This is a genomic window from Holophagaceae bacterium (assembly GCA_016720465.1).
GTDB lineage: Bacteria > Acidobacteriota > Holophagae > Holophagales > Holophagaceae > JANXPB01.
Window position 1 is genome coordinate 1,374,492 of record JADKKO010000004.1, and the last position, 57,671, is coordinate 1,432,162.

Consider the following 57,671-nt stretch of genomic DNA (forward strand, 5'->3'; position numbering starts at 1 on the left):
GGCGGCGGAATTCGGCTGGGCGGGGCCGGCCCGGGCCTACCTCGAACTTTATGCAAGCATTCCGTTGAAGGACGCCTGATATGGATATCCGCACCCACTGGCACGCAATCGAAAGGCATCCCATGGGGGGCTGGTGGAAGGTGGTGGATGCGGCCCTGCCTTCCCTGGATTCAGACCGGCGGCTGCTCTGGTGCGGCATCGGCGGCTCCCTGCTGCCCTCCGACACCTTGGTGCGGGCTTTCGGTGGGGCCCGCACCTCCCGGAACTGGGTACCCCTGGCTTCGCCTGAACCGGCACCGGATTTTCAACTTGAGCCCGGCGACCAATTGGTCTTCGCCTCCAAGAGCGGCAAGACCCTGGAACTCTGGACTTGGATCTCGCGGCTGCGCGCGCTGCCGGGCTTTGATGACCTTGCCGCGCCGATCCTCATCACCCAGGACGACGCGAATCCGCTCGCCGCCTGGGGCCGGTCGAATGGCTGCCGCATCCTGCCAATCCCGGTGGAAGTGGGCGGCCGTTTCTCGGCTTTCACGCCCATTGGAACGTTGCCCCTGGCCTGGATGGGATGTGACGCATCAGCCTTTCTGCGGGGCGGCCGCGAGGTCATCGCCCAGGTCGAAGCGGACCACGGACCCTGGCGCGACCGTATCGCCGCCACCGTGGACCTGCTGCTGCATGCGTATCTGCGTGGCGTCTCCGAGTGGGTACTGCTGCCCTACGCCATGCGCCTCGACAGCCTTTCAGCGTGGTGGGTGCAGCTCCTTGCGGAATCCCTGGGGAAGGTGGCCAAGGATGGCGCCCGCCGGGGCATCACGCCCATCCGCGCCGTGGGGCCCGTGGATCAGCACAGCCAGTTGCAGCGGTGGATGGCGGGCCCCAGGAACCTCGGCGTGATCGTGATGACCGTAGATGGGACCGCCACGCCGGAACGGCTGGATCCTCCGCCGGGATCGCCGTACCCGGGCCTGGCGGGACTTCAGGGCTCGGAGATCCTCCGCGCCCAGGCCGAAGGCACCGCCGAGGCGCTGGAGGCCGCCGGTGTGCCCGTTCTGCGGTGGTCCATACCAGAACTGAACGAACTGGAACTGGGCGCCTTCATGATGGCCTGGCAGGCCATCGTGGGAATCCTGGGATTCGCCCTTGAAATTGACCCCTTCGATCAGCCGGAGGTGGAGGACGGAAAGCGGCGCACGTTCAAACGGCTGGGACTGGGATAGGCCGTGGGCGTTAGGCTTTAGGCTTTGGGCTGTGGGCGGTGGGTTATAGGCCCTCGACTCTCGACTCTCGACTTTTCAACTTTTCAACTTCTCAACCTTTCGACTCACGGCGGCGGCATCTGGCAGCTGCTGCCGATGGCGGCGGGCAGGTAGAGGTGCTGGACGTAATCCTGGACCATGCGGTCGGCGTTGAAGCGCCAGGCCAGGGTGCGGATGGAATGCTTCTGGCGCTCCACCCAGCGGCAGGGCACGCCAGCGGCATTGCGGCTGCCGTAGTACATCGGCACCACCTCCTCTTCCAGCACGCGGAAGAGGTCCTCGGCGTCGCGCTGGTCCTGGATAACCTGGTCCGCATGGGTCTCGCCGGTGCCGATGGCGAAGCCGTTCTCTCCGTCATAAGCTTCGGCCCACCAGCCGTCCCGCACCGAGATGTGCAGGCCGCCGTTGAGCACCACCTTCATGCCGCTGGTTCCGCAGGCCTCCAAGGGGCGCTGGGGATTGTTGAGCCAGGCATCGATGCCCTGGTAGAGCATCCGCCCCACGTGGATGTTGTAGTTCTCGATGAAGAGGATCCGGTGGCGGAAGCGGGGATCCTCCAGGAGCTTTCCCACCTTCTGGATGAGGGATTTGCCGGTGTGGTCCGCCGGATGCGCCCGTCCCGAGAAGAGCAGGTTCACCGGCCGCTCGGGGTGGTTCACCAGGCGGTCCAGGCGGTCCAGATCGGAAAAGAGCAGGTCGGGCCGCTTGTAGGGGACGAAACGGCGGGCGAAGCCGAGCGTGAGGGCCTCCGGATCCAGGGGTGCCGGATCGATCTCGGGGAGGCCGATGCGCGCGCGCATGTCGGCGTTGCGTTTCCGGACGAAGCGGATGGTCCGGGCCTTCAGGACCTGCTTGGTTTCCCAGATCTCCGCAGAGGAAACGGACAGGATGTTCGACCAGGTGCCAGGGCGGGTCAGGGCGCCCTGGTAATCCACGCCGAGGTGGGACTCGTAGAGGTGGTTCATTTCGGGGGCCAGCCAGGTGGGCAGGTGGACACCGTTGGTGACATGGCCGATGGGCACTGCATCCTCCCGCTGGCCGGGATAGAGGTGGTTCCACATCTTGCGGGACACCACCCCGTGCAGGGCCGAGACTCCGTTTGCCCGCCGGGACAACTTGAGCGCCAGCACCGTGGGAAGGAAGGGCGAGGCGTGGTCGTGGGGGTCCACCCGCCCCAGGCCCATGACCTCCTCAAGGGGCAGTTTCAGGCCTTCGGCTAGAGGCTGCAGGTGCTCCGCCGCCAAGTCCGCGGGGAACCGATCATGGCCCGCGTCCACGGGGGTATGGGTGGTGAAGACGGTGGCGGAAGCCACCTCCTGCAAGGCCTGGCGCGGATCCATGCCGTCCGCCTGGATGCGGTGCCGCGCCCGTTCCAGCAGGGCGAAGGCGGAATGGCCCTCGTTGAGGTGGAAGACGCTGGCGGTGATTCCGAGGGCGCGCAGGGCCCGGGCGCCTCCCACGCCCAGCAGCAGTTCCTGCTCGATGCGCATGCGCTGGTCGCCGCCGTAGAGCCGGGCCGTGAGCGCCGCATCCTTGGGATCGTTTCGTTCGACGCGGGTGTCCAGGAGGATGAGGCGGATGCGGCCCACCTGGACTTCGAAGACCGCCGCATGCACAGTGCGGCCCGGCAGCTCGACCGAAACCTGCACCGGTTCGCCGTGGCGGTCCTGGGCGTGGACCAGGGGCAGATCCGCGAGATCGCAGGGTTCCACCACGTCCCGCTGCCACAGGTCGGCGTCCAGCACCTGGCTCGTGTAGCCCTCGTGGTAGAGCAGGCCCACGCCCACCAGGGGGACGCCCAGGTCCGAGGCGGCTTTCAGGTGGTCGCCCGCCAGAATGCCCAGGCCGCCGGAATAGATGGGCAGGGATTCGTGGATGCCGAATTCCATGCAGAAGTAGGCGATGGGGCGCGACCGCATGGCTCCTGCGTGGGTGAGGCCCCACGTCGTGACGGGCGTGAGGTATTCATGCAACTGCCGCAGAGCCCGGTCGGCCCGGGCAGGTATGTCCACATCCGCCGCGCGCTGGTCCACCTCCTCGGGTTCGATCTGCTTGAGCATCGAGATGGGGTTCAGGTGGGCCCGGTGGTACAGGTCCACGTCCAGATCCCTGAAGATGGTCCGCACCTCGGGTTTCCAGGTCCACCACAGGTTCTGGGTGAGCTGTTGCAGCTTGGGAATGAGCTTTTCCATGACGGTCCTAAGAAAGGCGCGGAAGCGGAGGTGGTCCGGGTTTCAGGAAGATGGCCGCCAGGGGCGGCAGGGTAAGGTTCAGGGACTGCGGGAAACCGTGGGCGGGGATGGGTTCGGTTTCCACGAGACCGGTGTTGCCGAGGTTCCGGCCGCCGTAGTGGGCGGAATCCGTGTTCAGCAGCTCGGCGTAGACGCCTGGCGCCGGCACGCCGACGCGGTAGCCGTTCCGGGGGCGGGCCGTGAAGTTGAAGGCGACGGCCACGAAATTTCCCGGATCGGAGGCCCTGCGCAAGAGCGTCAGCACGCTGTTGAACCGGTCCCGGCAATCGATCCAGGAGAAGCCGCCGGGCTCGCAATCCCCCTCGTGCAGGGCCGGATCGCGGCGGTAGATCCCGTTGAGGTCGCGCAACAGGTCATGGATGCCCTTGTGCGCGGGCTCATCGAGCAGTTCCCAGTCCAGGGCCGTGTCGTGGTTCCATTCCCGCCCTTGCGCGAATTCGCCGCCCATGAAGAGCAGCTTCTTGCCGCCGTGGGCGAAGAGCCAGGCATAGAGCAGGCGCAGGTTCGCCATCCGTTCCCAGGGTTCGCCCGGCATGCGTCCGAAGATGCTCCGCTTTTCGTGGACCACCTCATCGTGGGAGAGTGGCAGCACATAGTTCTCCGCATCGTGGTAGAGCATGGAGAACGTGATCTCGTCGTGGTGGTGGGGCCGCGCCATCATGCCGTGGCCCAGGTAGCGCAGTGTGTCGTGCATCCAGCCCATGTCCCACTTGAATCCGAAGCCCAGGCCGCCCTGGTCGGTGGGACGCGAGACGCCGGGCCAGGCGGTGGATTCCTCGGCCACCGTGAAGGTGTCCGGAAATTGGGCGTAGACCACCTCGTTCAGACGGCGCAGGAAGGCCACGGCTTCGAGATTTTCCCTGCCTCCTTCCCGGTTGGGGATCCACTGCCCGGCCTCGCGGCTGTAGTCCAGGTAGAGCATGGAGGCCACCGCATCCACTCTCAGGCCGTCCGCGTGGTATTGGTCGAGCCAGAAGAGGGCGTTCGAGATGAGGTAGTTCTGGACCTCGATCCTTCCGTAGTTGTAGATCAGCGTGCCCCAGTCCGCGTGGCGTCCCTGGCGCGGATCCGCGTGCTCATACAGATGGGTGCCGTCGAACCGGACCAGGCCGTGGGCGTCCTCGGGGAAGTGGGCGGGCACCCAGTCCAGGATGACGCCGATGCCTGCCTGGTGCAGGATGTCCACGAAGGCCTTGAAGTCCTCGGGCCCGCCGAAGCGGCTGGTGGGCGCGAACATGCCGAGCGGCTGGTAGCCCCAGGAGGGATCGTAGGGGTGCTCCATCACCGGCAGCAATTGCACGTGGGTGAACCCCAGCCAGCCCGCGTAGGGCGCCAGGTCCGCGGCGATCTCGCGGTAGTTCATGAAGGCACCATCGGGCCGCCGGCGCCAGGATCCCAGATGCAGTTCGTAGATGCTCATGGGCGCCGCATGGGACTTCCGCTGCCGGCGCTGCTCCATCCACGCGCTGTCCCCCCAACCGTAAGGGGGAAGGCCATGGACGATGGAGGCCGTTCCCGGGGCGCGCTCGCAGCGGAAGGCGAAGGGATCGGCCTTGAGGGGTTGCAGGGTTCCGTCCGGGCCATGCAGTTCGAACTTGTAGAGCGCGCCAGGAGCTAGGCCCGGCACGAAGGTCTCCCAGAACCCGTTGGCTCCTACGGAAGCCAGCGGATGACGTCGGCCATCCCACCCGTTGAAATCCCCCACGACGCTCACGGACCGCGCATTGGGCGCCCAGACCGTGAAGCTGACGCCCTCGGACCCATCGGCGGCCTTGGGATGGGCTCCCAATTTCCGGTAAGCCCACAGGTGCCGCCCCTCGCCCAGCAGGTGCAGATCCAGGTCGCCCAAGGTGGAGGCGGAGCGGGAGGGGTCCATGGCCCATTCTAGGCTGCGATGCCCGCGGGGGGGCCGCCGGATGCGGACCAGCGGAAATTCCGCCCTGCGGAACCATGCAGAGGCTGCATTCAAGAGGCCACCGGTCCGGTCAGAATGGGGCGGGGCGAAACGATGCAATGCCCTTTCCTGGAGAGCCGATTGACCGACCTAGACACCCACTACCGCGCCTGCAATCTCTGCGAAGCCATCTGCGGCCTGGAGATCGCTCTGGATGGAGACAAGGTCGTGAGCATCAAGGGGGACCGGGCGGACCCATTCAGCCGAGGCCACATCTGCCCCAAGGCCGTCGCGCTCATGGATATCCAAAATGACCCGGATCGCCTGCGCGGTCCGGTCAAGCGGATCGGCAAGGGTGCCCAAAGCGAATGGATCGGCATCGGCTGGGACCAAGCCATCAAGCTCGTTTCCACCCGCATCGCGGAGATCCACCGCCTCCACGGTCCCGATGCCATTGCCAGTTACCAGGGCAATCCCAGCGTGCACAACTACGGGTTGATGACCCATGCCAGTCATTTCCTCGGGTCCCTGAAAACCAGGAACCGGTTTTCCGCCACATCCACGGATCAGCTTCCGCATCAACTGGTGTGCTTCTGGATGTACGGCCACCAGCTCCTGGTGCCGGTTCCGGACATCGACCATACCGGCCACATGCTCATGCTCGGCGCCAACCCCATGGCTTCCAACGGCAGCATGATGACCGTGCCGGATGTGGCAAACCGGCTGAAAGCAGTCCAACAGCGCGGCGGCAAACTCGTCGTGATCGACCCGCGTCGCACCGAGACAGCCCTCGTGGCCGACGAGCATCACTTCATCCGGCCCGGCAGCGATGCGGCCTTCTTGTTCGCCTTGCTCCATACGATATTCGAAGAGGATCTGGCCCGGCCCGGCCGCTTGTCTCCGATGCTCGAGGATCTCGACCTAGTGCGCGGCGCTATCAAGGAGTTCACCCCCGAAACTGCTGCGCGCGCGACCGGCATCGGAGCCGATGCCATCCGCCGCATGGCGCGCGAGTTCGCGGCAGCGCCTCGCGCCGCGTGCTACGGCCGGCTGGGCGTTTCCGCCCAACAGCACGGCACATTGTGTCAATGGGCCATCCAGTTGCTCAATATCGTCACGGGAAACCTCGACCGCGTCGGCGGGTCCTTGGTCACCACGCCGGCGGTGGATGTGCTTGCAGGAACCAGGCCCGGCAGCCACGGCCGATGGGTAAGCCGCGTGCGGCGGCTGCCTGAGGTGAACGGGGAGCTGCCCGCCTCGGCCATGGCCGAGGAAATGCTCACTCCGGGGGCCGGGCAGGTGAAGGCGTTCATCACCATCGCCGGCAATCCCGTGCTTTCCACGCCCAACGGACCGCAGCTCGAACTTGCTTTGAACGGGCTCGATTTCATGGTGTCGCTGGACATGTACATCAATGAGACCACGCGCTTCGCCGATGTCATCCTGCCTTCGACCTCGGCCCTGGAACATGATCACTATGATTTGATTTTCAACCTGCTCGCGGTGCGGAACGTCGCCCGCTACAATTCCCCGGCGCTGCCAAAACCAGAAGGTTCGCTGCACGATTGGGAAATCCTGGAAAGGCTTGGCAATGCCCTTGCACTGGAACTTGGACAGGATCCCAGGCCCATGCTCGCGCCCCGCGACCTGCTCGATTTCGGCCTGCAAACCGGGCCTTGCGGGAACGCGAGCCCGCACAAGCTCTCGCTGAAAAAACTGGAGGACAATCCGCATGGCATCGACCTGGGCCCGCTCGCACCGAGTTTCCCTGAGCGCCTGATGACCGAAGGCCAAGCCATCCATTGCGCGCCTCGGGAACTGATGGAGGCCCTGAGCCGATCCAAGGCCGTGCTCCTCGCCGAAGCGCCGCCGGACCAGATCGTGTTGATCGGCCGGCGCCATGTCCGCAGCAACAATTCATGGATGCACAATTCCGACCGGCTGGTGCGGGGCCGGGATCGCTCCGCGATGCTGGCGCATCCCGATGACCTGGCGCGGTTCGGCCTCCAACCGGGGGAAAACGCCCGAGTGGCCTCGCGGACCGGCGAGGTTCTCATCGAGGCGCAGCCATCGCAAGACATCATGCGGGGCGTGGTGAGCATCCCCCACGGTTGGGGCCACCATCGCGAGGGGATCCGCATGGAGATCGCTGCGCGGCACGCCGGGGTCAGCGCGAACGACCTCACGGACGACCAGGCGATGGATGTGGTATCCGGAAATGCCGCGCTGAACGGGGTGGTGGTGAGGGTTGAAAAACCTGGCTAGCGGGAGCTGTGCCCGCCGACCATCCGGTCAATTCATCAGCCGCATGGGTGACAGTTCATGTTCGTCGCGCTGCAGGTACAGCTCTGCGGCGAGCCTTCCCACCGCGAGGCCCGTGGTCATGCCGTGGCCTCCCAGGCCGGCGACCCAGAACAAATTCGGATTGATGGGATCCCAGCCTAGAACGAAGCGCCGGTCCGGCGCGAAGGTGCGGAGGCCGCTCCAGGCGCGGGTGATGCCATGATCCGTGAGGCCCGGCGCCAGCTCGTGCATGGAATCCGCGAGTCGCTCGAAGGCTTTCGGATCGGCATCGGGCTGTTGGCCCCTGGGGGGCAAGGACACCTCGTCCTCGTCGCAGGGACACATGAGCAGACCGCCGCTTTCGGCTTTCAGATACAGCGGGCGGTCCACCCACCAGGCGTAGGGCCGGCTCGAATCATGGGGCTGGTCGCTCCAGGCCAGGTGGCGTCTTAAGGGACGGAAGGGGATCGCGAGCCCGCCCGCCCTGCGTCCCAGTCCGCCCGCCCAGGCCCCGGCTGCGTTGATGATCGTGTCGGTCTGGATGGGGCCTTCGGAGGTTTCCACCCGGAATCCCGTGTCTGCCTTTTCGATGCCGTGGACTTCGCAGCCGTACCGCAATTCCACACCGGCCTCCCGGGCGCCCCCGGCGCAGAGACCCAGCAGGCCGTGCACATCGATGGCCCCATCGGAGGGGACCGAGAGATGGGCGGCCGCACGGCAGCCTTCAAGGCCCGCTCCAGCGTGGCGTTCACTGTCGATGCCCACGTCCCTGGCCTCCGCTTCGATGGCGTCCAAGGCCGAAACCTCGGCCGCCAGGAGCAGGCCTCCGGTGGTGGTCAACAGGCCGGCTTCCGCCAGGCGGTTCCTGCCCTCCACTGCCAGCCGCGTGTGTTCCCGCCGTCCTGTCAATTGGCGCGCGATGCCCGCGTTGTGCCCCGAGGCATAGAAGCCCGGCAGCAGTTCGCGATCCACCAGCAGAATGCGCTGGGCGCGTGGGGCACGGCTCCTGGCGAGATGGAAGGCCGTGGCGAGTCCGGCGATTCCGCTTCCCACCACCAGGATGTCCCACCGTTCCGCCAAGGCCATGGATCCATGATGACAGGGGCCGCCGGCGGGCATGGCCGAGCTCGGAGATATTGACTGCGGCCACGGCAATGATCATACTATTACCCACCCCAGGTGGGGAGGGATAACGGAGACGGCCATGATCACCATCGAAATCAAGGGCATGACTTGCGGCCACTGCGTCAGCGCGGTCAGGGACGCGCTCCAGGGCGTCCCGGGGGTCGAGAAAGTGCTCGACGTGAGCCTGCAATCGGGGAACGCCATGGTCGAGGGTTCGGCGGATCCCTCGGCCCTGGTGAAGGCCGTGGAGGAAGAGGGCTACAAGGCTTCGGTGCGCTCGTGACGGCCGTGAAAGGCCACGCGCATCACGGCTTGAAGCTCGACCTGGCCGTGCGGGCGGACGCCAAGCGGCGCCTGCAATCCATCCGCGGCCACGTGGAAGGGATCCTCCGGATGCTGGAAGAAGATGGCGCCTACTGCGTGGATGTCCTCAAACAGATCAAGGCCGTGGAGGGCGCCCTGGGCCGCGTGGGGGATCTCGTGCTGCGAAGCCACCTGGCTGAACATGTGGTGACCGCCGCGGCGCGGGGGGACGAAGCGCGCATGGTGGATGAATTGATGGAACTGCTCAAGTACCGATGAGGGCCGGATGGACACACGCACCTTTCGAATTGAAGGCATGACCTGCGCCTCCTGCGTGCGGCGCGTGGAGAAGGCGCTGCAGGCGGTGCCCGGCGTGTCCAGCGCCACGGTGAACCTGGCCAGCGAGGAAGCCCTGGTCGCAAGCGAGGGCGTTCCACCCGAAAGACTCGCGCAGGCCCTGGCGGAGCGGGGCTACGCGTTGGTGGTGGATCCGGCCGGCGACGAAAAAAACCGGGAGCTGCGCGAGGCCCTGATGCGGACCCTCCTGGCCTGGGCCTTCACGCTGCCGCTTTTTGTTTCCATGGCGCCCGGGCTGACGCTCCATCTGGACTGGCGGCTCCAGGCGCTGCTCAGCGCGGTCGTGGTCTTCGCGGCGGGCGGCGGCTTTTTCAAAAGGGCCGCGCTCCAGCTGCTCCATGGCGAGACCACCATGGATACGCTGGTGGCCCTGGGCGCGGGCGTTTCCTGGGGCTTCGGGCTGGTGGAGGGCCTACGCGGGGAGCATCACCTCACCTTTGAAACCGCCGGTGCCCTGGTGGCTTTTTTGCTGCTCGGCAAGTACCTGGAGGCCCGCGCCAAGGTGCACACCGGGGACAGCCTGACGTCGCTGTTGGAGCTCGCGCCTTCGATGGCCCTGAGACTGGATGGTGATGGCCATGAAGAAGAAATTCCGGTTTCAATGCTGAAGTCCGGCGACCGTGTCCGGGTCCGGCCCGGCTCCGCCATCCCCGTGGATGGCCTGGTGCTGGACGGCGCGGCGGACGTGGAAGAAGCCTTGCTCACGGGCGAGCCGCTGCCGGTGCCCAGGCAGGCGGGCGATGCGGTCATCGCAGGCGCCTTGGTGCATGGGGGCAGCCTGGACATCGAAGTCCGGGCCGCGGGCCGGGATACCTGGCTTGCGAAACTCGCCCGGCAGGTGGGCGAAGCACGGGCGTCGAAGGCGACGGTCCAGGCGCTCGCCGACCGCATCAGCGCAGTCTTCGTGCCCGTGATCCTGGTGCTGGCGGCGCTCACGTTCGCCGCATGGTGGCTGCACACAGGCGACATCTCCGTGGCCTGGCGGCCCGCGGTGACGGTGCTGGTCATCGCCTGTCCTTGCGCGCTGGGACTTGCCACGCCCGTGGCGTTGACCACGGCCCTGGGCACGGCGGCCCGGAACGGCCTGCTGGTGCGCGATGCGGCGGCCTTCGAACGGTTGGGTTCCATCACTGACCTCGCCTTCGACAAGACCGGCACGCTCACCCTCGGCAAGCCCCTGCTGCGGGAGACGCGCCTTCTTTCCGAGGATGGAAGCGATCTGCTGCGCCTGGCGGCAGCCCTGGAGCGGGATTCCGAACATCCCCTGGCCAAGGGCATCCGGGACGCAGCGAAAGGCCTGGTTCTGCCGACGGTCGCGGATTTCCGCGCCCATCCGGGCGGAGGCGTATCGGGCCTCATCGAAGGCCGCTCCTTCAGGCTTGGCAACGCCGCGTTCATCGGCATCGATTTTCCGGAAGTGCAGTCCGATGCGACGGCGGTGGGGCTCGCGGCCGACACCAGATTGTTGGGCCTGCTCATCCTCGCCGACGCCGTGCGGACAGATGCTCTGGCGACCGTGCAGGCGCTGCAGGCCGATGGCTTGCGCCTTCATCTCTTCAGTGGCGACCGTCCCGAACCAGTGCTGAAACTGGCGAGGGAACTGGGCATCCCCGAGTCGCTCGGCGGATGCACGCCGGGCCTCAAACAATCCCGCATCGCCGAATTGCAGCAGCAAGGCCGCGTCGTGGCCTTCGTCGGGGACGGCGTGAACGATGCCCCCGCCCTGGCCCAGGCCGATGCGGGCCTCAGCCTGCCGGGGCTCGAAGCGGCTCAGGGCGCGGCGCCCCTGAACCTGCTGCGGGAGGGCCTGGAACCCCTGCTCAGCGCGCGGCGCCTGGCCCGGAAAACTCAAGTCATCATCCGCCAGAACCTGGGCTGGGCTTTCGGCTACAACCTGCTGCTGGTGCCCCTCGCCGCCTTCGGCCAGCTGGAACGCTTCGGTGGACCCATGCTCGCGGGCGCCGCCATGGGTCTCAGTTCCTTCACGGTCGTGCTCAACGCGCTGCGGCTGAAGAAGGCGTAACGAACCTTGCTTTCCTTCCGCGCACTACTGGCTGCCAAGGTCCCCAGGGTTCTGGGGCCTTTCCAGGAGATTGAATGCATCTAATCATCCGCGCTATAAGCCTTGCCAGCGTTCTGCCGCTAGCCGCACAGACTCCCGCTCCAAATCCGTATCCGACGGTGATTCAGAATGGGAGATTTGAAGAGGGCAACCTTGGCCAAACCCCCAAGGGCTGGTTGTGCCCGAAAACCTCAATGGATGCTGGCTTCCGAAGCGAACTTGCAGAGGATTCGGCGCTTCCCGGAAAGCGCTGCGCCGTCCTTTTCCGCGACAGCGGCAGTGGAAGTTTCGGGAACATGATGCAGATGCTCGATGCGACGCCTTACCGGGGCAAGAGGATCCGCCTGAAGGGGCAGCTGCGCGTGGACACGAAGAATGATCCAAGGGCGCAAGGACAGGCCTGGTTGCGTGTGGATTGTCCAAATCAGAAGACGGGCTTTTTCGACAACATGGGTGACCGGCCTGTCTCCTCGGCGAAATGGTCGCCGGTGGAGATTGTCGGGGATGTGGCTAAGGATGCGGAACACCTCGCTCTCGGGGTCATGCTGCCGTCCGAAAACGGAAAGCTCTGGATCGCGCCTTTCTCTATGGAAATTCTTGGCGACACCCCCACCATGCAAGTGGAAGGACCCAAGGCGCTGACACCTCGCGGACTCCAGAACCTCGCCGCTTTCACCAAGGCTATGAACTACGTCCGCTTCTTCCATCCGAGCGACCAGGTGGCCAAGGCGGACTGGAACCAGTTGGCGGCTGCGGGCGTGCATGCCACGGAGGGAGCAACCTCAACCTCAGATCTGGCCGGTCGCCTACAGACATTTTTCGCTCCCTACGCTCCAGGCGCGCAGTTTCTTGCCGCGGATCAGAAGCCACAATCCCCCATCCAACCCCAATCCGCGGCGTTCCTGGTGCGGTGGTACCACATTGGCTTTGGCCAGAATCAATCCAACTCTGCCTACAAGAGCAAACGGGAATTCATTCCCATCTCCGAACGCCTTGAGAAAGGCTGGATGGATCCCCTTCCCATCGCGTCCCTGGACTTGGCGGATGGTTTGAAGATGGCGCTCCCATCGGTCTGTTTCGCGAACGCCAATAAGTTGACATTGCCCAAAACCGTGGGTGGACCCAATGAAACGAAAGGGACCCCAATGCCGGAACCTACCGCCGGGAGTTCTGGCAGCGGAGACGACCGCGCCACGCGGTTGGGGGACGTGGCCTTGGCATGGGGCATATTTCAGCACTTCTTCCCCTACTTCGACGTGGTGAAGGTTGATTGGAACGATCAGCTCGATAAAACGTTGCAGGCGGCTGCTCTGGATACGGGTTCGGAAGCCTTTTTGCACACCTTGCGTTCTTTCACGGCCACGTTGAAGGATGGACATGTGAGAGTGTCCTCGCAAGCGAGGGATTCTGAAGCGATCCCCTCCCTTAGCTTGGGATTGGTGGAGGGGTTGCCACTGGTTCAATTCGCGGGAGACAGCGCGAAGGCCATTCCACTAGGGAGCCGGATCTTCTCTATTGACGACGAGCTTGCTGAAAAGCGGATGGCGCGCCTGGCTGCCGAGATCTCAGCCCCCACTGAGGGCTGGATGAACACGCGACTGGCCCGGGAATTACTCGCCGGGAACAACGGTTCCAAAGTCAAAGTGGGTTACCTGACCACCACGGGATCGCGCGGCGAGGCGATTCTTGTTCGCGATACGAATCCGTGGGCGCTGCCCAAGGGCCGGGTGCCGGACAATTTGGCCGAGATCCGGCCGGGCATTTTTTATTTCGATCTGAACCGTGCTTCCGACAAGGATTTCGAGGAGGCTTTGCCGAAGCTCGCTGAAGCCAGGGGTGTCATCTTCGACTTGCGTGGATATCCGAAGATGGGGCCTGTCTTCCTGCAGCACCTTTCAGACAAGCCACTGAAGAGCGCTGGCTGGAACATCCCATTGGTGACGCAACCGGATGGCAAGGGGTGGGAATGGAGGAAATCCAACTGGAACCTCAAACCCAAGACACCGCGCATCAGGGGCAGGGTGGTCTTCCTCACTGGTGGCGAAGCCATCAGTTATGCAGAAAGCTGCATGGGCATCGTGGAGGCCTACAAGCTAGCGGAAATTGTCGGCGAGCCCACAGCCGGGACCAATGGAAACGTGAATCTCATCAAACTGCCCGGTGGATACGCGATCGCCTGGACCGGCATGAAAGTGCTGAAGCATGACGGGAGCCGGCATCACGGCATCGGCATTCTGCCAACAGTGCCTGTGAAGCCTACGCAAGCTGGGCTTGCCGAGGGCCGCGACGAAGTGCTGGAAAAAGGAATCGAAGTTATTTCTAGGTGATCCTGAAAATACAAACCCCAGAATTTCATAGACACTGACTCCATGGCTTTTTCTCCCTTCGAAGGCGTGCTGCTGGATGATCCGCGGGAACCCATTCCGGGGGCGCTGGCGGTGCTGCTCCACTTGCGCGTGGAACGGCAGCTGGCGATGGCCCAGCGGCGGGCCAGGCTGCCGCGGGAGGCGGTCCTGGACCGCTCCAAAGCTTGCCAGGAGCTGCTGCGCCAGGGACTGCTGCCTGGCCAGGTCCGCCAGCTCGCGGGGCAGGGGCTGCGGTTGGGTTCCGCCTCGGATGCGCACAGCCTGGTTTCCCTGCTGGAGCATGTCGACGCCTACCTGGAGGCCGTGGATGCGGCTGGATTTCTGGAGCCTTATCGCGCCCTGTGGGAAGCCGCGGAACGGCAACAGGGCGGCGGCCGGGGCTTTTGGGTGGAACGCGCGGTGGAGGATGGCCCGCTGCTGGCGCGGCTCGACGACCTGGCGCCGCCGCGGTTGCGTGCGCTCATGGCGATGCCCGGGGCCGGCACCGTGCGGTTCCAGCTGGCCACGGAGCGGGGCAGCGGCGCCAGGGGGCTCTTCGACCGCAGGGCTCCGCATCTCGTGGATCAATTGCTGCCCAATCTCGAAACCGCCGCATCGGACCTGGAGCATTTTGAAATTGAAACGCCGGTCGGTTGGGCCGAGAATCCCTGGGGATCCGCGCTGGATGGGCTGTTCGAAGGACCGCTGAAGCTCGATGAGGAGGCAGGGCGGTATTGCCAGCGCGGCCTGCTGCCCACGCCCTTTGCAGTGCTGCGCGCCGCGGTGGAACAGGCCGCGGCCTGGGTCGAAGCGGGAATCGAACCGCATCGGATCACGCTCATCCATCCGGATCCCGAATCCATCGGCGATTTCCTCCACGGCCTGCTGCAAGCCGAAGGGTTGGGCCTGGCTTCGGTTCCCGGCCGCAGCCTGGATCGCGTGGGTCCCTGGACATCCTTGCTTGGCTTGTTCGAAGGCCTGCTGGCCGAGGATCCCCAGTCCATGGCCGAAGGCCTCCTGGCTGCGGAGAGCGGCACTTGGCGGGATCTGGCGGAGGGCCTGATGGCGTTGGACCAGACCGGCGCCGCAGCGATCAGGACGGTTCCGGCCCACGCCGGCATCGCGGAGCCTTGGGGCCGGATCCTGTCCCTGCGCACCCGCCGGGAGGCCCCCGGGGCTTGGGCCGAGATCCTTCAGCGCCAAGGCCTGGGCTTGGGCCTGGTGCGCAGCGGGGATGATTTCTACGGCATCATCGGATTGCTGAAGGAAGCCTGGGGCCAGGAGCGTGGACCCTGGACGCTGGCGGACATGCTCGATGCGCTGCGGGCCTTCCTGGAGGTGGGCACCGAGGCCCCGCAACGCGGCAGTGATGGGGGCATCCCTTTGATTTCACCCTCCGCCTTGCTTAAGGGCTGGCAGGGGGCCCAGGCCACCCTGCTGCTGGACCTCGGGGAAGGGTCCTGGCCCGCTCAGATGCATCCGCCCGCGGACCTGGATTGGGACCGCCGCGCGGCCATCAACACCGCGCTGCGGGCGGCCCCTCAACACGGCGGTTTTCCTCCGGCGCTCCAGGCATTCTGGCTACCCAGAGCCGAAATGGATGAGCGCCTGCCACGGTCCTTCCACCGCGATGCGTTCGCGTTCAACACGGCCCTCGCGCTCACCCGGGAGCGCCTGGTGGCCTTGAGTTCCGCCACCGATGCAGAAGGGCAGGGACGGTCCCAGGGGATTTTCTGGAAAGCCCTCGAAGGCGCCGGGGAATGGCGCTTGGATCCGTCGCGTTCTTTTACGGGGCTCCGCCATCGCTGGGACAGCGGGGCTGGCGCTTTGGACGGGCTGGCGTCGGAGCGGCAGTCAAACCTATGCGTCCAGGATCCGGGAGCCTTCCCGGCGCTGCATGTCCACGCCCCGGAGGCCGATTGGACTCCGGGCTGGTGGATGGAGGGTGGGAGCGAAGACCGGCCCCTCTCGCCCACGCGGCTGGAATCGCTGGCGCGCTGCCCATTCCGCGTGTTGGCGGAACGGGGCCTGGGGCTATCGAGCTGGAGGCCCGGGAAGCGGACCGCGCTGGACGTGGGCACCGTGGCCCACGCGCTCATGCAGCGGATGCTGGAGGGATTGGAGGACGCGGCCCACTGGCCCGAGGCCTTCCAGGCGCGGCACGCCCTGCTGCGGAAGGATGCCTGGACCCTGGAATCCCTGCTCCAGAACCGGTGGGAAGGGGACTCGGAGGCCATCCTCTCGGCCCTGCGCGAGCCGCCATCTCCTCGGGACCGCGAGCGGCTCAAACTTGCGATGGAAGCGTTGATCCCAGGCCTTGCGGAAGGTCTGGCATGGGACCTTGCCCAGGAGGGTCCGACCAAGGCGGAATGCGAATGCCTGGGGCTGGAGGACGGCGAGGACGGTTGGAAGCGCTCCCTCCTGGGGTTGGAATTGGAGATCGCCGCCCAGGACGTGGGACCGGAGCTGGGGCTCGATGGGCCGCTCTGGATCCGCGGCCAGGTGGATCGGCTGGAACGCTGGGCGCAGGGCGCGGATGGGCGCCCTTGTTTCCTGCGGGTGGTGGACTACAAGACCAGCAGCCGCGCGCATCTCGCGGAGTACCAAAAAGACGGCGGCCTGCTGGGCCCGCACCTGCAGCTGCCCCTCTACCAATGGCTGGTGGAGCGCTCCTTTGGAATGCCGGCGACCGCCCTGTTGTGGCCCCTGAAAGAGAGTGGATCCGTCCTTCCGGCGATGTTCGCTGCAAGCGATGAAGAACGCCGCAGCGCCTTGAAAGCGCATGTGAAGCTGCTGGTGGAGCGGGCCAGGGCCGGAGATTTTCCAGCGGTCGCCGGAAACCATTGCGGCACGTGCGCGCTCTCGGCTTTGTGCGGCCGGCCCGTGGATGTGGAAGACGCGGAAGCCGGCGACATGGCTGAAACCGCCGAAGCGGGCGCGATCCCGGCGGCCAGCGGGGCGGAAGCATGAGCCGGCTGCCAGCGCTGAACCTCGCGGATCCGGCCTTGGCCGCAGGACTGCCGGGCCGGTCCCTGGCGATCTCGGCCGGCGCCGGCAGCGGCAAGACCTTCACCCTTGTGGCACTGGTGCTGGGTTTCCTCGGCCGCGATGGCGCCCGGGCCTTCGAGGTCATGGCCACCACCTTCGGCCGGGAGTCCGCCGCGGATCTGAAGGCGCGCATCCTGGGACCCCTCGATAAGCTTGCGCAGTGGGACTGGGACCGCTGGAATGAAGCCCTGGCAGGCCTTCGCACAGGCTGGGAGGCGTGGGACGCGGTGATGGCGGCTGCGCTTGCGCCCGGAGAAATCGCGCTGGCCGCGCGCCAGTGGTCCACCGAAGGCCGGTGGCCGGACTGGGCTTCAACTCCTGAGAAAGCCCGCGCCCACTGGATCCGCACGCGGCGCGAGGCCGAAAGCCTGGAAGTCTCCACGGTCCATGGCGTGGCCCTGGACATCCTGCGCCGCGCCGGCCAGGCCGGTGCGGACCTCCTTACGGCTGATGATCCCCGGATGGTGGCGCTGCTCCGGCGCGCCGGGCGCGAAGTTCTGGAGCTTCCCGTCTCCCATCGAGACCACGGGGCCGCGCGGAAGCTCCTGGGATGGCTGGAGGGCGAGGAGGCCGGCGAGCCCCGCTGGCAGCGCATCAGCGAAGCCTTCGACGCCCATACGGATGCCCTCGGGACTTGGCGCGAGGACACGGACACCGGGGAGACCGCGGACGCTTTCTGGGCGGCGGCTGGCGAATGGGTGGAGGCCTACCGTCCCTTCGGCGAAACCCCGATCAGGGCCGCGAAGGTCACCAAAAAAGGGCAGCCCCACGGGAATTTCATCAGGCATGGATTGAAAAAAATGGCCCCGGCTCCGCCGGCGGATGCACCGCGGCTTGGATGGCTGCGATTCGCAGAGTCGCTGGCAGCAAGTTTTCCGAAGGATGATGGCGAATTTCCAGCCCAGTACCTGTCGGAGGAATTCCTGGAGGCGATGGCCCCCTTGGGCGGAGCGTTGCCGGATCTGCTCGAACATTGGCTGAGCCTCCTGCTGGAGCAGGTGTTCCGCCGCTTCCTCGCCCTGAAGGAGGACCGGCGATGGTTGAGCTACGGGGATCTGGTCCGCCGGGCCCACGCGCATCTGCGGGCGGTTCCGCCCGGACGCCATCCCAGGCTCCTGCTGGTGGATGAATTCCAGGACATCAATCCCGTGCAAGAGGTCTTCCTGGACGCCTTGGACGCAGAGGCCACCGTGGTGGTGGGCGATCCCAAGCAGGCCATCTACGGATTTCGCGGCGGTGTCGCTGAACTGCTGAAGCAGCGCATCGGCAAGGCTGCGGCCCATGGACTGGCCTTCCGCCTGCCGCGCAACCATCGCTCCACGGCGCCGGTGGTGAAGGTGGCCAACACCTTTGCGCAGGACATCGTGCCCCTGCTGGATGCTGGCGCCGCGGACCCGGACGGCGTGCAGGACGACACCGGAACCGCGCGCGGCGAGGCGATGGTGGCGCTGGCGAGGGTGGATTCCGAGCATCCCAAGGCCGCGGATCTCCCCGCCGCGGCGGCCTGGATCGCGGCCCTCGCCGGCGAAACGGGATGGCAGGGCCTCGGCATGAAGGAACTGGCCTGTGCCGGCCCGCGCAGGAGGGCGCTGCTGCTGCCGGGGCGGAACGGCCTGCCGGCCCTCCGGCGCGCGCTCCAGCGGCGGGGCGTGGAACCGCTGGTGCAGACCCGCGACGGATTCTGGGAGAGCCCCGGGGTACGGCTGGTGATGGCCCTGTTGGAATGCCTCGCGCATCCGGAGCGCCCTCTGCCGCTCTTCGCCGTGCTGCGAAGTCCTTGGATTGGCGCCACGGACCGGGAACTGCTGGAACAGGCGGAGCGGTTGCGGGGCGGGCTGCGGGATTCCAGCGCGGCGGCCCTGTCTCCGCCTCAGATGGATGGCATCCGGTGGCTTCAGGGTCTGCGGGGATTGTCCGCGCAGCGCGTGGCTGCCGAAGGCCTGGCGCGTACGGGCTTGCTGGAGTCCATCGCTTCGACGGAAGTGCATGGACGCCTGGAGCCCGAACGGGCGCGCCGCAATCTGGATCAATTCCTGGGCCTGCTCCCCTCCCTTCCGTCGGATGTCTCCTCGGCCTTCTCGGAACTGGACCGCCTGCGGGCGCGGCCCCGGGGTGACGCCCCCGCGGAGGGCGCCGCCGCGAACCTGCTCATCCAGACGGTCCATGCCTCCAAGGGCCTCGAATACGAAGATGTGCTCTTGCCGATGCTGAATTACTCCGTGAAGGGGATTCGCAAAGGGGAAGTCGGAAGGGGTGCCCGGCAGCACCTCCTGCTCGGTTGGAAGCTCGGGAAGCTCCAGGCCTCCGGCTACCGGCGGCTCAAGCAGGAGGAGGACGCCCGGGTGCGGCGCGAAGGGCTGAACCTCATGTACGTGGCCTTGACGAGGGCCCGGCACCGGATGGTGCTGTTGCAGCAATGGAGCTGGGATCCGGCGGCTGGCGCGTTCCAGGCGCCGCCCCCGGCATCGAAGCGCAAAGAGGAAAAGAAGGCATCCAACTGGCAGCACATCGCGTCCGAATTCGCGGCGCGCCTGCCGGACCTCCCGTGCTTCGATGCGCCTCCCGCGCAGCATGGTTCGGCTGCTTCCGAGCCCCGGGCGCCCCGCCAGGCGCCCGGCCATACCAGGCCTCCATCGATTTCCGGAATTCTGGTCCCGTCCGGGGATTCCCCGGAGCGATCGGACCGCAAACGCCAGGGCACCGCGCTCCATGGCCTATTGCGCGACGTCCTCGTGCGGCATGCGATTGATCCTGAAGCCGCCGAAGCCCACCTGCGGGCGAATCCGGCGGTGGCCCGCTGGCCCCAGGCCGCGGACCAGGTCCGGAGGTTTTTAGCGGCGCTCCAGATCCAGGGCTGGGAACGGTTCCCGCGCCGCACGGAATTTCCGCTGCCGGATGCGCGCGGTCCGGGCCGCACAGGCTTCGCGGACTTGGTGATCTGGGAGCCCGACCGCGCGGACCCTGACCGCATCCATCTGGTGGACTTCAAACTCGCGGAGGGTTTCGGGGAATTTGAGCTGGAAGCCTACCGGGTCCAGCTTGGCGGTTACCGCCAGGCCTTGGCGCGCCTGCATCCGGGCATCGAGGTCCGCGCCTGGCTCTACGCCATCGAAGGCGGGCGGTTCATGGAAGCCTGAGCCTTGGCTCCCGGCGGAAATCAGTCCTTCGCCGGTTCCGTGGGGCGCCTCCGGCAGCCGTGCACATCGTCGAACAGGGCCTGGATGCGGGGGAGATCCTCTTCCAGGTTCCCGCTCGGATGGAATAACGGCATCAGCCGGACCGCATGCTCCCGGAAGTCGAAACCCACGGGCAGGATCGGCACGCCGGCTTTGGTCGCAATCTGGTAGAAGCCGGATTTCCATTGGCTCACGCCCTTGCGGGTGCCCTCCGGCGCCAGGGCGAGCATGAGCGCCGGAGCCGTTTCGAAGGCCTTCACGCATTCTCCAACCACCCCATGGCTGGCACTGCGGTCCACGGGGATGCCGCCCATCCAGCGCAGGAATTTCGTGAACGGGGGCCTGAAGATGGAATGCTTGCCAAGCCAGGAAACCCGCAGCTCGACGGCGAAGACCACCGCGACGCCCAACGTGAAATCCCAGTTGGAGGTATGGGGCGCCACGATGACGACGTACTTGAGGTCGGCGGGGAAACGGCCTTCGATCCGCCAACCGGACAAGCGCAGGTACGTCCGCCCGATGGCCCTCCACAACCAGCCCCTGGGCTGCCGGAAGACCGCCGGGGTGATCTGGTTGTCCGGAAGTTGCCGCAAGTGTTTCCTCGTGAGAGAGGTCCAGTCTGGCGCGCCGCCATTCCGGGTGGGTCGTGTTCCTGGAGGCTCGCCATCTGGCGGTGGAGGTTGGAGCGCTCCATGGTGAGCGCCATCAGGGTTGCATTTGCGGCGATCCGTGGTGGGGAGGCATGGTCGGCATCTTGGTGCCGAGATGGCTGAAGTGGCGGCCGTAGGCGCTCATCATCTCCTTGCAGGCGCTGAGGAGGTAGCGGCGTTTGAACCCGTCGGGGAGGGCCCGGATTTCCGGGATCTTTTTCGAGTAGAAATCCATGTAGCACTTCCCGAGGGCGATGCTGACCTCCTCGAGGGTCATGGCGTAGGGCTCGATGATGGGCGTGGCCAGGTTGTACTTCGAATAGTCATGGACGCGCACCCGGTGCTTCATCTCCTCGTAAAGGGGGGTGAAGGGCATCGGCGTGAGCACCGGGAACACCGCGATGTCGGGGCTCATGCGGAGCGCCACTTCGATGGTCCTGTCGATGGACTCCCAGGTCTCCGATGGATGCCCGATCATGAACGAGGCTTCGGTCACCATGCCATGCTCCTGGGCCAGGCGGATCGCGCGCGCGTTCAGGCTGGTGTTGGTGCCCTTGTTGAGCATGTCCAGCATCTCGTCGGTGCTGCCCTCGGCGCCCAGGTACATGTGGACCACCCCGGCCTTGCGGTATTTGGGCAGGATGTCTTCGTCCCGGACGATATCCTCGACGCGGGTCTCCATCAGCAGCCGCACCCCAAGATCCGCCTCGATGAAGAGATCGAGAAGCCGCTCCCAGCGGTCGCGGTCATGGGTGGGGTAGGGATCGATCAAGGTGATGGATTCGACCTGGTGCCGGTCCACGAGCAGCCGCACCTCCTCCATGACATCTTCCGGCGTCCGGGCCCGCCAATCGCCCCGCCAAAAAGCCCGGTGGCTGCAGAAGGAACACCCCATCATGCAGCCCCGGGATGTGAGGATGGAGGCCATGCGCCCCGGGGGGTCGATCCGGTAGCGGTAGGCCGGCCAATCAAGCAGGTGCCAGGCCGGTTTGATCGTGTCCAGGTCGGCGATATGCGGGCGGATCTCGGTGGCGATGACCTCATCGTCCCTGAGGAAGGCGATTCCGCGGACTCCATCGAGCGGCTCTCCTGGCAGCGCCGCCAGCAATTCCGGCAAGGTGGCTTCCGCTTCGCCGCGGAGCACGATGTCCACGGCGCCGGACGGGTCCCTCAGAAGCTCGTGGTATTTGAATGTGGGGAAGGGACCACCGAGGAGCGTGGTGATGGTTGGGTCGATCGCCTTGGCCGATCCCAGGCACTTCAGAGCCGCTGGCACCACAGCGGTGCTGATGGCGCCTGTGACGGGCAGGTAGTCGTAGGCCACCACGATGTCCGGAAGGTACCGTTCGATTTCCGCGCGGACGGTCTCGAAAGTGGCCCCTTCGGTATTCATGGCATCGTAGATCCGCGCCTCGTGGCCGGCCCGTTCGGCGGCTCCGGCCAGGTAGGCGATCTGGAGCGGAGGCCAGGTGCCGATGGCATCCACGCCCCAGCTCGTGTAAGGCGGCACCACGAAAAGAACCTTGCTCATGGCATCAACCTCATCAACGCTGTGGGACCCATTCTAGCTTTAGTTGTGACAAAAGGCACAATCCTCCGTCTCCCCCAACGCAGCCTCTCCGAGCTTCCGCTCATTGGAAGTAGGCCGCATGCATGGAGGGGATCAGGAACGGGAAGATGAAGACGGTCAGGATCGACACGGTGAAACAGGCGACCGTGATCCACGCGGTGGCCCTGGGGCCGAGGCGGTAGAACACCCTCAGGTGGAGCAGGCTCCCGTAGCAGAGCCAGGTCACCAGGGACCAGGTCTCGATGGGATCCCAGCCCCAATAGCGGCCCCAGGATTGGTTGGCCCAAATGGCCCCCATCACGATGGTGGTGGACCAGAAGACGAAGCCGAACCCCACGTACCGGACGGTGTAGGCATCGAGCACCTCGGCGGCCGGGAACCGATCCAGCCAGCGGCTGGCTGCGCCTTTCAGCTTCCGGAGCAGGATCACGGCGGACGCGAAGGAAAGCAGGAACGCCCCCACCGCCAGCTTGTTGAAGAGCACATGGAACACCAGCCAGATGGATCGGAGCGTCGGCGGCAGGCTGCGTGCTTCGGGGCTGGTCAGCAGCCCCAGGCCGACCATGAGGATCGCGCCCGGAAGGGCCACCAGGGCCAGCCCGGCCCAGGATGGGCGGCGCCAGATGGCGATCAGCAGCATGGCGACGGCGATCCAGGCATTGGAAGAGAGCACCTCGTACTTCAGCATGTAAGGTCCATGGCCAACCTCCACCCAGCGCGCTATGAGCGCGGCCGAATGGGGCGCCAGGCCGGCCACAGCGAGCCACCATCCCCAGCGGGTCCGCCGGGGATGGTCCCAAAGCAGCGCATGGGCGCAAAAGACGGTGGCCAGGATGTAGAGGCCAACCGCTGACCAGTGGAGGATGGATTGGAACAGGAATGGATTCATGGTTTCTTTCCTTCGGCCGGGGGAGGTGGCGCCATGGCGTGCGCATCCCGCGCATCCATGGACCAGGGCGTTTCTTTCCGGCCGACCTGGGGCGGCGACGTGAAGCGGGTTTCCTCCACCAGCCAGGCCCCCTCGTGTTTCCTGAAGTGGTAGAGCATCTCATACCGGTCCACCGAGGCTTCGCCCACCTGCTGCTGGGTGCCCGACTTCAGATCCCGGTACCTCCAGGTCTCCCTGGTGCGGATGGTGAGGACCTCCTTGGCCTGGTCCACGCCGACCAGCTCCAGCGATTCCAGGTTGGCGTCGAGCGTCAAGCCCATGTCCATACGGACGCCGATGAGCCCAGTCAGGCGCCTGCCATCGGGAGCATCCGGACCCACCACGGAATCGATGATTTTGATGTCACCCTTCCGATAGGCTTCGCACACCACGGAGTTGTATCGGATCACCAGAGCCTTGGCTTCGCGCGTGGAAACCTGGGAACAGGCCAGTGCTACTGAGAGCAGGGCGATGGGGAAAAGGCGTCGGGCGGTCATGGCTGTCCTCCATGGCGCCGCACCAGGCGCTCGAAGCGGTCCTGGAAAAGTGGTGGGAACCGATGGGGGCGCATGGCCACCACCACCCGCTCCTGGCCATCCTCGGGAGCCACCGACACCAGTTCGTCCACTTTCACCACCCCATAGGTGAGAGTGGCGCCCGCCAAGGCCAGGGCGAAGCCCACATATAGCAATTGCAGGGCCGGGTCGTAGTTGCCGTGGAGCCGTGCCCAGGCAGGCAGGCCGTGCAGCCGCAATAGGCCACCACCGGTGATGGCTAGGGTTTCCCCGGGTTTGAGCACCACCTCCATCAAGGTGGATCCCCCGTCCAGCACGCGAACCTCGATCGAGTCTGGCCGCTGGCCTCCGGTAGGCATCACTGCCCGGAGACGGGCCTTCAGGTTCCGCGGGCCTTGGACATAGGTTCCGTACGCTTGGGATTCCTTTTGTTCCATGAGGGCGGCTGTCCGGATTGGTGTCGCACCTGGGATTTCCCATTCCACCAGTGCGGCTGGCCCGCGCTTGGCGTCCATGTAGAGACGGCCATGGCGCATCCGCAATTCCTGATTCACGGCCATCTCGCGCACTTGAGTGCCCTCAGGCCCATGGAAGGCCAGGCTCAGGCCGAGACCCTTCACTTCGCCGGAAGGATAGTGGTCTTCGTAGACTGCTTTCAAGGTCAGGGGGTCGTACAGGCGGAAGGGCTTTCCCAGCAGCCCGGGCCATTGGGCGCCCCAGGCCTCCACGGTGGCCGGCAAGGTCTCGCCTTCATAGAGGTCCACCACCGCCTCCGTGCCGAACATGGCCCGCAGGCCGCCAGCGAAAATCACACAGAGCAGACCGGTGTGGAACAGGGGCGATCCCGCCAGGCCCAGGCGGCCCCGTGAGCGGATGGCCACAGATTTAGAAGCCCCTTGAGCGGGCCGTGTGAATTCGCGGCGGAAGGGCGCGTTCCGGAAGTGGGCCTCGGTGGGAACTAGATTCCATTGGGCGCGCAGGCGGCGGATCTGCTCCACCACCACGATGGACAAGGACACGGTGGCCAAACCCAGTGCGGCCAGGAAGGCCGGGCTGGTGAAAACGTGGTCCAAGGTGAGCCTGTCCACCAGGGCCGTGACGAAGGCGCCGTGATCCCGGAGATGGGCTAGTTCCGCGGCAGTGGCCACACCCCGCTGGGGCAGGGCAGCGCCCAGGCCGCCGAGTAGCGCGATGAAGAGGATCTCCCCGATGATGGTCGCCGGGGCGCGGAAGAAGCGTTTCAGGTGGGAGGTTACCAATCCGCGCCGTTGGTCAGAAGATGTTTCCCGGTGGCGCAGGACGCCCCGCAATCGGTTTCCGAGTAGCTGCCTGGGGCGGCTTTGGTGAATCCAGTGACCCACATGTTGGTCTTCTTGTTCTGATAGGCATAGCGCGCCGGGAAGGTCGTGCTGTCACCGTCTCCTATGAGCCGGGCCAGCTTGCCGCCGTGGGGCACCAGTATATGGCAGTTGTAGCAGGTCACGGTGCGGCCCGTGTGTTTTGCGTGGGCCCTATTGTTGCTTGTATAGGTGTGGCAATTGGAGCAGAAGGTGGTGTTGTAAAGCGTGGCGCCGTTGAAATTCCCCGTGGGCGGCCAGAGCGTCTGCGGCCCGCGCAGCATGAATTGGGTCGCGGACCCATGGGGACCCTGGGCGGCCGGAGAAGCCGAATCCGTGTTGTGGCAGTCGCTGCACATCATGGTCTGGGTGCCGATGTTGGCGCTGGAGTTCCAGGGCGCCTTCATCTGGGCGGTGGTGAGGGCCTTTGGGGTCCCGTTGCCCGTGCCGGAATTGAGGCCGGCGGCGACGGGGTGGAAGGAGGCATTTGCCGGATTGAATTCCAGGGACACATCGGTTTCCTGGGCGATCTGGTAGGCCTGGTTAGTCTGGGTGGCGCCCGCATAGGCAGGCGTGATGGTGAGGCTGGTGGCAGTGGAGGCGGTGATCCGATACCAGGCGGTGGTGGCGTCGGAATTTTTCCGGATCCAGGCCCCCACCAGGGCGGTATTGCTGGCGGATGAAACAGGCCAGCCCGGGGCCGTGCTCCCCGCCGCCACGGTGGTTCCACCGGCGGTGAAATTGGCCGTGCCCGTGCTGTAGATGACGCTCCTTCCGGCGGGAGGATTGGCGCCGAAGGAGGTGCTGGTGTGGCACTTCATGCAGATCTGGTATTCCTTTGAAGCGGTGGCTGGCGTCCCGAAGGTGGCGGCAGTCCAGTTGGCAGCCCCGAAGGTCACGGTCACTCCGGTGACACCCTGCAAGGCCCCGGTGCCGATGGCGTTCCTGGTGGCGGTGGCCGTGGTGGCGTAGGTATGGGCGAGCCCTGCCTTGTGCATGTTGTGGCAATCGATGCAGCTCACCGCCCGCCCAGCCACCTGTTTCGTGGGATCGGTGCTGTGTCCGATGGCTTTTGTGATGGGCGCCAGCACATCCTTGGTGGGCGTTCCGTCGTGGCAGACGAAGCAGAAGTTGTTGTCGTTCGCAGCCACCAGGAGCTTGGGGTACTTGGTCGCCGTGTTGGCCGCATCGGGCCATCCATGGGGGGAGTGGCAGTTGGAGCAGGCGCCGCGCTTGGCGGTGTCGGTGATGGCCGGATAGGCGCTGGCCGGCGTGTGCCGGTCATCGCCGGGCCAGAGAACGCCCTGGGTGGCGCTGTAATGGATTCCGTTGGCCAGGTCCGAATTGGTGTGGCAGTCGGCGCATAGCACGGGCTGGCTTGCGACCCGCTGGAGGGTCCCATTCGAGACGGGCGCGTAGTGGACCTTGTGGCAGGACTGGCACCTCACTTTGTTGGTGGCGTCCAGGGGGACTGTGGTCGGCGCCTTGTAATTCCCCACTGGAACCACGACGCCCACGGGATGGGAACCTCCGGTGGAGGAGGTCTGGTCATGGGCGATGTGGCAGTCCACGCACATCTGGTCCGCGTCGTTCGCCACCCGCTGGAAATGTTTGAGCCCCCCGGTCCGCGCCGCGGGATCGAAGGGCATGTTGGCCTGGATGTGCTGGTCATGGCAGGTGGAGCACATCATCTGGCCGTTTTCCAGGCGGCTGGCCAGAGTCGGGTCCGCCGGGGCGCGCACCGCGGCGCGCACAATGATGTTCCACTTGTCGCCGAGCAGAAAAGAGGTCCCGGTGCCATCGGCGAATTTCACGGATACGCCCTGGTCCAGCAGGACGCTGGGGCCGGTGGTCAGGCCAGTGCCCGATCCCCCGCCCGGCGAGGTTGCGGTCCAGGAGAACTGTGCCCCGCCCACGTTTCCGGCGGTGGTGATCGTGAGGGTGTAGGTCTTGGCATAGGCCCCGGTGAAGGCTCCCAAGGGCATCACGGTTCCCGTCGAAGTGTTCGGGGTGCCTTTCACGGCCCGTCCCGCCGGCCCGGCGTCCCATCGGTGGGAGTTGCCCGATGCCGCGGTTCCCGCGGGGAGTCCGGGGGCTGCGTCGGCCTGGTCGAGCGGCCCGAAGGGTTTCGCGCTGGCCGTCCCGCCGGGCACATGGCAGCTCATGCATAGATTCGCATTGCCCGCGACGGCGGTGAGCGTCGCCCCTGGGGAGGCATGGAGCGTGTGGCAGGATTTGCATTCGACGGTCCTGCTCGTGTCGTGGGGAGGATCCGAAGCCAGCAGCGCGGTGCAGGGAAGAATCCCGAGGCCGATGGCCAGGAGCATATTTCGCAGACGGATCATTGCGAACCTCCTCGTGGCTCTAAACCAGATCCATCAGCAAGCAGCGCGCCCGCCGGGACAGTATTCCCACTGCCCCCCTGCGTCACGTAGACCGGAACGAGACCTTCGAAGCTCCGGCCATCCGCAAGCAGCCCCTTCACGATCACGGTGCCTTTCCCGTCGGGGAGGGTCGCCACGAGGCTTTTCCTGTCGAATTGGACGCGCAGCTCGGGAATCCCATCCCCATCGAAGTCGCCGACCTCGGCGCCCTTGAACCGCCTTGCGGCGATCCCATTCGCGGAAACCGACTCTGGAAGGATCATTCCCGGCGCTTGGCCGGACACTTTCAGCAGGCCCACCACTTTATTCGGCTCGAGGCTCCCGGTGCCCACTGGAGTGGCCCGGACCCCGATGCGGTCGAAGGTGGCGGGGAGGAGCTTGATGTCTGCCGGAAGGGATTTTGGATCGCTGAACGTGTCGAGCCCGAAGATCTCCACGCGCGTATTGCCCGGTGACACCACAAAAAGCCGGTTGTTGCGATCGATGGAGAGACTCACAGGCGCTTTCAATTCACCCAGGCCTTCGCCAAAACGCCCGATGGTCGAGATGGCGTTTCCCAGGGCGTCGATCACCTTGACGGTGCCTTGGAAGGCGTCAGCCACAAAGATCCGGCCCAGGGAATCTCCGGCGAGGCCTTGGGTCCGGCTGAAGGGCCCCAGCCCCATCATGGTGCTGCGTCCGAAGGTTCGTAAAAACAGCCCATCGGCTGAAAAGACCTGGATCCGGTTGTTGTTCTGGTCCGCCACGAAAATTTCGCCGCTGCCGCTCACGTAGAGGCCGGAGGGGAAATTGAGCTGGCCGTTCGAAGCCCCGGACCCCCCAAATTGGCGCACGGCGGATCCGCCGGCCGAGTAGACCTTGATGAGATCCGCGCGGCTGTCGCTTACCAGGATCATCCCCGCGAGTGGGGAACTGGCGGGGATCGTGATGTGGTTGGGCATCAGGAACTCGCCGGCGCCCTGGCCGAGCCGGTCCACGAGGGTCCAATCGGGAAGGAACACGGACACGCTTCCGGTGCCCTCTTCGCCGACATAGATGCGGCCGGCGCTGTCCACGGCGATCCCGAGGGGATGCTTCAGCCCGCTTTTCATGGAAACCAGCCGTCCCTGTTCATCGCGGACGATGACTTTGCCCAGGGTGTGATCGGTGATGTAGACGCGCCCGGCGGCATCCGTCGCGATCCGGGAGGGCGCCATCAACCCCTCGCGGTAGGCGCGCAGGGGCGTCACCTGCGGAGCAGGGAGGGCCGAGATGGGGCCGGCGGGTCCGGCCTCGCCGCGTGCCCCAAGGGGGGATGGCCCGGCGGACAACAAAGACAGCGCGATGCCTGCCCTCAGCAGCCGCGCGAACCTACCCATCGTCCGCATTCGCATCCTCCTGGTTTGGCTGGGCCGCAACTTTTGGGTGGCGGTTGCCATGGTTGGGTGGACCTTGATCGATCCATGCCCTCTCACGTCGATCGATGAAACGGATCAGGTGCTTCATAAAGGTCGATTCGGGAAGCCGTTCAAGCAGACCCGGCGCTAACCAAACTGAGTCCTCAACCTTAAAACCAGATTAAGGAACGCCTTTCGGGCGTGTGATGTTGATCACTACTTGGATTTCGATTGGTTTTTTCTACTCGCGCCGCAGCAGGAACAAGCCAACAGCGCCATTCGTGCAGAGGTAGGCTGCCAAGGCATTCACGGGGAATCCAAGGGGATGGGACCTCGGCTAGGCCGTTTCAATTTTGGGGAAGTCCGCGGTGATGATGGCTCCGCCTCCAGGGCGGTTGGCGGCGGCAATGCTCCCCCCGTGCTCCTTGACGACCCATGCTGCGATCGCGAGGCCCAGTCCGACCCCCGGGACATTGGTGCGGGACCTGGAGAGGTCGGAGCGGAAGAACCGCTCGAAGATGCGGGTCAGGTCTGGCTCCGGGATGCCAGGACCCGTGTCGAGGACCGAGAACCGCACCATTCCGTTTTGCCGGCTGAGGTCCGCCGACACGGTACCGCCAATGGGCGTGTATTTCAGAGCGTTGTCCAGCAGGTTGCCGACCACCTGGTGCAGCCAGCGGTCATCCCCCAGGATTTCATCCGGGACGAGCCCCAGGACTTCAAGGTGGATGTTCCGCTCCTGGGCCTGGAACTGATGGGCTTCGATCTGGGCCTCCAGGATGTGGTCCAACCCGACCGGGGCCAGCTTCATCACCACCCGGTTGGCATCGGCCCTCGCCAGGAACAGGAGATCTTCCACGATCGTGCGGATGCGGTCGACTTCCTCCCCCATGCTTTTCATGGCGGCTTCGTACTCTTCCGAGGTCCGCTCCTGTTCCAGGGTCACGTCGATGGTGTTGCGGACGGTCGCCAGGGGGTTGCGGAGTTCGTGCGATGCGTCCGCCGTGAAGCGTTTCATGGCATCGAAGGAAGTTTCCAGACGCGCGAACATCCTGTTGAGCGTTTCCGCCAGCATCCCCGTCTCGCCCTCGAGCCCCCGGTCGGGGATGCGTTGATCGAGGCTGCTGGCTTCAATCTCTCTGGCTTTTTCGATGATGCGAATGATCGGTGTCAGGGCCCGTCCGACGATCCAATACGCGCCGGCGAAGGAGGCCAGGACGCCGAGCAAAGCCAGGCTCGTGAAATCAAGCATCAAGCGCCGGAGCATCGCCTGGACATCGCCCATGTTTTCGAAAACCCGGATGACGCCCTGCTCCCCGATCCTCTTGTCAAAAGGCACCAGCAGGACGCGCCAGTAGATCCTCCCCTCCTTGCGGATCTGGAATTCGGGAGCGGTCATCACCTCCTTCGACGGGGGCATGATCCAGGAGTCCAGATTGCCTTCAGGCAATCTACGCGAACGGTGGATGACCCGTTCGCGGCCACCGAACCGTTCAGTGATGATCACCCTGCCCATGTGCCGGAGCTGCTCCTCCTGCCGGGGCGTGAGGGAGCTTCCGATTTCATCATCGGCCAGGACGGCCAGGATGGAAGCTCCACGGGCCCTGAGGTGGTCGTCGTAGTGCCGCACCATGTGGTACCGGACCAGCACGAAGACCAGGGATCCGATGATGCAGAGGCCGAGGGTCATCGCGATGCAGTACCACATCGTGAGCTTGTACCGGAGGGTGCGGCGGAACCGCATCATGGCTGCTCCTGCATCGTGTAGCCCACGCCCCGGAGCGTCTGGATCAGCTTGACGGACCGCCCCTGGTCGATCTTCTTGCGGAGGAAATTGATGTAGACCTCCACCAGGTTGGAACCCCCGTCATAGGCGTCGTCCGAGGCCCATACGTTTTCCAGGATCATGGCGCGGGTGAGCGCGAGGCCCTTCCTGCTCATCAAGTATTCGAGGAGCACGAGCTCCTTGGCGGTCAGGCTGATCACCTGGCCGGCCCTCCGGACTTCCCGCGTCTGGAGATCCAATTCGAGATCCGCCACCTTCAAGGTGGTCCGCAATTCCACCGCGGGACGGCGGGTGACCGCCCGCAGCCTTGCCAGCAGCTCCTTGAACGCGAAGGGCTTGGGGAGGTAATCGTCGGCGCCCAGGTCCAGCCCTCGGACGCGGTCATCCACGCTGCTCCGCGAGGTGAGCATCATGACCGGAAGGCTGCTTCCGGATTTGCGCAACTCGCACAGGACTTCGAAACCATCCTTCTTCGGCAGCATGACATCGAGGATGATGGCGGCGTAGTTGCCTTCCCGGGCCATGTTCAGCCCCAGCTCGCCGTCCTCGGCCCACTCGGCGATGTAGCCATTTTCCTTGAGCCCTTTGAGCAGGACCTGTGCGAGTTTGGCCTCGTCTTCGACAATGAGGATTTTCATGGGGTCCTTCGAGGTCCGGCGGGTTGACCATCCAAATGGCTGGTTGAGGGTGCACTGAAATCATATCGGTACGGATGCCCGCTTCCTGGAATCTGGAGGTGGAGATCCCCGAGGTGCCGATGGCCCGTCCGGACGGGAACCCGCAACCCAAAAGCCCAGCCCACACTTGGTCCTGGCCATGCAGTGGCCAGCGTCCGGTAGCCGTTCAACCTCGCTTGGCGAAAATTCGCATCCCGGGGCAATCCCTGCCGGTGGCAAGCCTTCCAAAAACGTTGATTGAAAAAACTGCGCAGGACCCAGACGTGATCGAAGTCACTCAACTAGGTGATTCCACTTAATCGGATTTTAAGGTTCGGGGCTCAAGTTGAACTGTGCCGGGTAGATCCGGCAGGGATCAGGCCCAGATCAATTCCGACCGGCCGGATCCGTTTCAAGGATCAATACCGAGGGTTAATCGCAGTGTCCAAGTTCCGCCCGATCATGACCGCAGCCGCCCTGGCATGGCTGGCCTGCGCTTCTCCTGCCTTGCATGGGCAGAAGGGTGGAACCGCCCCGACCCAAGGCCAGGCCGAATCCCTGGTCTGGCCCCCGCCCCCGGCCGCTCCGCGCATCAAGTGGCTGGCTGAATACCGCAATGAATTCGACATCGGCGCCAAGAAGAAGCGCAGCTTCGTGGACCGGCTTGCGGGGCGCAGTGAACAGGTGCTCTGGATCAAGCGGCCCATGTCCGTGGCCATCGATGAACAAGGCACCATGTTCGTGGGCGACTTCGGCCAGGGCATCATCGGCCTGGATGTCAAAGCCAAGCGCATGTGGCTTTTCTCGTCGGTGTCCAACCGTACGCTTCCTACGCCTTCGGGCCTGGCGGTGGACTCCAAGGTGGTCTACGCCACGGATTCCAACACCAATGCCCTGGTCGCCTTCGACAAGGCAGGCCAGCAGCTCGCCGCCCTCGGCGCGACGGATGGAATCAAGCGACCGGTGGGCGTGGCGGTGGATGAGAGCCGGGACCTGGTGGTCATGGTGAACGGAGGCGACCACAGCGTCTGGCTGCTCAACCGCGCCTTCAAGATCGTCAAGAAAATCGGCCAGCGCGGCGACAAGCCAGGACAATTCAATTTCCCCACCTACTGCTGCATCATCCCCGGCAAGGGCTTCGCGGTGGCGGACAGCGGCAATTTCCGCATCCAGCTCTTCGATTTCAACGGACGCTTCCTGAGCACTTTCGGTAAAGCCGGGGACATGTCCGGCCAATTCGCTCGCCCCAAGGGCCTCGCGGTGGATTCCGACGGCCAGCTGTACGTGGTCGACGGCGCCTTCTCCAATTTCCAGATCTTCCGGCTGGATGGCCAGATTCTCACCTTCGTGGGCCAGGGCGGCACCCGCAAGGGGCAGTTCCAGTCGCCCACCAGCATCGCGATCTCCAAGGACGGCGTCATCCTCGTGGCCGACCAGCTGAACGGCCGCATCCAGAAATTCCAGTACCTTCCCCTGCCCGCGGCCGACGTCCCAACGCCCCCCAAAGGCTGAATTCTCACTCCCCACACCTTTTTTCATCCCTCCAACCCTCTCCAAAGGAGAAACCCATGAAGCTGCTGCTTCGCACCCTGCTAGTCCTGGCCCCCATGGCCCTTTCGGCCCAGGGCATCGTCGGCTCCAAGCACGATCTGTCCACCAAGTACGGCAATGTGGATGGCCAGGTCTGCATCTTCTGCCACACGCCCCACCAGGCGACGGCCAGCATCGCCGGCCCGTTGTGGAACCACTCGGCCTCCACCGCGACCACCTACACCACCTACACCAACACCGCGGGCGTCACGGCCGGCCAGCCCGGCACCATGAGCGTGGCCTGCCTTTCCTGCCATGACGGCACCGTGGCCGTGGGCAGCATCATCAACAACGGCGGCCGGGGCAACCCGACCTGGACAGCCGCGCTGCCCGGCTACGACGCCACCGGCATCCTGCTTCCGGCCAACGTCAACTACGTGGGCACCGACCTGAGCAATGACCATCCCGTGGGCGTCGTCTATCCCACCACAGGCACCAAGTTTGTGGCGGTCGCCTCCCTGGTCGGCCCGAAGCTGTACGGCGGCAATGTCGAGTGCGCTTCCTGCCACCGGGTGCACACCCCGACCTTCACGCCCTTCCTGCGCATGGCCAACACCGCATCCGCGCTCTGCGTCGCTTGCCACATCAAGTAGCCTGGGCGTAGTCCAGATTCTTCCGGGGCCGCGCAGGAACTTCTACGCGGCCCCGGGTTTGTTGTGAGCCCTCCCGTTTCCCGGGCCAAATCCTTGGGCGCCGGATCAGGCGGCGCAAGGATGGGAGAGGACCAACAGCTTCTCCCTTTTTTTGATTGGTTGCTAGACCTCCCCATATGATCCGTTTTCGGACCCTGGCCGCCTTGGCCCTCAGCCCCCTTCTCCTGGTCGCCCAGGAACCGGTGCTGCTCGCCCAGAATTTCGAATGGCGCTTCCAGCAATGGCAGGTCAACCAGACCAACAGCAGCACATCCCAGGCGACCTATGACTTCACGGTGGGCCTGCCGGTCTTCACGTACCGATTGGGAGCCCTGGCCCTCAGCGGGGCGCTGTCCTATGACCGGATGACCGCCCACGACGAGACCTACCGTGCGGAGTCGTCCGTCGGCATCAGTTCCGCCGGAGCGCGGCTGAACCTGTTTCCCTACCAGCCCTTCAAGGTGAGGCTGGATTTCACCCGCACCCGGACTCCAGGCCTGCTCGGCGTGCAGCCTTTCCGGGGGGAGATTTTCGGGGTGGGCGTCGGATACCGGGGACGATACGTGAAGGATGTGGACCTGTCCTTCCGGAAATCCACCCTGCAGCAGGACTCCCGGCGGGAAACCTGGAGCACCCTGGACCTCCATGGGAACCAGCGGTTCGGATCCACCGAGGTCAACCTGCAGGCGCTGCGGCAGAACTTCGATGCGACCAGCTACCTTCCGGCCTGGCACAACACCCACGCGATCCTGCGGACCGAAACCACCTTTTCGCCTACATGGCGCTTCCGCACCAGCGAGAGCGTGGAAAGCTTCCAGAACAACCGCTGGTTGGATGGCGATGCCACCCTCCAGGGCTTTTCTGGCCCGTGGACGAACCTGACCACCCTGGGGTATCGCGGGACGCTCAATGGGGATTACCGATCCAACTCAGGCTCGGCGGGGCAGTCCCTGGCCTGGAAGCATGGGAAATGGGTGCTGGCTGGAACGGCTGCCTTCAGCCGGATCCACGACAGTCTGGGGCGCGATGCCCAGAACGGTTCCTTCATCGCCACGGTCAACACGTCCCTCGGCTCGGGGTGGAACGCGATCGGCAGCGTCGCAGCCACCTCCGCCAGCGGAAGCCTGCTCGCCGCTTCGGGAGCCAAGAGCTCCAACAGTTTCCAGCTAGGCCTGATCCGGGGCGGGGAATTGCCCGATCAGATCCGCCACAGCCTCTTCCTGGTCAGCGACTGGGGATTCGACCGCTGGCGCAACGAGGTCTACCCTCCCGGCTACCTGCCTGGCGAGCTGGCCGATCAGCTTGTGCAGCGGCGCATGAGGCAGCAGGGCAGGCTCGACTTCTCGATGGATCTTGGGCGCACCACGGAACGGGGCGGAAGCGGCGTCCAGGACTGGGCCCGGGTTTCGGGAAACCTGTCGGCGGGAGCCAATTTCCGGATGCTGGTGTTGGGGGACTGGCGGCGGGACGACGGCTTCAGCCTGCCCGGGGTCAAGACCAAGAACAGCACCTTCACGGGCAATGCCAGCTATTCCCTGGACCGGGTTTCACTGACAGCCACCATCGGCCTGACGAAAAATGAGCAGGTGGGTGGCGCGGGCGGTGATCTCCAGCCGGATCCGGTCTTCCTCCATGGCCAGGCCTCAGGCTCCACCCGCTTCGAGGCCGCCAGCCTGAATCTGCGCTTCTGGAAGGTGCCCATGGGCCTGCTCTGGACGCGGCTGGATCCGGGCTTCGGACCCAACGCCCAGGCGCTGTCAGCGCACGTGGACCTGGATTACCGCCTCATCAGTTTCCGGGTCACCTACGACGAAGGCCGGCAGGAGGGCGGCCTCCACACGCGCCGGGTGATGGTCACGCTGCGCCGGTTGTTCGATACCGTGGCGCTTTGGTGAGGCGGCCCATGGCGGACATGAGGTTCGACGCTTCCCTGCTGGGGTCCAAATGGACCCGGTGGACGCTGCTGGCCATGGCCCTGCTCGCTTTCCCGCCCCTGTTCCCCCAGGGAACCCTGCCTTCCTCCAAGGAGGCCCGGGCGGGGGCCTCCGCCGCCCATCAGGACTGCACCAAGTCCTGCCATCGCCCCCACCAACTCCCCCAGAGCCAGGTGGGTTTGCGAAGCTTCAGCGCCGAGGCCTTGTGCCTGTCCTGCCACCAGGGCGAACCGGCCATGCCCTCGGCGGACCGGGCGCCCAAGCTTTCCACCCTCGGCGTCGAGGTTTCCAGCCATCTGAAAGTCCGCGCCCGGCGCAGGTCGGTCGCCTATCGACGGCAGGTGGAGACCGCCGGGGGCCGCGTGTTGCTGCAGGATGACTGCTCCGGATGCCACGATGTGCATGGCCGGGATGCCGGAATGGTGCGGCCGGTGGCTTTCGATTCGCGGGGCCAGTTGATGGGTTCCAAGCCGGCCTCCTTCGCCCAGGTCTGTTTCGGCTGCCACGCGGGCCCGCAGGCCGCGCCGAACTCCAGATCCGAAGGGGACCTGGGCCGCCGCTTCAGCCCCGGCGCAACCTCCCGCCACAGCATCGGGGCCTCCGCCGCGGACCGTCTGGATCTGCCGAGCCTCCGGGAGACGGCCTTCCGGGGCAAGCTCGACTGCACGTCCTGCCACGACAACCCGGACACCACCAGCATGCGGGGTCCCCATGCGTCGCCTTTTCCTTCCCTGCTGAAGGCTTCCTATGGACGGGAGAAGGACGTGGTCGGCATGGCCCAGCGGTCGAACGATCTATGTTTCACCTGCCACTCCAAGACTTCCATCCAGGCCAACCAGTCCTTCCTCTTGCACAACGAGCACATCACCGGGTTCGTCGGCCTCCCGTCCCGGCTGCGTAAAAGGGATGGTTCGTTCCCGCGGCCCGCGACTCGCAGTTCGAGCCTTTTCCAGCTCGGGCGGGATCCCTGGAGAACGGGGACGGCGGGCTACCTTCCCGGATTCGGGGAGCCGACCCCTTGCGCAACCTGCCATGAGCCCCACGGCAGCCTCACTTCGCCCGCCCTGGTCGAATTCGATCGCGCGGTTGTAGGACCTTCCTCCGTGGGGGCCGTGGAATTCAGGCGCACCGGCCCCCGGCAAGGGACCTGCACCCTGACTTGCCATGGCTATGACCACGTCCAGACCCGGTATTGAACCCAATCCGCCATTCAACCCTCAAGCAAGGAGAACGCATGCACCCTCTCCCCTCCAGATTCCTTAGAACAGCCGCGAGCGGCCTCCTCCGCCTCGCCCTGGTCGGCCTGGCGCTCATGGCGGCCGGAACGGCGCAAGCCCAGGGCATCCGCGGCTCCAAGCATGATCTGTCTTCCGATGGCTCCTGGTGGGGCGGGGATCCTGCGATCTCCGGCCAGGTGTGCATGTACTGCCACACGCCCCACCATGCCAACAACACGCTGAGCGACATCAACGCGCCACTGTGGAACCGCGCCATCGACCGGACCAAGACCTATGCCACCTATACCAGCTCCACCATGGTGGGCAGCCCCGGGAACCCGGCCCTCACGGTTTCGGTGCTTTGCCTGGGCTGCCACGATGGGACCCACACGCTGGCCACCGCCTACGGCTTTTCGTTCGACGACAAGCATGAAGTGATCAATGGCCAAGGCCTCAATGAGCGCGGGGAATATCCGAATTGCGCGAGCTGCCACTCGGATGGCGGCATGGGGCCGCTCAAGGCCACCATGAAACTCGGCCCCGACCTCACGAACGACCACCCGATCGCGGTGAGCTACCCGACGGGCCTGGGGAGCCGGTTCCGTCCTCCCCCGGATGCCCAGCGGGGGTGGAGCGATGCGCCCCTGTACAATGGAAAGGTCGAGTGCGCGAGCTGCCATCGGGTGCATGATCCTTCGATCCCGCCCTTCCTTCGCAAGAGCAATGCGGGCAGCGGTCTTTGCCTGACCTGCCACGTCAAGTGACCCGGTTCCCGGGCCCATCCGCTGAAGCGGCCGGGGAAGGGATTTGCGGATTCAAAATCTGATTCTGCCCGCGCGCGGCCCTCGAGGCGGCGGAATGAAGGCAAGCTTGTTGAGGAGATCCTAATGCGACCGATTGTTGTTCAGCTCCGGCACTCCCGGGCGATTCCCGGCCTGGTTCCCGTCGCGGCCCTGGTGCTGCTGGGCGGTGTGGCCTGCGACCGTCCCAAAGCTCCGGTCGCGCGCGTGGGAGCGATCTGGATCGGCCAGCCCGAATGGGCGGCCTACCTGAAGGAGAATCCGGGTGGCAGCCTGGCGGGCCTGGTCAGGCAGGAGCTGGCTTTCCAGCTCACCGAGAAGAGAGGATTCCTCAAAGGCACGGAGCTGCAGGATTACGTGCAGATCACGCGCCGCACGGCCCTGGCGCAGGCCTACCTTGCCGCCCAACCGGGCCACGGCAATTTCTCCGAATCCCAGGCCAAGGAAGCCTTCATGGCTTCCGGCGAATCCCGCCGGGTTTCCCACCTCCTGTGCACTTCCCAGGCGGAGGCGCAGGCCGCTTTGCAGCGGGTGGCCGCCGGCGAAACCTTCGAGGCGGTGGCTTCAGCGGTGTCGAAGGACCCATCCGCCAAACAGAACAAGGGGGACCTGGGCTGGATCAAGCGGGAACAGATGGTGGCTCCGTTTGCCGCCGCCGTGTTCGCTGCGAAGCCAGGCTCGTTGTGCGGACCCTTTCAGAGCGAATTCGGATGGCACGTCGCCCGGGTGCATGAGGTGCGCCCCGCCGATCCCGCCGAATTCGAGAGGTCCAAGGCAAGCCTGATGGCCGGGATGCAGCAATCCCTCGAGGCCCAGCGGCGCCCCGAGGCCCTGAAGGCTTTGCGGACGGAATATCCGCTCACCGCGGACAAGGCCGTATTGGACCTCGACCGCACGACGGCCATCGCGCCCGGGGACGAGAATCGGCAGGCCGGGCGCGTTACGGACAAAATCATCTCCTTGCGGGAACTGAAGCTCTTCATCTCGGAAAATATGAAGATGTCCGGGGCTTCCCACGGCCTGGGCCCCGAAACCAAGGGCCAGTTCATGGAGATCCTGGCCGATGATTACCGGCTGTCCGCCGCCGCCGAGAAGCAGGGAATCGAGCGTCGGCCGGAGGTCAAAGCCGCCATCTGGATGGGGCAGCGGAGGGTCGCCTATGCCGCGTTCTCGAAAAACTACCTGGGCGGCTTCAAGGTGCCCGAGGCCGAATTGAATTCCCACTACGCCGCAAATAAAGAGCGTTTTAGAGGCATTGGAGCCGTGAAGCTGCATCTTTTGGTGGCGGACCAGTCCGAAACCATCGACCGGGCGGTGAAGGAAGCCCAGGGTGGAACCCCCTGGAACCGCTTATTCGACAAGTACGCCAACAAGACCGCCACGGGCCAATGGGATGCGGGCTGGCTGGAAGTCGCGAGCCTGCTGAAACTGCTTCCCAAGGACGCGGTCCGGGCCATGCTCCAGAGCCCCGAGGGCACCCTCATCGGTCCCGTTCCGGGGCCGGATGGGTTCATGCTCTTCCGGTTGCTGGGGCGCAAGCCCGGAGAGGTCCTGCCCTTCCAGGAATGCCGCGAAGCGGTCCAGTCGGACTACCTGAAAGAGCGCGGCGCCGCGCTGGTGGATGCCTACCTGGATTCCGATGCGCGCAAGGAAATCAAGGTCCAGGAGCACGCCAAGAACGCGGTGATCCAGAAGGCCCCCTGATCTCTTTGAGGGTGAGCCTTTACTGAACCGTAAAACGCTACTAAGTATCAAGGCTCCACGGATTCGCCAGCCGGCAGCCTATTTATGGCAGTCCGCGCAACCCGATATTTTTTTCAGGCTGGGCTTGTCCGAAAAATGCGGGTTGTGGCAGGAGAGGCAGTTCAATTGGGTTCCTGAGTACTTGTTGACGATCCCTCCCGAGGGGTGGTTGGCCAGGGGGTGGTTCGCGGACTTGTCCTTGTGGCATCCCAGGCAAAGGCTGTAGATCTCGCCCCGGGGGAAGCCTTTTTCCGCGCCGCCATGGGAGGTGTGGCAGACGGGGCACTGCCCTTCCATGACCGGCTTGTGCTTCGAGACGGCGCGCTCCGCTTCGGTCCTGAGTCCCTCATGGCATTTAAGGCAGAGGTCCTTGGGATTCGCCGCCAGCAACGCTGCCCGGTCCGAGGCATGGGGAGCGTGGCAGGCCATGCACTGGCCCTTGGCGACCGGCGGATGGGGATGGGCCATCTGCGCGGCAGCGGCCACATTCTTGTGGCACGTGAAACATAGGCCAGGCGCGGGTGTGTTGAGGCCGAAGGGCTTCGGGGCGGCAGGCCCGGACGGCGCGTGGCAGGTGCTGCATGCCCCCGCCGCCACTGGCTGGTGCGCCGTCTGCTTGAGCATTCCGCCATGGTTCGAGCCGTGGGGGTCGTGGCAGGTGATGCACTGCCCGGCGCTGACGGGATAGCCCTTGTGGGGAGCCTGGAGATCTTTCACATCGTGGCAGGTGACGCACAGCTCCTGGGGCGGACTCAACAATCCTTTGGGGAGCTTCCCGGCATGGTGCTCGTGGCAGGACAGGCACTCTCCCGCCGCGGCGGGAGCGTGGGGATGCTTGGCTTGCACGGCCGCTGCGATGGCCGGGTGGCAGGTCAGGCACAAGGCGCCGCCGGGCTTGGCCAGAAGCGCTTTGTTTCCGGAATAATGCGGGGCGTGGCATTGCCTGCAACCATTCTCCTGGAAGGGTTTGTGGATCCATCCACCCTTGGGCGCGGCCGGGGCCTCGTGGCAGGCCAGGCAGACCTCGCTCTTCGGCAGATTGAGGAGTTTTTCGTTCCTGGACGCATGCGGACGATGGCATGCGAAGCATTCCCCGCTCTTGAATGGATCGTGCTGCACGCTTCCCTCGGGAGCCTTCAGGGAATCGTGGCAAGTGATGCAGAGGGCCGGGGGATTCTCGGTCAGGACGATTCCGCCCTTGGCATCCGGGGCCGCGTGGCAGGCGTCGCAGCCTTCCGTGAAGGGCGGGTGGGCCCCCTCGAGGATCAGCGCTTTCTTCGTGGAACTGTGGGGCTCGTGGCATCCCGCACAGTCGGCCTTGGACAGCGTGGCGCCCTGATGTTTTTTCTCCAGCTCCTTGTCGGCCAGGTCGTGGCAGGCGGCGCAGGCCTCCTTGATGGAGGGGGCGCTCAGCAGCGCGGGGCCTTTGCCCGCATGGGGATCGTGGCAGGCGCTGCATTCGCCGGATTCCACCGGAGCATGCACCTTCTGGAAGCTGTCCTTGCGTTCGTGGCAGCCGTAGCAGAGATCCGGCTGGGTCTTTTTCAGCAGTTTGGGCAGGTCGCTGCCGTGGGGGTCGTGGCAGGCCAGGCAAGCTCCCTTGCCCGCCGCGGGCCGGTGGACCGCGCCCCCGGCGCCCAGGCCCTTGTGGCAGTTCAGGCACAGGGTCTCGGTGCCTTCCTTGAGGAGCTTCGGGTTGTCCGAGCCGTGGGGCGCGTGGCAGGCGCTGCACTGCCCCTTCTGGATGGGTGCGTGGAGGACTTTTTTCTCGACGATGCTCTTGTGGCACCCGGCGCAGACCAGGGCTTGGCTGGCCTTGAGCAGGGCGGGTTCGGCCGAGGAATGGGGCGTGTGGCAGGCCGCGCATTTCCCCTCCTTCACCGGGGGGTGGGGCACGGCCCCCTGGGCGGTCTTGGCGTGGCAGCTCTGGCAGAGGGTCGAGGCCTCCTGCTTCAGGACAGGAGCGGCCTTGCCCGCGTGGGCTTCGTGGCAGGCCATGCAGTCGCCCCGGGAGGCGGGAGCATGGCGGGTCTTCCCGTCCAGCAGGCCTTCGTGGCAGGAGAGGCAGAGCTTCTCGGCGGGCAGCGCCAGCAGCTTCGGGTTCGTGGAATCGTGGGGCCTGTGGCAATCCAGGCAGGCGCCGGCCTGGAAAGGGGGATGGACGGAAGCGCCGCCGGCATTCTCATGGCAGGTGCCGCAGAGGTTTTGAACGGGCGCCACCAGCAGCCCCTTGGTGTCCGAAGCATGGGGCGTGTGGCAACTGAGGCATTGGCCTTCCTTGGCAGGCTCGTGCACATGGCCTTTGCCTGGCGTCGAGTCGTGGCAGGTGGTGCACAGGGCCGGGGGCTGGTCGCTGAGGCCAGCCTTCCCGTTCACCGCGGGGGTGTGGCAGTTCGAACAAGCATTGCCCTGGAAGGGACTGTGCTCCACGTCCCTGAGCATCCCCTTGCCCTTCGAGCCGTGGGGATTGTGGCAGGAAACGCAGGACGCAGGTTCCAGCGCCATGCCCGCGTGGGAGGCCGCCAGCGGAGACGCCTCGTGGCAGGCCACGCAGAGCTCGGCGGGCTTGGACTTCAGCAGGTGGTCGGAGGCGGAAGGATGCGGGCCATGGCAGTTGAGGCAGGATTCCACGGCCGCCGCGTGCGGGTGGGCCAGGGCCAGGCGGTCCTTGATGGGCGCGTGGCAGGACAGGCAGAGCTGCTGGGGCTCCTGGCGCAGCAGGTGCTTCCGGCCGCTGTCGTGGGGGGCATGGCAGGCCCCGCACTCCCCGCCGGCCGGAAAGCGATGGCTCTCCCTTTCGCCTTCAACGGGTCCTGCCGCCTTGTGGCAGATGACGCACAGCGCCCGGCCGCCCCCGGCGTGGAGGATGTTGGTGTTGGCGGTTCCGTGGGCCTTGTGGCACCACTGGCAACGCCCTTTCCGCAAGGGCTCGTGGGCCGTGGGCGATTGCTGTAGCGCTCCCGCGGCGGCATGGCAGGCTGCGCATTTCTTGTCCGCGGCGCCCAGCGCGGAGGCACCGAAAGCGCCCGCGAAAAACAGGGCCAACAACATGGCTGGGCGGATCGGTTGTCGGAGGCGGAATCTCATGGGCCCACATGTTCTAGCTTGAGGTGGCTCCCAGGAACAAATGAGCCGTTTTTGGCCGGCACGCGGTGGGGGACCGCAGCGGTTCCTGAGGGGATGGCTCGAGTGTATTCAAACGGCGAGTCCATGGACATCAATCTCCGGATGTCCCGATGTAGGCGGGTTCCCCTGGATCCGTACCGGCAGCGGGCCCCGCTTGAAAAACATCGTTCATGGTCCTGAGCAGGGATCCAGCCAGGGATCCGTGGACCGCGACGCCTGGCCGATGTTCCTCCATGAACCTGGTGATCTCATCGGCTGGCACGGGCTTGCTGAACAGATAGCCCTGGGCGTCGCTGCAGAGGCGGTCGCGGAGGAACTCGAGCTGGCCCTGGGTTTCGACCCCCTCCGCGATGATCTGGAGGTTCAGGCTCGAACCCATCGCGATGATGGCCGTGGCGATGGCGGCGTCGGTGGCATTCCACTCCACGTCATGGACGAAGGATTTGTCTATTTTCAGGGCGCTCACGGAGAACCTTTTCAGGTGGGCGAGGGACGAATAGCCCGTTCCGAAGTCATCGATGGAGATCCTTATGCCGTCAGCGTTGAAGGCCTTGAGGACATTTTCCGCCAGGTCGGGATTCTGCATCAGGACGCTCTCGGTGATCTCGAACTCCAGGGACCTCGGATCCATGCCCGTCTCCGAGAGCAGCCGCCGGACCGTGTCCACGAAGCTGGCCTGCTGGAGCTGGTAGCCGGACAGGTTCACTGCGATGGTGACCGGGGGCAGGCTGCTGGCAGCCCAGCGCAGATGCTGTTCTGCGACACTGCGCAGCACCCATTCCCCCAGGGGGAGGATCAGCCCGGTTTCCTCCGCCAGGGGGATGAATTCGTCGGGCGGGAGCAGGCCGAATTCGGGGTGTTCCCAGCGGACCAGGGCTTCCAGTCCGGAGATCTGGCCGGTGCCCGTATTGAGCTTGGGCTGGTAGTAGACGCGGAACTCGCCCCGCTCGATGCCCCTCCTCAGGTGGTTCATGAGCAGCAGCCGCCTACCTGCGTTTTCATCCATCCGGGCATTGTAGAACTGGTGGTTGTTCCGGCCCCGGCGCTTGGCGTGGTACATGGCGATATCCGCCTTCTCCATCAGGGCTTCCGGTTCCACCGAGTCGTTGGGATGGACACTGATGCCGATGCTCGCCGTGACGTAGAGTTCATGCGAACCGATGAAAAACGGCTTGGACAGGGCTTTCAGCAGCTTCGCCGCCAGGACCCCGGCATCCTTCGCGGCGGTGAGATTCAAGAGGACGATGATGAACTCGTCGCCGCCGACGCGGGAAATGGCGTCCACCTCCCGGATGCAGGCCTTCAAGCGGCCCCCGACCGCCGCCAGCAATTCATCGCCGACCGCGTGCCCGAGGGTGTCGTTGATCAGCTTGAACCGGTCGAGGTCCAGGAACAGCACGGCGGCATGCTTCCTCAACCGGTTCGCCAGGGCGACCGCGTTCTCGACGCGCTCCTTGAGGCTGGCGCGGTTGGGCAGGCCCGTCAGCGGATCGCAGTGGGCGAGCTGGTAGAGCTGTTTTTCCGTGGCCTTCCGCTGCGTGGTGTCGCGGCAGATGAACCAGACCAGCGACGGGTTTCCATCCTTGAACGTGCAGGCGATGTTGCCCTCGACGGACAGGACCGCGCCGTCCTTGGCGAGAAGGTCCCCTTCGAAACCCGCATCCTTCTCTCCGGACAGCGCCCGGCGGAATTCAAGCAGGCAGTGGGACCGCATCTGGACGGCGATCAGGTCATAGAAGGGCAGGGATCCCAGTTCCTCGATGGAATAACCCATGTTTTCCCGCCACACCGGGTTCACATGCTGGAAATAGCCCTCCGGGGTGACGCTGAAAATCAGGTCGTTGGCGGTATCCACGAAATTCTGCAGCCGCTCCTGGCTGTCGCCTAGGGCCAGGTATTCCTCCCGGATCACCGACATGAGATAGGCCGAGATGATGGCCACAGCGGAGTTGAGCAGGGCGACCCAGAACCAGGTGAGGCTCAGGTAGAGTCCATCCTTGGAGAGCCCGGAAGGCACGAACGGCATGGGGATCACGGGCAGGACCTTCGTGTAATACCCCAGCAGCAGGAGGCCATACACGGCGCCGCCCACGGCGCCCACCAACCAGACATCGCTCTGCCTGGGGAGCAGGAAGGCCGCCTCGATGGTCGCGATGAGGTAGACGGGCCAGAACCAACTGGCGGCCCCGCCGCTGAAATGCACCAGGATGGTGATGAAGAAAAGGTCGAGGATGATCTGGAGATGGTCGATCAGGGGAATCTTGCTGATGGTGCTGTAGGCGGTGTGCAGGAGGAAGTTATAGAAAATGACGCTGCCGACCGAGACCAGGAGGAATCCAACCTGCGAGCCGGTCAGGAAAAAGCCGAACTCGCTGAACATGAACCGGCAACCCGCCAGAAGGCCGTAAAGGCTCAAGAATCCCAGCAGCAGCCAACGGGTGCCCGCCACCAGATGGGCCCGCCAGGCCGCATCTGCCCACCTGATCGAATCGAGTCCCGGCATGAACGGCGGCGGGTCGACATCGCGGGCAGAGAGCCCGGACCAGCCCCTTCCTGGTCCCTCCGAGGATGTCATTCCCACTCCTTCTGCGCTTCTGGCGAACTCAACTGTGCCAGTATCCCCGATGGATGGGCGGATTTGGCGGTGATTGCCATCACAGGTTGCAATTATTAAATATTTTTAATAATTAATTCAATACAACCATCAATTACTCGAAATAGTCCAAATTATTGAAGCTGGATTCCACTTTCTGGAAATTGGATCATTGTGGATATCAAAAATATTTTATAAATAAAGAAAATAATATACTTAATATCAATCAATTTTTTGGCTTAAAGCCTGCTTGAGTATTCGACCTATTCGTTTCTGTACCCCCGTATTTTGCAAAAAAAAGTGTTTCAACCTCCTTTCCATGAGCTGGGATAGCCATGCTTTGTGCCAGATCGGTTCCCCGGGAAATCAATTTCCGCGAAATAAAGCCATCAAACGGCACCTTCCGGACCGATGTTTGGGGTGGAGATCAGCAGGGCCATCTCCTGTCCAGGCAGGATCAGGAGTTGTATCAGAAAAAACACGCTTTCCGCCTGAGCGGCCGGGTGCTGGACGCATCGGCCTGCACCCCGTGCCAGCGCACATCCCTCGCCTCGCTGCCCCTGAGCAGCGGGCGAAGGTTCGATTCCAGATCTGTCGTTTCCATAGGAGGTTTCCCATGAGCCGCAACCACCTCGCGATGCTGTTGTTCCTGGCCTGCACCGGGCTGTCCGCGGCCCCTCCCCCCCTCGGGATCGTGGGCACCGCCCATGACCTCAGCAGCACCGGCCTGAACCGGGTCACGGGCGCGACCAATGTCTGCATCTTCTGCCACGCGACCCACTCCAGCGCCTCCACGGTGCAGCAGCTCATCCCCCACTGGAACCGCGCCACCACATCCACCACCTTCCAGATGTACAACTTCAATACCAGCCAGACCCTCAAGGGTTCCGTGGACAACCAGCCGACCGGCATCTCCCTGGCATGCCTCTCATGCCACGACGGGACCATCGCCATGGGCGCTTTGATCAACGCCCCCATCGAAGGCGGCCAGGACACCTACACCGCGATCGCCGGAGGCGTCAGCAACGCCAGCGGCAGGCTGACCGGAGCGAATGTGGTGGGTCCGAATCTCACGGGCGACCACCCGGTGTCCATCACCTACCAGGACAACCTGAATACCGGCCTGAAAGTCGCCACTACCCTCACCGGCGTCAAGCTCTATCCCAACAATTCCACCGGGAGCAAGGTCCACTGCGGTTCCTGCCATGATGTCCACAATTACGGCACCATCGGGGCCACGGCGCCCTTCCTGCGGGTGACCATGGTCAACTCGGCCCTCTGCGTGGCCTGCCATAAAATGTAATTATATACATAAAGACTATTATAATATCATTATTTGACTTAAATTTGAAAAATTGAAACGGACCATCAATCTTTCGGTTTCACATCCAGATCGAAGAGGTGGCGCGCGGCTTCGGCCCTATCCAGGCGGCGGCCCGGGTCCGGTTCATCCTTCATGGCTTCGGTGGGCCGCCTCAGCAGCGATTTGACCATGGCCTGGGCCATGAGGCGGATCTTCTCCCGGTCCTCTTTGGCGATATGGGTCATCTTCTCGAGTTGGCGGTCGAAATCAGCTTCGCGGATGGATTCGAATTTCTGGCGCAGCGAAGCGACCGTCGGCACCACGGCCAGGGAGCCGAACCAGGCCAGGAATTCCTCGAGTTCCTCTTCCAGGATTTCCAAGGCGGGGCCGAGCTCCTTCTGCCGCTCCTGGCGGTTCCGCTCGGCGATCTCCTGCAGGTCGTCCACAGCGTAGAGAAAAGCGTTGTTAAGGTCGGAGACGCGCGGGTCCACATTGCGCGGGATGCCCAGGTCCAGGAAGAACAGGGGCTGCCCGCGGCGTTGCGCGACGGCCGCCTTGGCGGCCTCGAAGGAGATCACGGGCGTGGTGGAGGAGGTGGCGGAGACCACGATATCCGCGTGGGCCAGCCGGGATTCGAGCTGGTCCCATGGCACGGCCTTCCCGCCCCGCTTGCAGAGTTCGTCGGCACGGGTGAAGGTCCGGTTGGTGACCTCGATGTGGGTGGCGCCCCGGGCCAGGAGCAGGTCGAAGAAGATCGAGGAGGTCTCCCCCGCGCCGAGGATCAGGAATTTGCGGGGGGCCAGGTTCTCGTAGATCTTTTCCGACAACTCCATGGCGACGCCGGGAATCGAAATGGGCTTCGAGCTGAGTCCGGTTTCGGAACGGACCCGCTTGCCCGTTTCGAGGGCCTTCTGGAACAGCCGGTGCAGCACCGACCGGGTCGCGCCGGCGCTGGAAGCCAGGCGGAAGGCCTCCCGGACCTGGCCGATGATCTGGTGCTCGCCGAGGGCCAGGGACTCCATGCCGGAAGTGACCCGGAGCAGGTGCCGGGCGGCGTCCGTGCCGGAACACCGGTACCCGTAGCCATTCACTTCTGCCCGCGGGATGCCATGGTAGTTGGCTACGAATTCCGTGACGGCTTCGGCGGGATCCGCGCCCGCGAGGGCCACTCCTGCGACCCCGTAGATCTCGCTGCGGTTGCAGGTGGAGATGATGACGCCCTCGGACAGCAGGCCTTCCTTCCGCATTTGGGAAAGGGCCTCCCGCACTTTTTCCGGAGAGAAGGCGAGCCGCTCCCGGAGCTCGACCGGGGTCTGGTGGAAGTCCCAGCCGACCAGGACCAGCGGAGATTCCGTCACGGCGGTCATTGGAACGTGTGCCCTTGGGAGATGAACAGGTTCACCACCGAATAGGAGAACAGCAGCAGGAAAAAGCCTGCGATGGACAGGATGGCGTTCTTCTTCCCGCCCCCTGCGCGCCCCGGGAAAAGGGTGAACAGATAGACGCCGATGATCAGGAACGTGAACAGCACTTTGGGATCCCAGTAGGTGCCCCAGTGCTGCTTGGCCCAGATGAGGCCGAGCACCGTCGCGACCGACAGCGCGCAAACGCCGATCAGGACCGAGGTCCGCTGGAGCTGGGACAGGACATCCAGGGCCGGCAGCTTGGAGAACAGCAGGCCGATGCGGCGGCGGCGCAGTTGCTGGTTCTGGATCAGATAGAGCTGGGCCAGGACGAAGGCGAGCGTCAGCGCGGCGTAGCCGAAGATGGCCAAGGTCACATGCATGGCGAAGAGGGCGCCGGAGCGGCTGGGATCGCTGATCACCGTGGGGCCCGGGTGGGTGACCAGGGAGATCGAGAGGAAGAAGATTGCGAGGGGGATGAGGAAAGGGCCCGTGGAGCTTTCGCGGTGCCGCACCAGAAGGATCCCGTAGGAGGCCGCGATCATCCAGGCGAAGAGCGACATGGAGGAGGGCAGGTCCCGGTAGGGCACGGAGTGGATGGCGCGCCCCCCGATTTCCAGGGCGGCGAAGTGGACGAGGAATCCCAGCGCCAGCAGCGCGGTGGTGGCGGTGCCGAAAATCGGCCTGTCCCGCCTCAGGTGGGCGATGGAAAAGGCTTCGGCGGCCAGATAAAGGGTCAGCGCGATGGCGCTCAAGGCAGTCAGTCCCAACATGAAAACCATCTTAGCCCAAACCGTATGCGCATTTAGTCACAGGAGGCGGCCACCTGCTCCACTGTGAGCGCGTCCACCAGGCCATGGCAGCCATAGAGCGCGGGCAACACCTTTTCCGCCGGGTACTGCTTCCGCAGGCGGGCCACCAGCTCGGTGCCGAAACGATAGGCCGGAAGGTACATCCGGCCCAGCAGAGGGTGGCGTCCCCAAGCGCCCGAGAGCTTGTCGGCGCGTTCCTCCGAGACCAGGAATTCGCTGCGGAGGGTCTTCGCCACGGCCTTCTGCTTCATGTCCTCCTGCCAAGTGAGGAAGGAGGAATGGTTCTTGGCGTCGTCCTGAAGCAGTGCGAGCAGCAGCCCGATCTGCAGGTCCCGGTCCGGCAGGTCGTGGATCTCCGTCACGCCGTAGGCGATGAGGATCCCGTTGTTGGCGATCCCCTCGAACAGCGCGGCGGGGCGCGTGTTCATGGTCAGGATCGAGGCTTCGAGGCCGACCTTGCGCCGTTGATACAGGTTCTGGAGGTAGGCGAAAGTCGTCACGTGGCCCGGCACAACTTCATGGCTCACGAGCTGCTGGAACTCTGGGATGGAGATCTGGAGCGCGGCGTTCAATTCATAGGTGGCTTCGTATTCCGGCGAGCCATCGGGCTTGCGGGCGCGGCCCAGGTAGTTCATGGAGCCCGAGAACCAGGCGTTCTCGATGGGCAGGAAGGCCACGTTCGCGCGGGGGATGTCCCTCAGCGCCTTCGGCAGATGGGGCGACAGGTTGCGGACCGAAAGGGCGTCGTATTGCGCGATGAAGGCGGCGCCGAGGGCCGGGATCGCTTTCGATGGGACGAGCCGGGCTTTCCGCCACGCATCCACGCCTTTGAGCAGGTCGCCGCCGTGGCCGGCCGAGGCCAGCAGCTCCGCCAGGAGCTGGCGCTTCGAAACCGGGTCCGAGGGTTCCGGTGCCTTGCCCGTGAGCGTCCTGACGCAGCGGTCGTAGGGCACGGGTTCGCCCTTGCCGAGGATCTCCATGGCCAGGTCCCACATCACCTCGAAACACTCGGCCAGGCCGAGCAGGTAGGAGCTTCGGAGTCCTTTCATCTTTCCAGCGCCGGCGGCCACGTTCCCGATGGCGCCATGGACATCCACCGCCTTCAGGTATTTCTCGATCGCCGCGAGGTCCGGGACCTTCGCCGAGACGCCGCCGGATGCGCGCACCTGCGCGGCCGAAGGATGGGTGTAGGCCAGCGGCATCGGTTCATCCGAGAACCAGGAATCCGCGATGAACCGCCCGGTGCCGGAGGGGTTCATCACATCGCCCCCCCACAGCGTATCGATGCCAAGGATGGCGTTGGCGATATTCGTATCGAGTGGCGTGGACATGATCAGGCTCCTGGCTTCGCTTCCGCGGCCTTGCGGAGCGACGTGCGGTAGAGATAGAAGCAGAGAGCGAGGAAGCCGGCCACCGAAACCATCTGCGAGATCGATTCGATATCGTAGAAGGGGGTCTTGATGCGGTTTTCCGCGTACCAGGGCAGAAGGCGCAGGGCCGCGCCGAAGACGCCGCCCAGCGCGCCGCCCGCCATGAGGCCCGAGGCGATGATCACGCCCCGTTCCCGCATGGTCCGGCCCGCGGCGCCGCCGGCCTTCTCGGATTTCTTCGTGACCAGGTAGGACAGGAAGCCGCCGACCAGCGCGGGCGAATTGAGCTCGAGCGGCAGGTACATGCCGAGCGCGAACGTGAGAGCTGGAACGCCGAGCATCTCCATCATCACGGCGATGAGCGCGCCGACGCCGAACAGGATGTAGGCCACGGGCTGGCGGCCCACGAAATTCTCGACGAGCACCTTCATGATCGAGGCCTGGGGCGCGGCGAGCACCGTGCGGGTGTCGTTCGCGGCCTGCTCGCCGAACTGGAAGACCCGCGCCAGCATCACGATGGTGATGCCCACCGCCACCGACGCGGCGATGACGCCATAGAACTTCACCTTCTCCTGCTGGGCCGGGGTGGATCCCAGCCAGTAGCCGGTCTTCAGGTCCGTGATCGTCTGTCCCGAAACCGAAAGCGCGGTGCACACCATACCGGCCATGGCCATCACGAAGAACATACCCGTGGGGCCCGAGAGGCCGAACTTCAGCAGCACCACGCAGGAGATGATGATGGTGAGCATCGTCATGCCGGAGACCGGGTTGCGCGCGGTCGTGGCGATGGCGTTGGCGGCGACCGAGGCGAAGAAGAACGAGAACACCAGCGTCAGGCCCAGGCCCACGACCAGCACGGGCAGAGTGGGCTTCAGGGATCCGAAGAAGACCGCCATGCCGAGCGTCGTGACGATGGTTCCGATGAGCATGGACATCACGCTGATGTCCCGGTCGGTCCGCTCGGGGCCCTCATGCTGTTCGCCATGCTTGAAGGCGCGGGCGGCGATGGAGAAGGATCCCGCGACGATCTTCAGGGATTTCAGGATGCCGAAGATCCCGGCCGTGGCGATGGCGCCGACGCCGATGAGCCTCACGTAGCCGCGGAAGATCTGATCGGCCGTCATCATCGCGATGGGGGCCTTGGCAGGATAGACAGCTATTTCAGGGAAATTCCTACCGACCATCCAGATGAGCGGAACCAGCACAAGGTTCGAGAGGACGCCGCCGGCGCAGAGGATCATGGAGGAGCGGAGGCCCATCACATAGCCCAGGCCGAGGATGAACCCCACGGCGTCGAACCTCAGGGCCAGCTTCGCCTTCTCGGCCGCGGCCTTGACCACCGGGATGAACTGGAAATCGACGGTCTCTTTCCAGACCTGGAAGGTGGTCACGAAAAAGTCGTAGATGCCGGCGATGGCGGTGGACTGCAACAGCAGCTTCGCCTCGGAACCGCCCTTCTCGCCGGTGACCAGCACCTCGGTGATGGCGGTGGCTTCCGGATACGGGAACTTGCCGTGGGTCTCGCGGACGAAGTAGCGCCGCAGCGGAATGATGAACAGCACGCCGAGGCAGCCGCCGGCGAGGCAGATGAAGATCGTCTGCAGGGGATGCGGATTCAACTGGAGGGTGTAGAGGGCCGGCAGCGTGAAGATGGCGCCGGCCACCACCGAGCCCGAGACGCCGCCGATGGCGGTGATGATCACGTTCTCGAGCAGGGTCGAGCGCCGGGCGTAGATCCGCGCCAGGCCGATGGCCAGGATGGAGATCGGAATGGCCGCCTCCATCACCTGTCCGACCTTCAATCCTGAATACGCCGAGGCGACCGTGAACAGGACGCAGAGGAAGATGCCCCAGCCGAGCGAACGCCGGGTCACCTCCGGCAGGGCCTGGCTGGCGGGGACGATGGGCTGGTAGGCCTCCCCCGGGGCCAGCTCGGTGTAGGCGTTTTCAGGCAACGAGGTCTGCGGCGTTGACTCGGGCGCGTCCATGCGGACTCCTATGGGGGTTGGGATTCCACACGGGCGGAAACTCCCATGGAGTGTACCAGTGGACTTTTCGATTGGCGGTGAGGACGGGATCACAACCCGGATCCGCCCCCGCAGACGCGCTGCAGGCGGTCCCCGCCTGAATTCCTACAGCGAGACGCTGATGGCGATGGAGATGCCTGGATGGCGCCGGTTGTGGAGGTAGTAGCCATCGCTGTAGTCGACGTAGACATCGTCGTCGGCATACCAGGTCTCGGACCAGAATTCGGGCCAGGGATCCACGATGAGGAACCAGTAGTTCCCGTAGCGGAAACGCGGGTAGCCCATGTGGATCATGGGCCGGGTCCGGATGCGGAACCAGCGCTCTGGGCCGAAGTGCAGCCGGAAGTGGGATTCGGGGATGTAGTAGCCGCCGTAGCCGCCCCGGTGCGCCCAGGTGCGGTGCTCCGACTCCCACGAGCGGGCGCGGTGCTCCCGCCAGGTCGGGTGAGCCCCCCAGGCGCCTTCGGCCCGCCAGCCATGGCTGCGCTCCCAGGCCTGGGCCTGGGCCCTGCTGCGGGAATGGGGCGCGTTGGGGTTGCCATGGGAAAGATTCGTGCTCCCTGGATCCGAAGGAGCCGAGCGGGGATGGGGGCGGGACTGGGTGGTTCCCCCGGGTTGTCCGTATGGATCGGACCGGGGCAGGGGGCGGGGACGGGGCATGGGCTGGGGCCGGGCATCCATGGGCGGTTCCGGGCGACGCTCCCGCCTTTCCCGCTGATCCTCCCGCCGCTCCTGCCTGTCCTCCCTGCGCTCCTGCTTGTCCTCCCGACGCTCCTGCCGGTCCTCGCGCCTTTCCTGCCGATCTTCCCTGCGCTCGGGCCGGGCTTCGCGCCGTTCCTGCCAGGGCCCTTCCAGGGCCGGGACCTGCAGACCCGCTCCTAGGGCAAGGGCAAGCGTGCATTGGCGGAGGAGGGAGCGATCGAGCATGGGGAACCTCATCTGGGTTGGAAGGCTGGCGGTGCACCAGCATAGGGCCGACGTTCCGGCCATGCCAACGGGAAGCTGGATCGATAGGAAGGCTTCGGGGTGGCCCGGCGCGTCTGGCCTTCCCCAGGCTTCTGGATCTATACTCGGCGCAATCCCGGAGAAGGAACCCATGGCCAACCAGTGGTATTACGCCCAGAACGGCCAGCAGTTCGGGCCGCTCCCCGGGGAACAATTGCGCAACATGCTCTCCAGCGGCGCCCTCCGGCCTTCGGACCTGGTGTGGTCGGATGGACTTCCCGCCTGGATGCCCGCCGGCCAGGTGCCGGCATTGCTGCCCGCTCCGGCCGCCCCCGCGCCCGCCTACGTTCCCGCGCCCGCGCCCCGCCCGGCCCCCGCCTATGCGCCCCAGGCCTCGCCCGCGCCCCGCCCGGCCCCTGCCTACGCGCCCCAGGCCTCCCCCGCGGCCTACGGGCACTCCGGCGAAGTGGGGGAGGAAGTGGTGGCGATCCTGAAGCGCACGAAACCCTGGGTGCGCTTCCTGGCGGTGCTTGGATTCATCGGCCTCTTCCTGCTGGTGATCGGCTGCCTTGCGATCATGGCGCTTCCCGTGGGCCCGATGGGGTCCATGCCCATTGGACCCCGGATCGGCGCCGCCTTGGTCTACCTCTTGATCGGGCTTGTGCAGTTTCCGGCGGTGCTGTTCCTGAACCGCTATGCGAGCCGGATCGCGCGCCTGGCCTCCAGCGGATCTCCGATGGATCTGGAGGATGCTCTCCGCGCCCAGAAATCCTTCTGGAAGTACCTGGGCATCCTCACCTTGGTGATGATGATCCTCTACGCCCTCGCCCTTGTGGGTGTGCTCATCTTCGCGGGGGCTTCGTTCCTGGGCCGTTAGCGGGGGCGCGGACACGGGGGGCTGCTGTGCCGAGGAAACCAGAAGCTGTGGCGGAACCGCGTTGCGCTCAGGCCGGGAGCGATCCGATTGTCGTCGCCGGCCATGGATAGGCAGGCCTCCTTCTCCAGCGCCGAGATGATGGGGTGGATCCGCGAAATGGCGTCCTTCGGCCCCAGGCGGGCGGGTTCGCCCGCGGGGCTCGCCAACGAGGAGTATCTCCTGGGGAAGCTGCGGGAGTTCGGCCTTTGCAACATCCGCAAAGAGGCCATTTCCGTCGAATATTACGAGCCTGGAAATTCATGCCTGGAGATCGAATCGGAGGCGCGCTACAGGCCTTTCGATGCCCAATGGATTCCCCACTGCCGCTTCACGCCTCCGACTGGCATCGAATCGAAACTCGTGTATGCCGATCCCGGCGCCTTCATCCATTCCGGGGATTGGAGGGGCAAGGTGGTCGTCACGGAGATCGGATTTCCGCTCCTGGATGTCGGGCTGATCGGCAAATTCTCGATGGGGAAATACGATCCGGAGGACAGCCTCCGGCATGTCAAGCACCCGGCCACCTGGGTGCGGCTCGGCTGGCACCTATACCGGAAGGCAGTGGAACGCGGAGCGGCCGGATTCATCGGCATCCTCAAGGACCAGCCCGGCGGCTCCTGCCGGATGTACGCTCCCTACGGGTTCAAAGAGAATGACATCCTGGACAAACCCATCCCCGGCTTCTGGGTCCGCCGCGAGGACGGCCCGGAGATCCGCCGACTGGCCCGGGACGGGGCGAAGGTCCGCCTGATGCTGACCGGTGAACGCAGACCCTCCACGACCCACAACCTCATCGGCGAAATACAAGGGGAGACGGAGGAGTGCGTCATCCTGCACTGCCATCACGACTCGCCCTTCGTGTCGCCGGTGGAAGACGCCTCCGGCTGCTCGGTCATCCTCGCCCTGGCGCGGCACTTTGCCCGCGGCGTTCAACCGCGGCGGAAGCTCATCGTGCTCTTCACCGCGGGCCATTTCTACGGCTCCATCGGCACCCGCAGATTCATCAGGGACCATGCTGGGGACGTGGTGCCGAAGGTCGCGCTGGAGATCACCGTGGAGCATGTGGCCAAGGAGGCGGTCGAGGATGGGCAAGGTGGGCTTGTGGCAAGCGGCCTCGCCGAAGGCACCGGCGTCTTCCTGCCCTTCAACCAGGCCATGGTCGATGCGGTGCTGGGCAATCTCAAAGACAACGGCGTCGACCGCACATTTCTGCTCCCACCCGAAGGCCCGCTCGGCTCCTACCCTCCGACCGACGGGGGCGATTGGCACCTGGCCGGCGTCCCGCTGGTGAACTTCATCTCGAATCCGGTCTACCTGCTGAATGCGGAGGACGATTTCCGCTGGGTGATGGAAACCCGGTTGCCAAAGATCGCCGGCGCGGTCGCGGGGATCGTGGAGGCGACGGAGAAGCTCTCGAAGGCCGACATCGCGGCGGTGGATTTCGCCGCCTACAAGCTCAAGATGAAGGCCATCAAACACCTCGTCCAGATGAAGACCACGCGATTCGGGACGCGGCCGGTCCATTGAAGTCTTTTGCGCCTCAGACATCGTTCCGCATCCTGCCATTCTTGAGTCATGAGCGACCTTGACCTCGAGCTGGATTCAGCATTCGACCCCAACGCTTTTCGGAGCTTGGGGCACCGCGTCGTGGATCTCCTGGCGGAGCACATGGCGGCCGTCGCCCGGCGCGAAGGCCCCGTGCTGCCGGCCATGTCGCCCACGGAGTCCCTGGCACGCTGGCCCGCGGATTTCCCCGCCCGGGGCGGCGCCGACCCCTTGGCGCTGCTGGCCCAGGTGGTGACCGACAGCAACCACCTGCACCATCCCCGGTATGTGGGCCACCAGGTGACCTCGCCTCTGCCGTGGAGCGCCCTGCTGGATTTCGTCGGCGCTTTCCTCAACAACGGCAGCGCGGTCTACGAGATGGGACCGGTCTCCACGGCCATGGAGCGCAGCGTGATCCGCTGGTTTGCGGGCCGCATCGGATTCGATCCGCTAGCCGCCGATGGCGTGCTCACCCATGGCGGCAGTGCGGGCAACCTCACGGCGCTCCTTGCAGCCCGGCAGCACGCAGCGTCCAGCGATGTGTGGGAAGAAGGTGTCGCGTCCGCTGGCGCGCTCCGCCTGATCGCCTCGGACCAGACCCATTACTCCGTTCGGCGCAGCGCCCAGATCATGGGCCTGGGCGGCCGGAGCGTCGTGTCCGTGCCAACGGACGCCCGCTTCCGGATGCGTCCCGAGGCCTTGGCAGCCACGTTGCAAAAGGCAAAAGCCGAGGGTGCCACGGTGGTGGCGGTCGTCGCCAGCGCGGGTTCCACGGCCACCGGCGCCATCGATCCCCTCGATGCCATCGCCGATCTCTGCGCAGATCATGGGGCTTGGATGCACGTGGATGGCGCCCACGGCGGGGGGGCGGTGGTTTCGGATCGACTCCGGACAGCGCTCCGCGGCATCGAGCGGGCGGATTCCGTGGTGGTCGATGCCCACAAGATGCTGCTGGCGCCTGCGCTGGCCACGCTGGTTATCTTCCAGGATGGACGCCGTTCCTTCGAGACCTTCAGCCAGCAGGCAGCCTACATTTTTGGGGGCCAGGATCCCGCGGAGACCTGGTTCGACCTGGCCCAACGCACCCTCGAATGCACCAAGCGGATGCTGGGCCTGCAGGTCTACGCCTCCCTGAAGGTGCTCGGAACGGACTTCTTCGCGGCCTACGTGGAGCGCATGTATGATCTGGGCCGGACCTTTGGCGAACTCGTCGCGCAACGGCCCCATTGGGAACTGGCCACGGCGCCCGAAGGCAACATCGTCTGCTTCCGCTATGCACCGCCGAATGTTCCAGACGCCGACGCCTTCCAGGCCCGCGTCCGCGAAAGCATCGTCCGCGAGGGCTCCTTCTACCTGGTGAAAACCACTCTGCGCGGCACGACCTACCTTCGCTGCACCCTCATCAATCCGCGCACGGAATTGACAGATCTGGAGGCCTTGCTGCAACGCGTGGAAACCGAAGGCCTGAAGCATCCATCCATCACTCTCCCAAACATCCCGGATTTATGAAATGGGCCGGGTGCGATCCACCTGCCTCAACAGGTGATTGCGGCCCCCCAGCGGTTCTGCCAGCCTTCGGTGATGCGAATCCTTCTCTCGTTCTTCATCCCCGCGGTGCTTTGCGGCCAGGCTCCGGCCTGGATCCGCCAGGAGGCTTCCAAGCTCCAGCCCCAGGTCGTGGAATGGCGCCGCGATTTCCATGCCCATCCCGAATTGAGCAACCGCGAGGTCCGCACCGGCGCCAAGGTCGAAGCGATCCTCAAAAGCTTCGGCATCGAGACGCGGCGCATCGCGGGCCATGGCGTGGTGGGTGTGCTCAAGGGCGCGCTTCCTGGGCCGGCGGTGGCCCTGCGGGAGGACATGGATGCGCTGCCCATCCAGGAGGTGGCGGACGTGCCGTGGAGGTCCACGAATCCGGGCGTGATGCATGCCTGCGGCCACGATGCCCATAGCGCCATGCTCCTGGGCGCGGCGAAGCTGCTGGCCGCGCACAAAGCAGAACTCCGAGGCACCATCGTTTTCCTTTTCCAACCCGCCGAGGAGGGCGCCCCGGTCAACGAGGAGGGCGGCGCGCGGCGCATGATCGCCGAAGGCGCGCTGGAACATCCAAAGGTGGAAGCGATCTACGGCATGCACCAGCTCCCCGAAGCGCCCATCGGAACCCTGGGATGGCGCTCAGGCCCAGTCATGGCGGGCAGCGACACCTGGCATCTCACCCTTCACGGCGTCATGAGCCACGGCGCGGCGCCCCACCGTGGCAATGACACGATCCTGATGGCGGCCGAGGCCATCCAGGCGCTCCAGGCCATCCGCAGCCGGCGCATCAATCCCGTGAAGCCCTTCGTGTTCACCGTGGGCACCATCCACGGCGGCAACCGCCACAACATCATCGCCGACAAGGTGGAAATGTCG

General features: G+C 65.1%; 39 protein-coding genes (2 of these 39 cut by a window edge). 20 read left to right on the top strand and 19 right to left on the bottom strand.

Going from position 1 to position 57,671, the window contains the following annotated elements; genetic code table 11:
- On the top strand, positions 1-79 hold the final stretch of the coding sequence (gene glgA / locus IPQ13_13385) for a glycogen synthase GlgA (GenBank protein ID MBL0211883.1). 1,352 nt of this gene lie to the left of the window's left edge; only the last 79 of its 1,431 coding nucleotides appear in the window; its start codon lies off the left edge, out of view; its stop codon occupies positions 77-79.
- A gap of 1 nt (position 80) precedes the next feature.
- A complete protein-coding gene (locus IPQ13_13390) occupies positions 81-1,217 on the top strand; it encodes a hypothetical protein (GenBank protein MBL0211884.1) in 1,137 nt (378 codons plus the stop codon).
- A gap of 104 nt (positions 1,218-1,321) precedes the next feature.
- Here the strand turns inward: IPQ13_13390 and glgP are convergent, their stop codons facing one another.
- Together glgP and glgB are read right to left on the bottom strand one after the other, a co-directional pair.
- A complete protein-coding gene (gene glgP / locus IPQ13_13395) occupies positions 1,322-3,448 on the bottom strand; it encodes an alpha-glucan family phosphorylase (GenBank protein ID MBL0211885.1) in 2,127 nt (708 codons plus the stop codon).
- A gap of 7 nt (positions 3,449-3,455) precedes the next feature.
- Positions 3,456-5,384 (bottom strand): 1,4-alpha-glucan branching protein GlgB, encoded by a 1,929-nt coding sequence (gene glgB, locus IPQ13_13400; protein MBL0211886.1) that lies wholly within the window; start codon positions 5,382-5,384, stop codon positions 3,456-3,458.
- A 132-nt stretch (positions 5,385-5,516) separates the two neighbouring features.
- Between glgB and IPQ13_13405 the strand changes: the two genes are divergently transcribed.
- Positions 5,517-7,667: a molybdopterin-dependent oxidoreductase gene (locus IPQ13_13405; GenBank protein MBL0211887.1), complete on the top strand. Its 2,151-nt coding sequence runs from the start codon at positions 5,517-5,519 to the stop codon at positions 7,665-7,667.
- A 27-nt stretch (positions 7,668-7,694) separates the two neighbouring features.
- Here the strand turns inward: IPQ13_13405 and IPQ13_13410 are convergent, their stop codons facing one another.
- Positions 7,695-8,771 carry an FAD-binding oxidoreductase gene (locus IPQ13_13410; protein ID MBL0211888.1) on the bottom strand — a complete coding sequence of 359 codons (1,077 nt, stop codon included), beginning with the start codon at positions 8,769-8,771 and terminating at the stop codon, positions 7,695-7,697.
- Between the two features lie 118 nt (positions 8,772-8,889).
- Here IPQ13_13410 and IPQ13_13415 point away from each other — a divergent pair, with 118 nt between their 5' ends.
- From IPQ13_13415 to IPQ13_13440, 6 genes are all read left to right on the top strand, one after another.
- Positions 8,890-9,093, top strand: a complete 204-nt coding sequence (locus tag IPQ13_13415) for a cation transporter (GenBank protein ID MBL0211889.1) — start codon at positions 8,890-8,892, stop codon at positions 9,091-9,093.
- A 5-nt stretch (positions 9,094-9,098) separates the two neighbouring features.
- Positions 9,099-9,392 carry a metal-sensitive transcriptional regulator gene (locus tag IPQ13_13420; protein ID MBL0211890.1) on the top strand — a complete coding sequence of 98 codons (294 nt, stop codon included), beginning with the start codon at positions 9,099-9,101 and terminating at the stop codon, positions 9,390-9,392.
- 7 nt (positions 9,393-9,399) lie between these two features.
- Positions 9,400-11,493 (top strand): cadmium-translocating P-type ATPase, encoded by a 2,094-nt coding sequence (cadA, locus tag IPQ13_13425; GenBank protein MBL0211891.1) that lies wholly within the window; start codon positions 9,400-9,402, stop codon positions 11,491-11,493.
- Positions 11,494-11,567: 74 nt separating this feature from the next.
- Complete coding sequence (locus IPQ13_13430; GenBank protein ID MBL0211892.1) at positions 11,568-13,859, top strand: hypothetical protein; 2,292 nt, start codon at positions 11,568-11,570, stop codon at positions 13,857-13,859.
- A gap of 42 nt (positions 13,860-13,901) precedes the next feature.
- Positions 13,902-16,847, top strand: a complete 2,946-nt coding sequence (locus IPQ13_13435; GenBank protein ID MBL0211893.1) for a PD-(D/E)XK nuclease family protein — start codon at positions 13,902-13,904, stop codon at positions 16,845-16,847.
- Entirely contained in the window at positions 16,844-20,062 is a 3,219-nt protein-coding gene (locus IPQ13_13440) for a UvrD-helicase domain-containing protein (GenBank protein MBL0211894.1), read from the top strand. The genes IPQ13_13435 and IPQ13_13440 overlap by 4 nt, the downstream gene beginning before the upstream one ends.
- 20 nt (positions 20,063-20,082) lie before the next feature.
- On the opposite strand, the gene IPQ13_13445 is transcribed toward IPQ13_13440, so the two are convergent.
- The 9 genes from IPQ13_13445 to IPQ13_13485 all read right to left on the bottom strand — a co-directional run bounded on the left by IPQ13_13445 (position 20,083) and on the right by IPQ13_13485 (position 31,285).
- On the bottom strand, positions 20,083-20,694 hold the full coding sequence (locus IPQ13_13445) for a lysophospholipid acyltransferase family protein (protein ID MBL0211895.1): 612 nt from the start codon (positions 20,692-20,694) through the stop codon (positions 20,083-20,085).
- A 112-nt stretch (positions 20,695-20,806) separates the two neighbouring features.
- Positions 20,807-22,282: a radical SAM protein gene (locus tag IPQ13_13450; protein MBL0211896.1), complete on the bottom strand. Its 1,476-nt coding sequence runs from the start codon at positions 22,280-22,282 to the stop codon at positions 20,807-20,809.
- A 100-nt stretch (positions 22,283-22,382) separates the two neighbouring features.
- A complete protein-coding gene (gene ccsA, locus IPQ13_13455) occupies positions 22,383-23,210 on the bottom strand; it encodes a cytochrome c biogenesis protein CcsA (GenBank protein MBL0211897.1) in 828 nt (275 codons plus the stop codon).
- Positions 23,207-23,746 carry a hypothetical protein gene (locus tag IPQ13_13460; GenBank protein MBL0211898.1) on the bottom strand — a complete coding sequence of 180 codons (540 nt, stop codon included), beginning with the start codon at positions 23,744-23,746 and terminating at the stop codon, positions 23,207-23,209. Before IPQ13_13460 ends, ccsA (IPQ13_13455) begins: the two co-directional genes overlap by 4 nt.
- Positions 23,743-25,023, bottom strand: coding sequence for a cytochrome c biogenesis protein ResB (locus IPQ13_13465; protein ID MBL0211899.1), 1,281 nt, complete (start codon positions 25,021-25,023; stop codon positions 23,743-23,745). The genes IPQ13_13460 and IPQ13_13465 overlap by 4 nt, the downstream gene beginning before the upstream one ends.
- The gene (locus IPQ13_13470) at positions 25,017-27,446 is read right to left on the bottom strand and encodes a hypothetical protein (GenBank protein ID MBL0211900.1); all 2,430 of its coding nucleotides are present in this window, start codon (positions 27,444-27,446) and stop codon (positions 25,017-25,019) included. Before IPQ13_13470 ends, IPQ13_13465 begins: the two co-directional genes overlap by 7 nt.
- A complete protein-coding gene (locus tag IPQ13_13475) occupies positions 27,443-28,852 on the bottom strand; it encodes an NHL repeat-containing protein (protein ID MBL0211901.1) in 1,410 nt (469 codons plus the stop codon). Before IPQ13_13475 ends, IPQ13_13470 begins: the two co-directional genes overlap by 4 nt.
- Positions 28,853-29,198: 346 nt before the next feature.
- The gene (locus tag IPQ13_13480; GenBank protein ID MBL0211902.1) at positions 29,199-30,608 is read right to left on the bottom strand and encodes a HAMP domain-containing protein; all 1,410 of its coding nucleotides are present in this window, start codon (positions 30,606-30,608) and stop codon (positions 29,199-29,201) included.
- Positions 30,605-31,285 (bottom strand): response regulator transcription factor, encoded by a 681-nt coding sequence (locus tag IPQ13_13485; protein MBL0211903.1) that lies wholly within the window; start codon positions 31,283-31,285, stop codon positions 30,605-30,607. The genes IPQ13_13480 and IPQ13_13485 overlap by 4 nt, the downstream gene beginning before the upstream one ends.
- 459 nt (positions 31,286-31,744) lie before the next feature.
- Between IPQ13_13485 and IPQ13_13490 the strand changes: the two genes are divergently transcribed.
- The 6 genes from IPQ13_13490 to IPQ13_13515 all read left to right on the top strand — a co-directional run bounded on the left by IPQ13_13490 (position 31,745) and on the right by IPQ13_13515 (position 39,180).
- Complete coding sequence (locus tag IPQ13_13490) at positions 31,745-32,815, top strand: hypothetical protein (GenBank protein ID MBL0211904.1); 1,071 nt, start codon at positions 31,745-31,747, stop codon at positions 32,813-32,815.
- 56 nt (positions 32,816-32,871) lie between these two features.
- Positions 32,872-33,486 (top strand): cytochrome C, encoded by a 615-nt coding sequence (locus IPQ13_13495; GenBank protein MBL0211905.1) that lies wholly within the window; start codon positions 32,872-32,874, stop codon positions 33,484-33,486.
- 176 nt (positions 33,487-33,662) lie between these two features.
- A complete protein-coding gene (locus IPQ13_13500; protein MBL0211906.1) occupies positions 33,663-35,420 on the top strand; it encodes a hypothetical protein in 1,758 nt (585 codons plus the stop codon).
- Positions 35,421-35,428: 8 nt separating this feature from the next.
- On the top strand, positions 35,429-36,655 hold the full coding sequence (locus IPQ13_13505) for a hypothetical protein (GenBank protein ID MBL0211907.1): 1,227 nt from the start codon (positions 35,429-35,431) through the stop codon (positions 36,653-36,655).
- Between the two features lie 38 nt (positions 36,656-36,693).
- Positions 36,694-37,440: a hypothetical protein gene (locus tag IPQ13_13510; GenBank protein ID MBL0211908.1), complete on the top strand. Its 747-nt coding sequence runs from the start codon at positions 36,694-36,696 to the stop codon at positions 37,438-37,440.
- Positions 37,441-37,563: 123 nt separating this feature from the next.
- Positions 37,564-39,180 (top strand): peptidyl-prolyl cis-trans isomerase, encoded by a 1,617-nt coding sequence (locus IPQ13_13515; protein MBL0211909.1) that lies wholly within the window; start codon positions 37,564-37,566, stop codon positions 39,178-39,180.
- A 78-nt stretch (positions 39,181-39,258) separates the two neighbouring features.
- Here IPQ13_13515 and IPQ13_13520 read toward each other — a convergent pair whose 3' ends face one another.
- Together IPQ13_13520 and IPQ13_13525 are read right to left on the bottom strand one after the other, a co-directional pair.
- Positions 39,259-42,306, bottom strand: a complete 3,048-nt coding sequence (locus IPQ13_13520; GenBank protein ID MBL0211910.1) for a hypothetical protein — start codon at positions 42,304-42,306, stop codon at positions 39,259-39,261.
- A gap of 130 nt (positions 42,307-42,436) precedes the next feature.
- Positions 42,437-44,920 (bottom strand): EAL domain-containing protein, encoded by a 2,484-nt coding sequence (locus IPQ13_13525; GenBank protein MBL0211911.1) that lies wholly within the window; start codon positions 44,918-44,920, stop codon positions 42,437-42,439.
- A 634-nt stretch (positions 44,921-45,554) separates the two neighbouring features.
- Between IPQ13_13525 and IPQ13_13530 the strand changes: the two genes are divergently transcribed.
- Positions 45,555-46,241, top strand: coding sequence for a hypothetical protein (locus IPQ13_13530; GenBank protein MBL0211912.1), 687 nt, complete (start codon positions 45,555-45,557; stop codon positions 46,239-46,241).
- A 65-nt stretch (positions 46,242-46,306) separates the two neighbouring features.
- On the opposite strand, the gene IPQ13_13535 is transcribed toward IPQ13_13530, so the two are convergent.
- The 5 genes from IPQ13_13535 to IPQ13_13555 form a co-directional block, all read right to left on the bottom strand.
- Positions 46,307-47,599, bottom strand: coding sequence for a glutamyl-tRNA reductase (locus IPQ13_13535; protein ID MBL0211913.1), 1,293 nt, complete (start codon positions 47,597-47,599; stop codon positions 46,307-46,309).
- A 5-nt stretch (positions 47,600-47,604) separates the two neighbouring features.
- The gene (gene ccsA, locus IPQ13_13540; GenBank protein MBL0211914.1) at positions 47,605-48,417 is read right to left on the bottom strand and encodes a cytochrome c biogenesis protein CcsA; all 813 of its coding nucleotides are present in this window, start codon (positions 48,415-48,417) and stop codon (positions 47,605-47,607) included.
- A gap of 32 nt (positions 48,418-48,449) precedes the next feature.
- On the bottom strand, positions 48,450-49,787 hold the full coding sequence (locus tag IPQ13_13545; GenBank protein ID MBL0211915.1) for a hypothetical protein: 1,338 nt from the start codon (positions 49,785-49,787) through the stop codon (positions 48,450-48,452).
- 2 nt (positions 49,788-49,789) lie between these two features.
- The gene (locus IPQ13_13550; GenBank protein ID MBL0211916.1) at positions 49,790-51,814 is read right to left on the bottom strand and encodes an oligopeptide transporter, OPT family; all 2,025 of its coding nucleotides are present in this window, start codon (positions 51,812-51,814) and stop codon (positions 49,790-49,792) included.
- Between the two features lie 144 nt (positions 51,815-51,958).
- Positions 51,959-52,780 (bottom strand): hypothetical protein, encoded by an 822-nt coding sequence (locus IPQ13_13555; protein ID MBL0211917.1) that lies wholly within the window; start codon positions 52,778-52,780, stop codon positions 51,959-51,961.
- Between the two features lie 169 nt (positions 52,781-52,949).
- Here IPQ13_13555 and IPQ13_13560 point away from each other — a divergent pair, with 169 nt between their 5' ends.
- The 4 genes from IPQ13_13560 to IPQ13_13575 form a co-directional block, all read left to right on the top strand.
- Complete coding sequence (locus IPQ13_13560; protein MBL0211918.1) at positions 52,950-53,675, top strand: DUF4339 domain-containing protein; 726 nt, start codon at positions 52,950-52,952, stop codon at positions 53,673-53,675.
- Between the two features lie 156 nt (positions 53,676-53,831).
- Entirely contained in the window at positions 53,832-55,241 is a 1,410-nt protein-coding gene (locus tag IPQ13_13565) for a M28 family peptidase (GenBank protein MBL0211919.1), read from the top strand.
- A 48-nt stretch (positions 55,242-55,289) separates the two neighbouring features.
- Positions 55,290-56,768, top strand: coding sequence for an aminotransferase class I/II-fold pyridoxal phosphate-dependent enzyme (locus IPQ13_13570; GenBank protein ID MBL0211920.1), 1,479 nt, complete (start codon positions 55,290-55,292; stop codon positions 56,766-56,768).
- A 72-nt stretch (positions 56,769-56,840) separates the two neighbouring features.
- Positions 56,841-57,671, top strand: partial view of an amidohydrolase gene (locus tag IPQ13_13575; protein MBL0211921.1) — the 5' portion only. 408 nt of this gene lie beyond the right edge of the window; 831 of the gene's 1,239 nt are visible here — the first part of the coding sequence; the start codon lies at positions 56,841-56,843; the stop codon falls past the right edge of the window.

What these genes read in the sequence shown, in the direction of transcription:
- IPQ13_13390 (MBL0211884.1), top strand. Translation starts at nt 81, where the DNA reads ATGGATATCCGCACCCACTGGCACGCAATCGAAAGGCATCCCATGGGG.
- glgP (MBL0211885.1), bottom strand. Translation starts at nt 3,448, where the DNA reads ATGGAAAAGCTCATTCCCAAGCTGCAACAGCTCACCCAGAACCTGTGG.
- glgB (MBL0211886.1), bottom strand. Translation starts at nt 5,384, where the DNA reads ATGGACCCCTCCCGCTCCGCCTCCACCTTGGGCGACCTGGATCTGCAC.
- IPQ13_13405 (MBL0211887.1), top strand. Translation starts at nt 5,517, where the DNA reads ATGCAATGCCCTTTCCTGGAGAGCCGATTGACCGACCTAGACACCCAC.
- IPQ13_13410 (MBL0211888.1), bottom strand. Translation starts at nt 8,771, where the DNA reads ATGGCCTTGGCGGAACGGTGGGACATCCTGGTGGTGGGAAGCGGAATC.
- IPQ13_13415 (MBL0211889.1), top strand. Translation starts at nt 8,890, where the DNA reads ATGATCACCATCGAAATCAAGGGCATGACTTGCGGCCACTGCGTCAGC.
- cadA (MBL0211891.1), top strand. Translation starts at nt 9,400, where the DNA reads ATGGACACACGCACCTTTCGAATTGAAGGCATGACCTGCGCCTCCTGC.
- IPQ13_13430 (MBL0211892.1), top strand. Translation starts at nt 11,568, where the DNA reads ATGCATCTAATCATCCGCGCTATAAGCCTTGCCAGCGTTCTGCCGCTA.
- IPQ13_13435 (MBL0211893.1), top strand. Translation starts at nt 13,902, where the DNA reads ATGGCTTTTTCTCCCTTCGAAGGCGTGCTGCTGGATGATCCGCGGGAA.
- IPQ13_13440 (MBL0211894.1), top strand. Translation starts at nt 16,844, where the DNA reads ATGAGCCGGCTGCCAGCGCTGAACCTCGCGGATCCGGCCTTGGCCGCA.
- IPQ13_13450 (MBL0211896.1), bottom strand. Translation starts at nt 22,282, where the DNA reads ATGAGCAAGGTTCTTTTCGTGGTGCCGCCTTACACGAGCTGGGGCGTG.
- ccsA (MBL0211897.1), bottom strand. Translation starts at nt 23,210, where the DNA reads ATGAATCCATTCCTGTTCCAATCCATCCTCCACTGGTCAGCGGTTGGC.
- IPQ13_13460 (MBL0211898.1), bottom strand. Translation starts at nt 23,746, where the DNA reads ATGACCGCCCGACGCCTTTTCCCCATCGCCCTGCTCTCAGTAGCACTG.
- IPQ13_13470 (MBL0211900.1), bottom strand. Translation starts at nt 27,446, where the DNA reads ATGATCCGTCTGCGAAATATGCTCCTGGCCATCGGCCTCGGGATTCTT.
- IPQ13_13475 (MBL0211901.1), bottom strand. Translation starts at nt 28,852, where the DNA reads ATGCGGACGATGGGTAGGTTCGCGCGGCTGCTGAGGGCAGGCATCGCG.
- IPQ13_13480 (MBL0211902.1), bottom strand. Translation starts at nt 30,608, where the DNA reads ATGATGCGGTTCCGCCGCACCCTCCGGTACAAGCTCACGATGTGGTAC.
- IPQ13_13485 (MBL0211903.1), bottom strand. Translation starts at nt 31,285, where the DNA reads ATGAAAATCCTCATTGTCGAAGACGAGGCCAAACTCGCACAGGTCCTG.
- IPQ13_13495 (MBL0211905.1), top strand. Translation starts at nt 32,872, where the DNA reads ATGAAGCTGCTGCTTCGCACCCTGCTAGTCCTGGCCCCCATGGCCCTT.
- IPQ13_13500 (MBL0211906.1), top strand. Translation starts at nt 33,663, where the DNA reads ATGATCCGTTTTCGGACCCTGGCCGCCTTGGCCCTCAGCCCCCTTCTC.
- IPQ13_13505 (MBL0211907.1), top strand. Translation starts at nt 35,429, where the DNA reads ATGGCGGACATGAGGTTCGACGCTTCCCTGCTGGGGTCCAAATGGACC.
- IPQ13_13510 (MBL0211908.1), top strand. Translation starts at nt 36,694, where the DNA reads ATGCACCCTCTCCCCTCCAGATTCCTTAGAACAGCCGCGAGCGGCCTC.
- IPQ13_13515 (MBL0211909.1), top strand. Translation starts at nt 37,564, where the DNA reads ATGCGACCGATTGTTGTTCAGCTCCGGCACTCCCGGGCGATTCCCGGC.
- IPQ13_13520 (MBL0211910.1), bottom strand. Translation starts at nt 42,306, where the DNA reads ATGAGATTCCGCCTCCGACAACCGATCCGCCCAGCCATGTTGTTGGCC.
- IPQ13_13525 (MBL0211911.1), bottom strand. Translation starts at nt 44,920, where the DNA reads ATGACATCCTCGGAGGGACCAGGAAGGGGCTGGTCCGGGCTCTCTGCC.
- IPQ13_13530 (MBL0211912.1), top strand. Translation starts at nt 45,555, where the DNA reads ATGAGCCGCAACCACCTCGCGATGCTGTTGTTCCTGGCCTGCACCGGG.
- ccsA (MBL0211914.1), bottom strand. Translation starts at nt 48,417, where the DNA reads ATGTTGGGACTGACTGCCTTGAGCGCCATCGCGCTGACCCTTTATCTG.
- IPQ13_13545 (MBL0211915.1), bottom strand. Translation starts at nt 49,787, where the DNA reads ATGTCCACGCCACTCGATACGAATATCGCCAACGCCATCCTTGGCATC.
- IPQ13_13550 (MBL0211916.1), bottom strand. Translation starts at nt 51,814, where the DNA reads ATGGACGCGCCCGAGTCAACGCCGCAGACCTCGTTGCCTGAAAACGCC.
- IPQ13_13555 (MBL0211917.1), bottom strand. Translation starts at nt 52,780, where the DNA reads ATGCTCGATCGCTCCCTCCTCCGCCAATGCACGCTTGCCCTTGCCCTA.
- IPQ13_13560 (MBL0211918.1), top strand. Translation starts at nt 52,950, where the DNA reads ATGGCCAACCAGTGGTATTACGCCCAGAACGGCCAGCAGTTCGGGCCG.
- IPQ13_13565 (MBL0211919.1), top strand. Translation starts at nt 53,832, where the DNA reads ATGGCGTCCTTCGGCCCCAGGCGGGCGGGTTCGCCCGCGGGGCTCGCC.
- IPQ13_13570 (MBL0211920.1), top strand. Translation starts at nt 55,290, where the DNA reads ATGAGCGACCTTGACCTCGAGCTGGATTCAGCATTCGACCCCAACGCT.